Consider the following 54,748-nt stretch of genomic DNA (forward strand, 5'->3'; position numbering starts at 1 on the left):
CGAGGCTTCCCGCGCCCCCGGCTCCACCAGCGTCTCGGGACGGGTGTATTTCCAGTATTCGTCGCGCCTATGCGGCAGGCCCATGGCCTCCACCCGGGCCCGGGCGGACGTCCGCGCCTCGCTGATCCAGGCCCCGCCCTCGGGCAGGCTCATCGCAGCCAGCCGCGCGCCCGTCGCATCCAGTTTCTGTTGCGGCAACGCCATTTCACGCCTCCTCGTTCAGAAGATGCGCGTAGCCCTGCGTCTCGACTTCCAGCGCAAGGTCCGGCCCGCCGGTCTTGATGATCCGGCCATCGGCCATGATATGCACCACGTCCGGCTTGATGTGGTCGAGCAGACGCTGGTAGTGCGTGATCACAAGGAAGGAACGCCCCTCACTGCGCAGCGCGTTGACGCCTTCGGAAACAAGCTTCATCGCGTCTACGTCGAGGCCGGAATCGGTCTCGTCGAGAATGCACATCTTCGGCTCCAGCATCGCCATCTGCAGGATCTCGTTGCGCTTCTTCTCACCGCCGGAGAAGCCAACGTTGACCGGCCGCTTGAGCATGTCGGCATCGATCTTCAGCGTCTTGGCCTTTGCCCGGATCAGCCTGAGGAAATCGCCGGAGGAAAGTTCCTCCTCGCCACGCAGCTTGCGCTGCGCATTCACCGCCGTGCGCAGGAAGGTCATGTTGCCAACACCGGGGATCTCGACCGGGTATTGGAACGCCAGGAAGAGGCCCGCCGCCGCGCGCTCCTCGGGTTCCATCTCCAGCAGGTCCTCGCCAGCCAGCGTTGCTTCGCCGTCGGTCACCGTGTAGCCATCACGTCCTGAAAGCACATAGCTCAGCGTCGACTTGCCCGAACCGTTCGGCCCCATGATCGCATGCACCTGGCCCGATTCCACGGTCAGGTCGACGCCCTTGAGGATCTGCTTGCCCTCTTCTTCAAGTTCAACGTGCAGGTTCTTGATTTCCAGCATTTTCTTACCTCATGCAAAGAAGGCCGCACGCCCAGTGGCGCCAGCCCTCGTCATTCCGACAAAACCGATCCCGGCCCGCCCAAAAGGCGCGCCCGCCGGCTCCGGGGCACCGCCCCATATCTTCATCTTTCCAAAAATATCTCCGCCGGAGGCACGATCCGCAGGATCGTTACGGCGCAACGACCTCACACGTCCAACGTGCTCTCCCAAAGCTCGGAAACGGCCGAGAAATCGCCCGAGCTGATCTGCGCGAACAGCTCCGGCTGCATCTGCGCGAACACCCAGAACAGCCCCAGCAGAAGCGCGACGGACATCACGAAGACCACCCGCTTCTGCCCGGAATTGACCGACCGCCTCCGCGTCCTTGCCGCGCGATCCGGCATCAACACGCCATCCGGCGCCCAGGTCTTCCCGCTTTCGATCCGCTGCAAACGTTCCAGGAATGCTTGATCTGCCGACATGCCTCTCGCTCCGGGGTTGTTCGCCTCGGTGTCGGGATGCCTGCAGATCGCGGCAATATTTAGACGAAATAAGCACTTAAGCGAGCCTGACCGCCGTGCCGGAGGCCGACACCATCAACATGTTGTTGATCACCTCGTAATCGAGATCGACCCCTACAACAGCATCGGCCCCAAGCGCCGCCGCACGTTCCTCCAACTCCCCAAGCGCCGTGGCCCGCGCCTCGCCGAGGCTCTTCTCATAAGCGCCCGACCGGCCGCCGATAATGTCCGTGATCCCGGCAAAGACATCCCGGAACACATTTGCCCCTAGGATCGCCTCGCCCACGACGATGCCGCAATACTCGGTGATCTGGCGCCCCTGGATCGCAGGCGTGGTGGTCACGATCATCAGGTCTCCCCTTCCCAATAGTTCCGGCCATCCTCGAGCCGGCCGACGAAGCGCAGATGCGCGTTCTGAAAATCCGCCCCCGGCGCCACGGCAAAGGCCGCAAATTTCCCGCTATCGGGATATTCGCAGACATCCGGGTCCTGCGTTGTCGAGATCCCCAGGTACCGCAGCACGGTCTCACCGGTATTTACCAGCTGATGCGCCGTCTGCGGACCGCCCTTCGGTGCCGCGCAGAGAGATCCGGCGCGAACGGCGAATTCCGCCTCGCCGAAGCGATAGACCCCCTCGCCCTCCAGGATGACAAAGAGCTCGTCATTGCCCAGGTGGTTATGGAAAGGGAAGGCCCGCTTGCCCGGCGCCACCTCGATCAGCATCGCGCCCAGCCCCGTGAGCCCAAGAGGCGCGCCGAGAGGAACGACAGATGCGCCGAAACGCTCCGACGGCTCCTTCGGTCCGATCGGGAAACCCTTGGCCTCGTCGAGATGGATCACGGGCGTACTCATTTCCGTCCCTCATGTTCCCGCAGCACGCCACGGGCGAAAAGCGAGCCGCAAAACCCGGAGATTGCGGCGATGATCGCCACGTTCAGCCCGATCAGCGGTGGCAGGACATAGTCTACCCCCACCGCGAACACGGCGCAGAACACCCCCGTCAGGATGGCCGGCAATAGAAAGGTGCGGAACATCGGCAAATTCTCCCGTGTCGAGGCGGCCGCCTCAGCCCACAGAGCCCTCAAGCGAGATCGCCACCAGTTGCTGTGCCTCCAGCGCGAATTCCATCGGAAGCGCCTGGAGCACGTCGCGACAGAAGCCGTTCACCACCAGCGCCACCGCCTCTTCCTCGTCCATGCCGCGGCTCCGGCAATAGAAGAGCTGGTCGTCATCGACCTTGGACGTGGTCGCCTCGTGTTCGGCCCGGCTCGAGTTGTTCTTCACCTCGATATAGGGAACCGTGTGCGCGCCACACTCACTTCCGATCAGAAGGCTGTCACATTGCGTGTAGTTGCGCGATTCCTTGGCCTTGGGATGCATCGAGACCAGCCCGCGATAGACGTTCTGCGACTTGCCCGCCGAGATCCCCTTGGACACGATCCGGCTCTTGGTGTTCTTGCCAAGGTGAATCATCTTGGTGCCGGTATCGGCCTGCTGGTGGTTGTTGGTAATGGCGATGGAATAGAACTCGCCCTGGCTCTCCTCGCCACGCAGGATGCAGGAGGGGTATTTCCAGGTGATCGCCGAGCCGGTCTCAACCTGCGTCCACATCACCTTGGACCGATCGCCCCGGCAATCGGCACGCTTGGTGACAAAGTTGTAGATGCCACCCTTGCCTTCCTCGTCGCCCGGGAACCAGTTCTGGACGGTGGAGTATTTCACCTCCGCATCGTCCATGATCACGATCTCGACCACGGCGGCATGAAGCTGGGCCACGTCGCGTTGCGGCGCGGTGCAGCCTTCGAGATAGCTCACATAGGAGCCCTTCTCGGCGATGATCAGCGTGCGCTCGAACTGGCCGGTGTTTTCGGCGTTGATGCGGAAATAGGTGCTGAGTTCCATCGGGCAGCGAACGCCCTCGGGCACGTAGACAAAGGAGCCGTCCGAGAAGACCGCCGAGTTCAGCGTCGCAAAGTAGTTGTCGGTAGTCGGCACCACGGAGGCGAGGTATTTTTTCACCAGCTCGGGATGCTCACGGATCGCCTCGGAGATCGAGCAGAAGATGACGCCGGCCTGGGCCAGCTCCTTCTTGAAGGTCGTGCCGACGGAGACGGAATCGAACACCGCGTCCACGGCGACCTTGCGGCCCTCTTGCGGGGTCTCTCGAACGCCCTCGACACCGGCCAGGATCGCCTGCTCCTTGAGCGGGATGCCGAGCTTGGCATAGGTCTCCAGCAGCTTCGGATCGACCTCGTCGAGCGATTTCGGCTTCTCCTTCATCGAAGCCGGACGGGCATAGTAGTACTGGTCCTGATAGTCGATATGCGGGATCTTGAGCATCGCCCATTCGGGCATTTCCATCTGCTGCCAGCGGCGGAAGGCCTCGAGGCGCCATTCGAGCATCCACTCGGGTTCCTCGTTGCGCTCCGAGATCAGGCGCACGATATCCTCGTTCAGTCCCTTGGGCGCGCGCTCTTCCTCGATCTCGGTTTCCCAGCCGTGCTTGTAGGCGCCCATGTTCCGGACGGTTTCGACCGTCTCCCGGTCCACACCTTCCCGAACTTCCAGTTGCTCTTCGACTACGGTCATCGCAGATCCATTCCTGTCATGGGCAGCAGGCGCCGCCCCGGCGGCTCATCCCGCCCTAGCCTTCATTTTCCGGTACTGCTTGCTCCAGCTTTCCGCGAAGCGCAGCACCTCGTCTTCCGTCGTATCCGGCCCGATCGAAACGCGGATCGCGCAACTCGCAGCCGTCTCGTCATATCCCATCGCGCGCAGCACCCGGCTCGCCCTGACCTTGCCCGAAGAACAGGCCGAGCCCGCCGAAATGGCAAAGCCCGCAAGGTCCATCTGCATAACCTGGGTCTCGCCACGCCAGCCGGGAACCACGATGCAGGAGGTGTTTGGGAGTCTCCGCGCCGATTTCCCGACAAAAATAATCTCTTTTATCGAAGATGCCAGAGCTTTTTCTAGAATGTTTCTAAGTTTCTCGGTTTTTTCCCAGGCGCCGGCCTCCAGATCGCGCTGCGCCGCGACCGCCGCGGCTGCGAACCCCGCGATTCCAATAAGGTTTTCCGTCCCCGAGCGCCGCCCCATCTCCTGGCCACCTCCAAGGATACGCGACGATACGTCAAGCCCGCGGCGCAAGACCAATGCCCCGATACCCTTCGGCCCGCCCAGCTTGTGGGCAGAAATCAGAGCCATGTCGCAGCCCGACCAGTCGAAGGCGACGGGAATCTTGCCAAAGGCCTGCGTCATGTCGCTGACGGCAAGCCCCTGCGGCAGATCCTGAATCACACCGGTCTCGGAATTCGCAAGCTGCAGCGTGGAGCACTCCGGCGCCGTGACCTGAACGCGACCGTCAGTGTCCACAGACAAGCTGTCCTCGACCCAGGCCCCGACCGCATCATGCTCGACACCGCTGCCGGCAAGGCCACGCCCGGCCAACGCAAGTGCCGCCGCCTCGGTTGCCCCGGAGGTAAAGACGATATCGGCCGCCTGCGCCCCGAGCGCCTCTGCAACCTGGCTGCGTGCGCGCTCGATCAGCCCCTTCGCGGCGCGCCCCTCCGCATGAACGGAAGACGGGTTGCCCACGAGCTCCATCGCGTCGACCATCGCCGCTTTCGCCTCGGGCCGCAGCGGCGCGGTGGCATTCCAGTCGAGATAGCTCCGTTTCATCCGTCCCTTCCGATCCGTTTGCCCGGCGAAAGTCTTTCGCCAGGCGGGGCCAGGGGCGCGCCCCCCCCCCGCCCCTACCGCGACGCCGTCAGGCGGCGTAAAATCTCTCAGCTATCATCGTCCTCAACCTGAAACAGTGACGGAACTGCCGGACAGGGCGCTAGGTCATTTCCCACGACATCCGAAAGCCGCGCCTGATGCAGGTAGACATAGACATGGGCCGAAAGCCCTTCCCAGAGCCGGTTGTTGAGCGATTGTGCCCGGCTCCCGGACACGCCGCCCTTGGCGCCGGCGCCCGTGTGCAACGCGCTCACGGTCTCGTCCACGGCGGCCAGCACTTCGGACACCCGGATCAGCTCTGCCGCGCGACCAAGGCGATACCCGCCCCCCGGCCCGCGTACCGATTCCACCAGCCCCGCGCGGCGCAGCTTGACAAAAAGCTGTTCGAGATAGGGCAGCGAAATATCCTGTCGCTCTGATATCTCCCCGAGCGTGACCAGTTCGTCATCCGCGGCCAGCGCGAGATCGGTCAACGCCACCATCGCGTAGCGCCCTTTGGTACTGAGTTTCATGGCCCAACCTCCCGCAAAACTTGACGTCACCGGCAGGGAGGCTTAACTGCCTCTCGCTGCATGAATCATCATGACGGCATTCGTTGACGATCTAGATTGCCTGACCGAAAGGGTCAACAGCCCCGGCCCAGGCCCGCGACAAGGAAAAAGGCAAACATGCCCGAGGTGATCTTTCCCGGACCCGAAGGGCGGCTTGAGGGCCGCTATCACCCGCAAAAGGAAAAGGACGCCCCCATCGCGATCATCCTGCATCCGCATCCTCAATTCGGCGGCACGATGAACAACAAGGTCGTCTACAACCTGCATTACACGTTCCACAAGATGGGCTTCACCGTCTTGCGGTTCAACTTCCGCGGCGTGGGCCGCAGCCAGGGCGAGTACGATCAGGGCATAGGCGAGCTTTCGGATGCCGCCTCCGCGCTCGACTACCTGCAGTCGATGAATCAGAACGCCAAGCATTGCTGGGTCGCCGGCTTCTCCTTCGGCGCCTGGATCGGCATGCAGCTTCTGATGCGTCGCCCCGAGATCACCGGTTTCATCTCCGTCTCGCCGCCGGCGAACATGTATGACTTCTCGTTCCTCGCGCCCTGCCCCTCCTCCGGGCTGGTCATCAACGGCACCGCCGACCGAGTTGCACCGCCCAAGGACACGCAGACGCTGGTCGCCAAGCTGCACGAGCAAAAGGGCATCACCATCACCCACGAGGAGATGGAAGGCGCCGGCCATTTCTTCGAAGAGCCGTATATGCAGCCGATGCTGGACCATGTCGAAACCTATGTCCGCCGCCGGCTGACCGAAAATACGCGCTGAGCCGGCAGCATGGGCGTTCTTGAAGATCTCGCCGACGCGCTGGCCAGGGATGCGATCGATGCCAGCGAAAAACTCGGCAACGAGGACATCATCACCCAGGTCGCAAAGCAACTCGGGGCGACCTCGACCACGATGGAGGAGACCTATCTCACCTCCATCCGTATCCGCCTCTCCGAACGCCGGGCACGCCGTTTCCTCGAAGCCCGCATGGCGCCGAAGAACCAGAGCTGAGCCATAACGGCCGGTCGTCCCGCGCGGGCGGCGTGCGAGTGCCGTCCGACAACCGCGACGACTACATCGAGCAGACCGAGCTTGGCGCCGATGCCTGGACCGAACTTGCTCGGGCCGGCCTCACCCAGATCGGCATTCACACGGTGGATATCCCGGTCGCGCAGGCCTTCACCGCACGCACGTGAGAGGAGTTTTCGAGCGATCCGCCTGAATTTTGTGCATTAGCGCGTAGTTTCATCGCCATGGGTCATGCAGCACGTTCGGAAGGCTCGCGATTCGAGAACCGCTTTTGCAGGTTGACGTGAGGGAGGACAGATCCGGGAAACCAAAGGAGCCCGCCATGTGTCTGACCACCGAAGCCCTCCTGCTATTCATCAACCTGCTGTCGCCCCAAATCGTCGAAATCGCCGATGACAGGGTCATCATCCACGCCGAGACGCGCGATGCAGTCTGGGAAGCACGCGCCGATCAGTGGTGCACCCAGGCGCCCCGGATCGACGCCGCCCTGCGCCTGAAGGCCGGAGAAGCGCTCTGATCGCGAGGGTCAATAGCAGGTCCTGCCGCCGTGGGACCGTCCTGCCCGCTCCGGGTGGCTTGCCAGCCCCGGGCGGGAAGCGTAGAGGCAAGGCATGACAGATCGCCTCTCCTCCCAATTCGCCTTTCTCGACGAAATCGACCGCCTCAAGGCCATCGAACGCGCCACGCCCATCGGGGACAATTCTCGCCCCGAGAACTCCGCCGAGCATTCCTGGCATATCGCCATGTATGCGCTGGTGCTCGCCGACCATGCCGGGCCGGAGGTCGACATCTCCCGCGTTATCAAGATGTTGCTCCTGCATGACATCGTCGAGATCGACGCGGGGGACATGCCGATCCACATGGCGCATGACGCCGAGGCGCATGCCGCCAAGGAAGCGGCGGCAGCCGAGCGGCTCTTTGGCCTGCTGCCCGCCGACCAGGCCGCGGAATTCCGCGCGATCTGGACCGAATTCGAGGCCGCCGAAAGCGCCGATGCCGTGTTTGCCAAGTCGCTCGACCGGGTTCAGCCGTTGCTGCAGAACCTCGCCGTCGGCGGCGGAAGCTGGATCGACTACAACGTGACCATGGATCAGATCGACACCCGCGTCGGGGTCAAGGTCAACCGCGGGGCGCCTCGGATCTGGCAATTCGTACGCGCCCGGGTCGCACCTTTCTTTTCGGCCTCCCGCTAGGGCCGCCCGGCCGCTTTTCGCGTTCGGGCAGGAAATAGTCGACAGCGACAAAGGCCGCCAGCACCCAGACAAGCGCCGTTCCGACCTGTATCAGGCGGGAAAGCATCTTGCCTTCCACATCTCCGCCGAAAGGCGCCATGGCGCCGCCGAACAGGACCAGCGCCGTTGACAACGCGCTGCCCGCGAGCGGGGCCGTGGCATGGCCCGAGGTAAACCAGCGCGCGAGGCCAAGGCAAAGCAGCCCGCTGACCAGCGCCATGAAGCCGAATTGCGTGTCCATCACCACAAGCTCGTAGTAAAAAATGGCCACAAGCCCACCGGCGATATTGGCCAGCAGCATCCCCTTGGCGACTGCGGGGCCGGCCCCGGTCGAGGCGGCAAGCTGCTGGGCGAGGATGGCGACAAAGATCAGCGAGAGGATCGCGCCGCTGTCGAACAGGATGAACAAGGCGACGAATGGCAGGGTCACCAACATCATCCGCAGCAACCGCCGCTCCGGATCGAAGGGCGGCGGGGTCTCGGCGGTGGTTGCAGCCGTATCCACGTTCTGTACGGCTGACGGAAACAGGGCAAACACGGTCCAGCAGGACAGCAGCGCGATCCCCATGTTGATCGGAAGCCAGAGCGCCAGCGTCCAGGCGATATCAAGGGAGAGCCGCGCCAGATAGGGCATCATCAGCGCCTCCATCAGCACGAGGATCACGAGCAGCGGCGATTTTCCAGAGACCGAGAGCGAGAATCCCCAGCCGATCAGAAGCACCTGCACCAGAAAGAAACTCGCCGGATAGGGCAGCAGGACGGAAAACACCCCGAAGCCCATCAGCAGTAGGGCAAAGGCGGTGGCGATCAATATCCCTCCCGCCTTCGGGCTCGGCGGAGACGGTGCCTGGAGAAAGAGCGCCGCGAAGACCGCACCGACAAAGGCGAAGGGCCAAGTAAACGCCATCCCGAGCACGAAAGGCATCCACACGCCCAGGGCCATCCGAAACCCCTGCCGTGTTGCCAGCCGTCTCGCCGCGCCCTCCGTTCCGGGATCAGTAGGCATAGGAGAGCCATGAAGCGAGCCGGATATACCACTTGCCGGCCAAGTTCAGCAGTGCGTTCCGGCCCGTGTATACAATGACATCGGCCTGCCCGTTGAGCTGAAGGGAGATATCGTCGCCGATTTCGGCTTTCTCGTACCCCGGCATGACGATGCGCACCGGGAAGCGCTGCGGATCCCGCATCCAGCCGGAATTGCGAGGGGGCGAAGACAGGCCGTCGGAGCCTTTCGATCCGACAGAGGCCGCGCCGCTGAAACTCTCCACCCGCCCTTCGAAAACCCTGCCGGGATGGATATCGAGCACGATCTCGGCCCGGTCGCCCGGCGACATCAGGCCGAGATTGTTCTCGGTCATATAGGCCTCGATCCAGACATTCTCGGAATCGACGAAGGTCATCAGCGGCTTGCCTGCCGCCGCATAGGCCCCCGGCGCGATATCGAGGTTGGACACCACTCCGGCGGCAGGCGCATGCAGCGCCGTCCATTCCAGCTTGAGCTCGGCATCGGCCAACGCCGCCAGCGCCTGCCGTACGCCCGGGTTGTCCTCCCCCGCCGGTCCGAGCTGCTCGCGGGCGCGGTCCAGGTCCGCCTCGGCGCCGGTCAGGGTGCTCTCGGCCTCGGCCAGCCGGGCGCGCGCATCGTCGCCGCGCGCCGCCGCGACCAGACCCTTCTTCTCCATCTCGAAAACGCGCGCGGTTTGCAGGCGGATATTCTCCAGATCGGCCGCGGCGCGGCTCACCTTTGCCTGCGCGCCTTCGACCTGGGCCGAGCCCGCCCCGATCTGTTGCAGGGCGTTTTGCAGTTCTGCCTGCGCCCGGTCGCGCGCAATTTCGTAGGGGCGCTGGTCGATCCGGGCGAGCACCGTTCCGGGTGTCACGAATTCTCCGTTGGCCGCCGAGATCTCGGTCACGATACCGGAAACCTGCGGTACGATCGGGGTGATCACGGCCTTGACGCGGGCATTGGAAGTAAAGGGGGTCTGCCGGTCCGCAAGCAGGTACCAGGCGAAAAGCAGCACGGCCAAGAGGCCCACAAGGCGAATGGTGGTCTTCACGTCTTATCCCCCCGAAACGGTCCAGTATTTTGGTCGACCCTACCGCCAAGCCTGTCATATCTCGATAGAAAAATCACCCGGGACAAACGGTTCCATGCCGGGCATGGCATCGTGTTCGACAGTGGCTTGTTGCGAAATCCGGCGACGCCACAGGCGTCCATCTCCGGCGACCTCGTGTTCGTCAGTGCATGTCCGTGAGTCGTTTCGTGTGTCGGCAGCCGAACCGCGGGCGCTAACAGTTCTCAGACCGCCAAAAACATGCGCAAGCCTCGGCAAAAGGGTAGGAAATTTTCGGTATACATTCGCATACTGGCTTCCTGTACGGGTCATTCTGCGTTATCAGGCTGCAGAGACTCACCTCCCGTCGCGAAAGGCGCAGCCATGACCAATATCAAGGTGGACAATCCCATCGTGGAGATGGACGGCGATGAAATGACCCGGATCATCTGGGATTTCATCAAGCAGAAACTCATCCTTCCCTATCTCGATATCGACCTTCTCTATTACGACCTCGGCATCGAGGAGCGGGACCGCACCGAAGACCAGATCACCATCGACGCGGCCGAGAAGACCAAGGAAGTGGGCGTCGCGGTAAAATGCGCCACGATCACCCCGGACGAGGCCCGCGTCGAGGAATTCGGGCTGAAGAAGATGTGGCGTTCGCCCAACGGTACGATCCGCAACATCCTCGGCGGGGTCGTCTTCCGCCAGCCGATCATCTGCCGCAACGTGCCGCGCCTCGTGCCGGGCTGGACGCGCCCGATCGTGATCGGCCGCCATGCGTTTGGCGACCAGTACAAGGCGACCGATTTCAAATTCCCCGGCGCTGGCAAGCTGACGATGAAATTTGTCGGCGACGATGGCACCGTGATCGAGGAAGAGGTCTATCAGGCCCCCTCCTCCGGCGTTTTCATGGGCATGTACAACCTTGACGCGTCGATCCGGGATTTTGCCCGCGCCTCGTTCAACTATGGTCTGAAGATGGGCTGGCCGGTTTATCTGTCGACCAAGAACACGATCCTCAAGCAATATGACGGCCGGTTCCTGGAGCTCTTCCAGGAGATCTTCGATGCCGAGTTCGCCGACAGGTTCAAGAAGGCCAAGATCTGGTACGAGCATCGCCTGATCGACGACATGGTCGCCTGTGCCATTAAGTGGAATGGCGGTTTCGTCTGGGCTTGCAAGAACTACGATGGCGACGTGCAGTCCGACACCGTGGCGCAGGGCTTCGGCTCGCTCGGGCTGATGGCCTCGCAGTTGATGACGCCGGATGGCAAGATCGTGGAGGCCGAGGCCGCGCATGGAACGGTCACCCGTCACTATCGCCAGCATCAGAACGGCCAACAGACCTCGACCAACTCCACCGCCTCGATCTTTGCCTGGACGGGCGGTTTGCATCACCGCGCCAAGCTCGACGGGAACGTGGCGCTGGCCTCCTTCGCCTCGACGCTGGAGCGAGTGGTCGTGGAAACCATCGAGGCCGGTCACATGACCAAGGACCTTGCGCTGCTGGTTGGCCCAGACCAGGGCTGGCACACGACGACGGGCTTTCTCGAGAAGATCGACGAGAACCTCAACAAGGCGCTGGCGCTCTGAGGGTTTGGGCAGAGAAAAAGACATGGGCCGCAGCTGTTCGCTGCGGCCTTTTCTATTGAGCAAGGCCCGGACGGTCGCTCCATATCTCGGTCAAGAAGGGGGGCGTTGCCCCCCGCGCTCCTTCGAGCGCTCCCCCCAGGATATTTGGAGAAAGATGATGGGGGAGGTTGTCTTCGGAGTGGCGGAGTTCCGGTGCCTACTGGCGGATGAAGTTCAGGCGATCGAAACCGGACCGCCGCGCGGCCACGCGCGGGGCGAGGTCTTCAGGACGGTTGGAGCATAGCGCCTCGGCAATCAGGACTGCGAGCTCTTCCATATCCGCCGCCCCCATTCCCCAGCGGACAAGCTCGGGCGTTCCAATGCGCAGGCCGTTCATGTCACCATCGACCGGGGGAATTGGCAGGCCGATCCCACAGGCGAGGAAACCCGATTTGCGAAGGGTTTTCGACGCGGCCTGTCCGCCGCCAAAAGCGGCGGCCTCCAGCGCGAATTGATGCGAGCGGGTGAAGCCCTGCTCGGCAGCGAAGACCGGGAGCCCTTCGGCGGCGAGGGCTGCGGCAAGCGCGCGGGAGGTTTCGATCATCTCCCAGGCATAGGCTTCGCCGAAATCCACCCAATCGAGCATGCTCACGGCCAGTGCCGCGGATTTGGACGCGTCGAAATTCGCCGTCATGCCGGGAAACGCGATGGCGTCGAAGCGCTCGGCCAGATCGGCCTCGTTGGTCACGATCAGGCCTGACGGTGGACCGCCAAGGCTTTTATAGGTGCTCATAGTCATGAAATGCGCGCCTTGGGCCAGCGGGTTTTGCCATTGTTTGCCGGCTATGATGCCGCATTGATGCGCAGCGTCGAACATCAGTTTCGCCCCCACTTCGTCCGCGATCGCGCGGGTTTCGGCCACGGGATGTTCGAAAAGGTTGAGGCTGCCGCCGAGCGTGATCAGTACCGGGCGCAGATCGCGCGCCAAGGCAGCGAGTGACTCGACATCGACCGTGTAGCCATCGGCCCGCACCGGCGCCTCGACAGTGTTCAAGCCATAGAGCCCCGCGCAGCCCGCCGCGTGGTGTGTGACGTGGCCGCCAATGCTGCCCGGCGGCGCGATGATCGTATCGCCCGGTTTGCAGGTTGCCATGAAGCCGTAGAGATTGGCAATGGCGCCGGACGGCACCCGGATCTCGGCATATTTTGCCTCGAAAACCTGCGCGCAGAGCTCGGCGGCAATAACCTCGATCTCTTCGATCGCTTCCAGCCCCATCTCGTACTTGTCGCCTGGCCAGCCTAGCGAGGGGCGCGTTCCGATCCCGCTGGCCAGCATCGCCTCCGCGCGCGGGTTCATGACATTGGTAGCGGGGTTAAGGTTGAAGCAATCGCGTTCGTGGATCTGGCGGTTTTCATCGACCAGCCGTATCAGGCGCGCCTCCGTCTCGGCGGGCGTTGCGGCGGCTGTGCGCCCGGCAATCTCGGCGGTGCGGGCTTCGCAATGGGCGGGGACCCAGGGGCGGTGGGCGAGCATGGGCGATCTCCTGTGAGTTGACCCGAGAATGCGCGCGCCGGATTGAGGCCGCAAACCAGTTTTTCCAATTTCCGGGGGTAGAAATTCCAAGGCGTCTTAATGCCCGTCGTTCCTCCCCGACCGAGAGGTCCGCACCTGGCAGCGCTCCTCGCCTTCAAAACCGATGCTGCGGCCGACGAGCTTTGTGCACCCACTGGCGCGTTTTCGCGGCAGATCCGCGCGCTGGAGGACTCGGCCGGGACCGCGCTGTTCGAAAGCCAGAGCCGGCTGGCGCGATTGAACGATCCTGCAGATCGTGCCTCCGGCGGGGATATTTCGGGAAAGATGATGAATGTGTTTTGGCGCTCGTCGTTTGTCGGCGACCAATCCGGGGCGAGCGCCGAAAAGCAACCTGAAGCCTGCTTGGCGAGTCACTGGTATCGAAATGTCTCCGTAGAGTTATGAGACCGGCCGGAACGCGATAGCCTCGCAGGCCCCGTCGCGACCGAACCGGACAACGCGTCCCGCCGGAACTTCGTTCCATCCCTCCTCATCAACCTCCAGAGGTTCGGAAACGACGGCAAAGCCACCGCGTGTTTCCGAGTAGCGATAAAACAGGGTTGGCGCGGTCTCGTCCGACGAGTAGCGCACCGCGAAAAGAGACTGCCCATCGCTATAGGCTGCCGAAAAACGCATATGCGGCCCCACGCCAAATTCTCGCGACAGCGCTTCCAGACTCCCCACGGCGCGCTCCATCGGAGCGACCGGATCCTCGTCCAGCCCTTCGGCAAGCGCGACCAGGAACAGGATCTCGCTGTCGGTCGCGCCCTTGCGATGACCATAGAGCGCGTCGGGCACCATCATGTCGGCGCGCTTGCGAAACCCCTCGAACCCGCCAACCTGGCCGTTATGCATGAAGGACCAGCGCCCCACGGTGAAAGGATGGCAATTGTTCCGGCTGGTCGCCGTGCCGGTCGAGGCGCGCACATGGGCCAGGAACAGCCCCGAACGGACCTGCTCGCAGATCGCGCGCAGGTTGGGATCCGACCAGGCGGGATAGATATCGCGGTAGAGCCCGGGTTCGGGGCGCGCGTCATACCAGGCCAGCCCGAAACCGTCGCCATTGGTCTGGGTCGGGCATTTGGCGGCCTCAAGACTTTGCGTCACCAGCGAATGGCCCGGACGGCTGACCACCTCTTCCAGAAAGATCGGCGGCCCCGCATAAGCAGCCCAACGGCACATTTGCACTCTCTCCCGTCCAGTTGCCGGCACATCCCCAGCATCCTCCAGATACAGCGCACCGGTGACAAAGACAGTGCGTCACACCGGCCTGTTTTTTCCTGGTGCCAATATTATCGGGGGGCGCAGATTGCCCTCCTCGCGCCGGACCGCCCGCGAGTCGATTTCCGTTCTGGACCTCGCCGGACGGATTTGCCATCTGCCCTGCATGAGCAACGCCCAATCCGCCCCCCGCGACGACACCCTCCGCCACACCAAGCTGGAGGACCTGCAAGGCCTCTCCATAGGGGTCTTCTTCTGCGCGCTCGGATTGCAGTTCCTGACCCATCTGGGCTTCCTCACCGGACAGACCGCCGGCATGGCCGTGATCATTTCCTACCTCACGGGCTGGCCCTTCGGCGCGGTCTTCTTCGTCATCAACCTGCCCTTCTACTGGATTGCCTATACCCGCATGGGAGCGGATTTCACCCTGCGCTCGCTGGCTTGCGTCACCGCGCTCTCGGTACTCTCCGAATGGTTGCCCGGCCACATGATGCTGGCCGAGATATCCCCCGCGCTCGGCATGGTGATCTTCGGCACGCTGGTGGGCGCGGGGCTGCTGATCCTCTTCCGCCACAAGGGCAGCCTGGGCGGGCTCGGCGTGACGGCGTTGCTGATCCAGGATCGCTTCGGCTTCCGGGCGGGCTATGTGCAGCTCCTTTTCGACGCGGCCCTATTCGGCGTCGCCGCCTTCCTCTTCCCGGCACAGGTCGTGCTCTATTCGCTCCTGGGCGCCGTGGTGCTCAATTTCGTGATAGCGTTCAACCACCGGCGCGACCGTTACGTCGCGACTTGAGAGGAACCGCCCGTTGCCCAGCCATATCTTCGCCCTGATCGGCGCCATCATTGCCGAGGTAATCGGCACATCTGCCCTTCAGGCAAGCCAGCAATTCACGCGCCTGGGCCCATCGATCGTCGTGGTGCTGGGATACGGCGTTGCATTCTACCTGCTGGCCTTCGCATTGAAATCCTTGCCGGTCGGCGTGGCCTACGCGGTCTGGTCCGGGCTCGGCATCGTTCTCATCAGCCTGGTCGGCCTGGTCGTTTTCGGACAGAAGCTGGATCTGCCGGCCATTATCGGCATCGGTCTGATCATCGCCGGCGTGGCGATCCTCCAGCTCTTCTCAGGCAGCGCCCATCACTAGGCGTCCAGCTCCGCATCCCAGTAAAGGAAATCGAGCCAGGACTTATGCAGGTGATTGGGGGGAAATTTCCGCCCCGTATTGCGCAACTCCTCCGAACTTGGCCGGCGCGGCGGCTTGATCAGGCTCATCTTGGCCTGCCGGAGCGACTTGGATCCCTTGCGCAGGTTGCAACAGGAACAGGCGGCCACGACGTTTTCCCAGCTGGTGATCCCGCCACGCGCCCGCGGCACCACGTGGTCAAAGGTCAGGTCTCCCGTGGTCCCGCAATACTGGCAGCGAAATTCGTCCCTCAGAAAAAGATTGAAGCGCGTGAAAGCCACGCGCTTCTGCGGTCGGACAAAATCCTTGAGAACCACAACCGACGGTATTCGGATCTCCGTCGAGGGGGAGCGCACAACCTCGTCATATTCGGCGACGATGTCCACCCGTTCCAGCCAGGCCGCCTTGATCGCTTCCTGCCAGGGCCAGAGTGACAGCGGGTAATAGGAAAGCGGGCGGTAATCCGCATTCAGCACCAATGCGGGATAGTGCTTGAGGTTATTAGGTTCGCGTACGAACTGGGTCCTGAAATTGCCGTCCATGTTGAATGACTCCGCCCTCGCCCTGACTGCTCGCTGTTTCGGCTCAGGGCGGGACGACCCGCCCCGACATTTGTGACAACTATATGTGGCGTTTCTCGCCTGACAACCCCCGCGATACGGTGGCCGCCAGCTATTGGCTAACGAATAGGCGTTACAGGAATGTGACGGCGACCGACAAGGCGACGGCGGATGGCGGGATTCACCGGCCAATTCCCGTCGCTGCGCCAAAAAACCATATCAAAAATAATGGTTTCAGTCCCGGAGCGTCCGTTTCAGCCCTTGTCGGGAGGATCGGTCAGCAGGTTGATCAGTGTCGCGCCAAGGATCCAGATTGCGAATGCACAAAAAATGGCCACCGCCGGCGAATAGAGATGGCCAACAAAGCCGCCCAACGCGGCGACCACGCCGGCCGCGCCATTCACCCCCTGCAATTCCCGTCGCTTGGATTTCAGATCCATCGCCCTGTTCCTCCTCTGGCCCCGACTCTAACGGAGAACCCGGGCGCGGGCCTTGACCCGGATCACACCGCGACAAGGCAGGTCGTCGGGTTCGTGCTTCAGTCTTCCTCCAGGCCGAGCTGCACCCGCAGGAAACCCACAGCCTGCCCCAGCCCATCGGGCGCGATGCCGTGCCCGGTGCCCTTCATGACGAAGGCATAGGTCTCGAACCCGGCGGCAACGAGCGTATCCGCCGCTTCCTTGAGCGAGGCAAAGGGCACCATGTCGTCCTGGTCGCCATGCAGCAACAGGACCGGCATCTTCACCTTGGCTTCTTCGGCAAGCGTATCGGGCTCGATGAGCCGCCCGGAAAAGCCCACCAGCGCCCCGATCGCCGCGTCCCTGCGTGGCGCGACATGCAGCGACATCATCGTGCCTTGCGAGAAACCAACCAGCGCGAGCCGGTCCGGCGTCAGCCCCTCTTCGGCCAGCACCTTGTCGAGAAAGGCGTTCAGATCCTCGACCGAGGCGGCCATGGAAGTTTTCGCGTCCTCCTCCCTGGAGCCGTCGAGCCAGGGGATCGGGAACCATTGATAGCCGAAGGGATTGCCCACACATTTCTCCGGCGCATTCGGCGAATAGAAGGCGGTGTCGGGAAGATGCGGAGCCAGCGGATCTGCGAGGCCCAGAAGGTCCGCCCCGTCCGCGCCGTAGCCGTGGACAAAGACGACAACCTGTTTTGCCGCGCCCTTCGCGACGCCCTTGCGATCCGATTTCAGTTCCCGTGCCATGCCTGCGCTCCTCGTCGAAATTCAGGCGCATGGGTGACAGGCAAGGCGCGCGGGGTCCAGTGGAAATCCCGGATCATGGGCGCAAAATTCGGGCGTGGGTTCGGAAAGACCGGTCGGGTGGCGATTGAATGTTTCGGGGCGCTCTACGTAGCCGGAGGCACCGTTCGGGCGCCTGCGGTCGTCAGCGGCACTGTCCCTGGACCAGCAGGGACGGAAAGAAACGGCTCAGCCGTTCACAGGACGGACAGCAGCAGGACGGCGCCGAGCACGCTGAGGGCGACGGCCATGGCGAGGCTGACCAGAACTTCCATCTCGCTGTGAACGTTAATTCCGGGATGGTGACGGGTGGTGTGCGGGGTACGATGCTCCATGTTTTCTCCTTCGGGTTTCACCCCGCGAGGCATCACACCCCTCGGGGCAATCCTGATATGGGAAAGCACTACAGTTCATTCATGTCACGGAACTGGGGGACAGCCCGCCAGGTGGCGCGGGGTTCAGGCTGCGTCCGCGCCGCTTTCGGCCGCGCGCTGGACCGCCCACATGCCGGCATAGCGGTCGTGCTGTTCGAGCAGTTCCGCATGTGTTCCCCGCTCGATCACCCGGCCGGACTCCAGCACGATGATCTGGTCGGCCTCGACGACCGTGGACAGGCGGTGGGCGATCATGATCACGGTCCGCCCCTGCCCCATTCGGGCGAGGGAGGCCTGAATCTCCTGCTCGGTGCGCGTGTCCAGCGCCGAGGTCGCCTCGTCCAGAAGCAGGATCGGCGGGTTCTTGAGGATCGTGCGGGCAATGCCCACCCGCTGCTTCTCGCCGCCGGAGAGCTTGAGCCCCCGCTCGCCCACCAGCGTGTCATAGCCCTTGGGAAGCGATTGCACGAAGCCGTGGATCTCGGCGGCACGGGCGGCCTCCTCCACCTCCTCGCGGCTGGCTTCCGGACGCCCGTAGGCGATGTTGTAATAGATCGAGTCGTTGAAGAGCACGGTGTCCTGCGGCACGACACCGATGGCGCAATGCAGCGAGTGCTGGGTGACGTCACGCACATCCTGCCCGTCGATCCTGAGCGCGCCGCTCTCCACGTCGTAAAAGCGGAAAAGCAGCCGGCCGATGGTGGATTTGCCAGAACCGGTCGGCCCGACGATGGCAAGGCTCTGCCCGGCCTGCACGGTCACCGACAGCCCGTTCAGGATCGGCCGCTCCGGCTCATAAGCGAAATGGACATCATCGAACACGACCTCCCCGCCGGAGACCTTCAACGCCTTGGCGTCAGGCGCGTCGACAACCTCGGCGGGCTGCTCCAACAGGTCGAACATCTCGCCCATATCGACGAGGCTCTGGCGGATCTCGCGATAGACCGTTCCAAGGAAGTTGAGCGGCGAGATGATCTGCAGCATGTAGGCGTTCACCATGACGAAATCGCCGACGGTAAAGGTTCCGTCGGCAACGCCGATCGCCGCCATGATCATCACGCCCACCAGACCGGCATTGATGATCAGCCCCTGGCCGAAATTGATCAGCGCCAGCGAATAGGCGGTCTTGAGCGCGGCGGTCTCATACCCTTCCATGGCCTGGTCGTAGCGCGCGGCCTCGCGCCCGTCGGCGCCGAAATACTTCACCGTTTCGAAGTTCAGCAGCGAGTCGATAGCGCGCTGGTTGGCCTCGTTATCCTGCTCGTTCATCTGCCGGCGGATGCGCACGCGCCACTCGGTGATGGCAAAGGTGAACCAGACATAGAGCGCGATGGTCACCACGAGCACGGCGAGGAATCGCCAGTCGAAAAGCACGACAAGCACGCCACAGACCAGCGCCAGTTCCAGTATCAGCGGCCCGATGGAAAAGAGCAGGAAGCGCAGCAGGAAAGAGACGCCCTTGACCCCACGCTCCATTACCCGGCTGAGCGCACCGGTCTTGCGGCTGATGTGATAGCGCAACGAGAGCGCGTGGATATGGCGGAAGGTCCTGAGCGCCAACTTGCGCAGCGCTCCCTGGCTGACACTGGCGAAAATGACATCGCGCAATTGCTGGAATCCGACCGAGAGCAGCCGGACCATGCCATAGGCCACGGTCAGCCCGATCGCGCCCAGCCCCAGCACGGTCGCGGCATCGGGCGCGTCGCCCGCCAGCGCGTCCACGGCCTGCTTGTAGAAAAGCGGCGTCGCCACGGCGATGAACTTGGCCAGCACCAGGACCGACATGGCGCCAACCACGCGCACCTTCACCTCTCTCTCGCCTGGCGGCCAGAGATAGGGCGCGACATCCCTGAGCACCTTGAGGCCCCGGCGCCGCTCCTGCTGGGTGATTGAATCGCTCATGAACCCGCCTTGTCAAAACTGCAGGCCACCCTAGATCCTGCCAGCGCCAAAGGCCAGACAGGGACCGTGCCCGCCACAAGGCGGGCGGGAAGCTCCCGTTTCGGGCGGGTCGCTCATGCAACATCCATGGCGCGCAATCGCCCCTTTCTTCCTCGGAACTGGATTGCCCATCGCCGGATGGCATCCCCCTGCGGAAGGCCTTGCCCCGCCGGAACACCGCTGCTAGGGCTTCTCATACCCGACGAAAACAATCACCAAAGAACCTTGCCCACTCAACCTCGCCTCGAAATCCATGCCATTTCGCGCCGCTTCGACGGGCGCGACGTCGTCACCGACGTCTCGCTCCAGGTCGCGCCCGGACAGGTAACCTGCCTGCTCGGGCCCTCGGGCTGTGGCAAGTCGACGACGCTGCGCATTGTCGCCGGGGTCGACCGGCAGAGCAGCGGGAACATTTCCGTCGAAGGCAGGGTGGTCTCGGATGACCGCATCCACATGCCGCCCGAACATCGCGGCATCGGCCTGATGTTCCAGGATTTCGCGCTGTTTCCACATCTCAGCGTCGCCCAGAACGTGGCCTTCGGCCTCGATGGCGGCTACCGCGCGAACCGCAAGCGGGTGGAGGAACTGCTGGAGCGGGTGGACCTCTCGGAGTTTCTCGACACCTATCCACATCAGCTTTCGGGGGGCGAGCAACAACGCGTCGCACTGGCCCGCGCACTGGCCCCGCGCCCGGCGATCATGCTGATGGACGAACCGTTCTCCGGCCTCGACAACCGCTTGCGCGACGATATCCGCGACCGCACGCTGGAACTTCTGAAGGAAGAGAACACCTCTGTCCTGCTGGTCACGCACGAGCCGGACGAGGCGATGCGGATGGCCGACGAGATCGCGCTCATGCGCGCGGGCCGCGTCGTGCAGCGCGGCGCGCCCTACCATATCTACAACAACCCGGTGGACCGCGCGGCCGCCGGCTTTTTCTCCGACATCAACATCGTGCGCGGCTTCTCGCGCGGAGCGCTGACCGAAACGCCCTTCGGGCAGTTCCTGACCCCGGGCCATGCCGATGGTGCGCCGGTGGAGATCGTCATCCGGCCACAGCATCTGCGGATCGATTTCGACCGCAAGGGGCGTGGCCCGAACCCCACCGCCAGCGATGGCGCCGCCGCGCGCGGCGTCGTGGAGCGCGCCCGCTTCATCGGGCGCGAAAGCCTCGTGGAATTCCGGATGGACCATGACGGCACGATCCTGAAGGCCACGGTACCGGCGGTCTTCCTGCCCAAACCCGGCACGCCGCTCTGGCTCACCCTGCGCCGGGATCGCTGTTTTGTCTTTCCGGCCTGACCGGACAGATTGGAATTTATCCCGCAGATATTATCTAAAGAACGCAATCTGGTTGCCGAAAACCGAATTGCAGGAGAATTGCCATGAAGAAGATCATACTGTTTCTCGCGGCGCTCACTGTCGCCACAGGCGCAAACGCGCTGTCGAACATGGAGAAGACCGCAATCGACACGATGCGCAGAAATGGCGCTTCGGATGCGTGCATTGCAAAGATGACGCGCGGCGATGCCACTTTCATTTACTCCACGATGAACGACGGTGACACGTCCCCAGGTAACAAGAACCGCCGGATCAAGGACAAGACCAACCAGATCTGCGCCCGCTGAGGCCGGCCAGACCGGACAGGCCCTCGCCCGCCAAGGCTGATTTCAGAGCCCCCCGGCAGGCGGCCCGAGCGCCGTGACCTCTTCGCCGATGATGCGCGCGATCAGGGCGCAATCCTCCAGATCGAATGTCAGCGGAAGCCGCATGTCCATGGTCGCAGCCAGCACCCGGTCCGTCCGGGCCATCCGCTCCGAAGGCGCATAACGCCAGTGATCGTAGCGGGAGGTAAAGGCGACCGGTTCCTCCGCGCCAAACCATTTCAGCTCCACACCACGCACCGCACAGCGCTTTAGCAAGACGTGGATCGTCTCGGCGGGCCAGTCCAATAGCAGAAACTGGATCGACGAGCCCACGAAGGCCTCCGCCTGCACCCGCTCCACCAGCGTCACGCTCGGCACGTCGCGCAGCCCCTGCTCGACGCATCTGTAGCGCGCGTTCCAGGCCTCGATCCGCTCGGCCAGCCCGGTCAGCTGCGGCCGCAGGATCGCCGCGCGCAAATTGTCCATCCGGCCCGAGATATTGGGCACGTCCATCCGTACCTGCTCGAACACCTCCGCCGGCGGGCCGGCCAGGTGACGACCGTAGAGCATGTAGCTCCCCGAGAGCAGGATCGCGCGGGCCATCATCTCGGCATCATCCGACACCAGCAGCCCGCCCTCGCCGGAATTCATGTGCTTGTAGGTCTGGGTCGAGTAGCAGCCGATCACACCGTGCCGCCCGGAGGGAACCCCGGTCCAACTGGCCCCCATCGTGTGGGCACAATCTTCGATCACGATCATGCCCGCCGCATCCGCGATCTCCATCAGCCGGTCCATGTCGCAGATATGGCCGCGCATATGGCTGAGCAGAAGCACCCGCGCCTCGCCCGCCTTTGCCGCCAGATCGTCAAGGTCGATCTTCAGTCCCTCGGTGACCTCGACGAAAACCGGCCTCGCGCCCACGGAAGCAATCGCACCCGGCACGGGCGCCAGCGTGAAGGCATTGGTCAGAACCGGCTCGCCCGCTTCAACACCCACCGCCCGCAGGGCCGTGGCCAGCGCATAGCCGCCCGAGGCGACGGCCAAACAGTAACGCGCGCCGGTGAAGGCGGCGAATTCCTGTTCCAGAAGCGCGGTTTGCCCGGCCTCCCCTTCGGCCACGTTATAGCGGTGCAGCCGCCCGTGCCGCATGACCTCCACAGCCGCCGCGATCGCCTCTTCGGGGATCGGCTCCTGCTGGGTGAAATTTCCGTTGAACCTGTCTGTCATGTTTCAGGATGTGCACTTGCCCGGCCCGCGCCGTCAATAGCCCAAAACGACCGTCATTCCGCTCAGGCGAGCATTTCGGCAACGAGATCAGGCAAGTGATCGAAATGATCCAGCAACGCCTCTGGCTCCAGGGCCTCCACCGCCCGGCCATCGGGACCGAAGGTGACAAGGATACAGGGGATGCCCGCGGCGCGCGCGGCAAGCCGGTCCGTCGAGGTGTCTCCGACGATGAGGGAACGTTCCAGCTTCCCACCCATGCGCGCAACCGTCTCGACCAGCGGGGCGGCGTCTGGCTTGCGAACGGGCAAGGTATCGGCCCCGATCAGGGCGCCGAACGCCTCGCGCACGCCGAGATTGCGCAACAGGAGCTCGGCCAGCGCTTCGGGCTTGTTGGTGCAGATCCCGACCCGGACACCCTGCCCGCGCAGGCGCTCCACCGCGTCCATGGCGCCGGGATAAAGCACCGTGTGCACGTCGATCGCCGCCGCGTAATGCGCGAGCAATGCGTGAAACTGGGCTTCGACCTGCTCCGATAGCGCGTCCTCTTCAAATCCGAGCCGGTCGAATCCGAGCCGCAGCATCGCCCGCCCGCCACGAAAGGCGGTTGCGGCATCGCCTACCGGGTCGAGCATGTCCCCATGGCCGAGCCCGCGAAAACAGGCATTGGCCGCCGCGATCAGGTCGCCACTGGTATCGGCAAGGGTCCCGTCGAGATCGAAAATCACGCTGCACATCCGGTTTCCTTTAGGCGGAGCTCTGCCGAGCCATGTTTCAATCTGTCACCGCTTTTGACGACCGCGCCCCTTGCGACACGCCCTCCCTCGCGTAATACGGAGACGAAACGAATTAAAGAGCAGCTCTTCATGTCAGACAGCAATTTTACCGCCACCGCGCTCGTCATCCTTGCCGCCGGACAGGGCACCAGGATGAAATCCGACCTGCCCAAGGTGCTGCACAAGGTGGCTGGCGCGCCGCTTCTGCACCACGCCATGATGTCGGGCGCGAGCCTTGCGCCGGAACGCACCGTGATCGTTGCCGGGCACGGCGCCGAAGAAGTTCAGGACAGCGCCCGCGAGCTTGACCCCGAGGCGACGGCGGTCGTTCAGGAAGACCGCCTCGGCACGGCACATGCCACCGACCAGGCGCGCGGCGCGCTGGAAGGCTTCGAGGGCAACGTGATCGTCCTTTACGGCGACACACCCTTTATCAAGCCCGAAACGCTGGAACGGATGATCGCCGCGCGCGGGACAAACGCCGTCGTCGTGCTTGGCTTCGAAGCCGCCGATCCGGGCCGGTATGGCCGGCTGGCGATGAGTGGCGAGATGCTGGAAAAGATCGTCGAGTTCAAGGACGCGAAAGATGAAGAAAAGGCCATAACATTTTGTAATTCAGGTGTTATCTGCGCAGACTCCAAGCTTCTCTTTGAGCTGATCTCCGAGGTCGGCAACGACAATGCTTCGGAGGAGTATTACCTGACCGATGTCGTGGGCCTCGCTCGTGCCCGCGGCCTGCCCGTTGCCGCCGTGCGCTGCGACGAGGAGGAAACGCTGGGCGTCAACTCGCGCGCCGATCTTGCTGCCGCGGAGGCGACCTTCCAGGCGAGGCGCCGGGCCGAGGCGCTGGCCGAGGGCGTGACCCTGCAAGCGCCCGACACGGTCTGGTTCAGCCATGACACGGTGATCGGCCGCGATGCCGTGATCGAGCCGAACGTGTATTTCGGCCCCGAGGTCACCATCGAGACCGGCGCGCATATCCGTGCCTTCTCGCACCTTGAGGGTTGCCACGTCTCGCGTGGGGCGATTGTCGGCCCCTATGCCCGGCTTCGCCCGGGCGCGGAGCTGGCCGAGGATGTGCATGTCGGCAATTTCGTCGAGATCAAGAACGCGCAGGTGGCGGAAGGCGCCAAGGTCAACCACCTCACTTATATCGGCGATGCCACCATCGGCGAGCACAGCAATATCGGCGCGGGCACGATCACCTGCAATTATGACGGCGTTTTCAAGCATCACACCGAAATCGGTGCCCGTGTTTTCATCGGTTCGGACACGATGCTGATCGCTCCGGTCAAGATCGGCGACGATGCAATGACGGCCACCGGCAGCGTGATAAGCTCCGACGTGCCGGCGGGCGCGCTGGCCGTCGCCCGGGCCCGGCAGGAAAACAAGCCGGGATTTGCCATTCGTTTCATGGAGCGGCTGCGGGCGCTCAAACAGAAGAAGTCGAAGGAATAAATTTTATGTGCGGAATTGTTGGAGTTCTTGGAGATCACGAAGCGGCCCCGATATTGGTGGAGGCGCTCAAACGCTTGGAATACCGCGGATATGACTCCGCCGGCATTGCCACCGTCGAGGACGGCCATCTCGACCGCCGCCGCGCCGTGGGCAAGCTGGTCAACCTGTCCGACCTGCTGGTGCATGAACCGCTCGCCGGCAAGGCCGGGATCGGGCACACCCGCTGGGCCACGCATGGCGCGCCGAATGTCGTCAATGCCCACCCCCACCGCGCCGGCGAGGTGGCCGTGGTCCATAACGGCATCATCGAGAATTTCCGCGAGCTGCGCGAAGAGTTGGGCAAGGCCGGTCTGCATTTCGAGACCGACACGGATACCGAGACCATCGCGCTTCTGGTGCAGTTCTACCTGCAACAGGGAAAAAGCCACCGCGACGCCGCCGCCGAAGCCATTGGCCGGCTCGAGGGTGCCTTCGCGCTGGCGCTGCTCTTTGACGGCCAGGACGACCTGATGATCGTGGCCCGCAAGGGATCGCCGCTGGCCATTGGCCATGGGGAAGGCGAGGTCTATGTCGGGTCCGACGCGATTGCGCTGGCCCCGATGACCAACCGGATCACCTATCTTGAAGAAGGCGATTGGGCGATCCTGACCCGCTCCGCCATCGAGATCCGCGACGGCGACGGCAGGCTCGTCAACCGGCCCGTCAAGACCGTCAATATCGACATGGCGCAGGTCGAAAAGGGCGGGCACCGCCATTTCATGGCCAAGGAAATCGCCGAGCAGCCGACGGTCCTGGGCGATGCGCTGGCCCATTACCTGCGTGGAGACGGCATCGAACTGCCCCAACCGGGGCTGGATTTCGCGGATTTCGACCGCGTGGTCATGGTGGCCTGTGGCACGGCGAATTACGCCTGCGTGGTGGCGAAATACTGGTTCGAGCAGATCGCGGGCGTGAGCGTCGAGGTCGATATCGCCTCCGAGTTCCGCTACCGCGAACCGCCGATCGGACCGCGCACGCTGGCGCTCTTCGTCTCGCAGTCGGGGGAGACCGCCGACACGCTCGCCGCGCTGCGCTATTGCGAGGGCAAGGCGGCCAAGATCGTCTCGGTCGTCAATGTCACCGAAAGTTCGATTGCTCGCGAGAGCGACCTCGTGCTGCCGATCCGGGCCGGCGCGGAAATCGGCGTTGCTTCGACCAAGGCGTTCACCTGCCAGTTGACGGTCCTGTTCCTGCTGGCGCTGCAGGCCGCCGTCGACCGGAAGCGGCTGGAACCCGATGAACTGGAGGCAAATCTCAACAACTTGCGGCACTTGCCGGGGCTGATGAATTTCGCCATTGCCCAATCGGGCGAGATCGCGGCCGTCGCGAAATCGGTCTCCGAGGCCCGCGACGTGCTCTTCCTCGGTCGTGGCGCGATGTTCCCCCTCGCCTTGGAAGGCGCACTAAAACTAAAAGAAATCAGCTATATACATGCCGAAGGTTATGCATCGGGCGAACTCAAGCACGGCCCGATCGCGCTGGTGGACAAGACCGTTCCCGTGATCGTCCTGGCGCCGACCGACAACCTGTTCGACAAGACCGTATCCAACATGCAGGAAGTGATGGCGCGCGGCGGCAAGGTGCTGCTGGTCACGGACCCGAAGGGCGCGCGCGCCGCGGCTGATGGTTGCTGGAAGACGCTGATCATGCCCGAGGTGCCGCCCGTTCTCGCGCCGATCCTCTATGCCCTGCCCGCGCAGCTTCTGGCCTATCACGCCGCCGTCGCCAAGGGCACGGATGTGGACCAGCCCCGCAACCTGGCGAAATCCGTGACCGTGGAGTAAAAACAAGAGGCGCCGGCGACCATGGCCGCCGACGCCCCTCGGGACCTATCCCTCCGCCCGCATAAGGCTACTGCGCGGCAGCCATTTCTTGCTCTTCCTCAGGAATCTTGGCTTCGGCCTCATCAACGTCATCCTCCGGATCGTCGCTGCCGCTGCCGTCGCCGCCCTCGGCGGAAGCCTCTTGGGTGGGCTGCCGGGCAATATAGTCGTCGATCAAGCCCTCGGCCTCTCCAACTCCAAGCTGTGCAGCGGCCCAATCCACCATTTCCGGGGTCATGTCCTCCGGTCCCAATGGACCGGCTCCGGTTGCATTGAGAGCGTCAGCCATGGCCTGCTGCAGTGCCTCGGTTGATGCGGGCTCCACACTATCCACCAGCGTCTTCGCGGCAGCATCGTAATCCCCGAGCGCGGTTTCCACAGCGCTCGCGAGTTCTGCGGCCGCTTTGAGTTCCTGGCCGCGGGCATCCCATTCGGAATAGGACGTTTCCCAGGCAGCGTAATCTTTCTCCCACTGGGCGTAGTCGACCTTATACTGGTCAACAAGTGCGTCGTAATTTTCCACGCCTGCCTCGGGCGCTTCGGGCGCCTGCGGTTGCTCAGGCATGGCGGCAGCATGATCGGCAATCATGCCATTGTACTGGTCCAGCATGGTTTGCGCGTCGCTGGCCTCGATTCCGAGTTCAGCAACGGTCGCGGCGAAGGTATCTCGCACCGCTTCCAGTGTCCGACCGGCCTCCTTCAACGCGTCCTTGGCTGCCTCGAATTCCGCACTGGCGACGATGAAGTCACGGATCGGATCCATCTTGGCATCCTTGCCGTTGATCATACCATTGATGTTCCGGTTGAGCGAATTCAGTCCCTTGAGCTGCGAATGCAGCGATCCGCCGGCGACGGCGAGCTTGGCGGTCTTCACCGAGTTTTTCCGGACGGTCTTCTGAGAAGACGAAACGACCTTTTCTTTCTTCCTAACCGTTTTCGGCCCGGTTTTTTTCTTCCCGAAAGCGTTCTTGATAGCAGTGAAGGGATTATTTCCCTTCGCACCGGACTTGCTCGCGCTTTTGCCGCTGCCGGACTTGCTGCTCGACTTGCTCGTCTTCGCGCCGCTGCTCTTTTCCGACTTGCCGCCCCTGTCGGAACTGCCCTTTTCGGACCTGCCTTTGTCCGAGTTGCCCTTGTCCGAGTTGCCCTTGTCCGAGTTGCCCTTGCCCTCGTTCTTGGCAAAAGCCGCGCCGTGATCGCCCAGATCCAGCATGGCCTGTCCACCGATCACAACGGGAAGACATGTCACGACCGTTGCGGTCACTAGAATCTTCATCAGCTTCATGCCACTTCTCCGCTTGCACTGGTTCGGATCTGAATCTCGGCAAAGATGCCGCCTCTATGCGGCAGAATTCGGGCAAGCCCCCAAAAAAAAATCATTATCAAAAGCGGTGAGACTGTCCAAACATGATCCCTGAAGACTTTCTGAACCAACTCGCGAACCACGCGCAGCCGGGACGTGCGGAAGAAATGGCCGCCTATCACAAGGTAACTCGTCGCTATCTTGGCGTCGGGAATTCGGAGATTGACCGGATAGCCCGGGAAGCGCGACAGACCCTGTCAGTGGAGGCCCGCCTTGCCCTGGCCGCCGGCCTCTGGGACAGCAATGTCCACGAAGGTCGGATTGCCGCCGCCAAGCTGCTCACCCAGGCCCGCATTCGTCCCGACGATCGTGGCGCATGGGAGCTGATCTGCCGATGGGTGCCGGAATTCGATGCCTGGGCCGTGGCCGACCACGCCAGCATCGCCGGGCAGAAACGGCTGGTCTGGGAGCCGTCGCGGCTGGATAGGGTCGAAGCCTGGACTCGCTCGGAGCACATGTGGAGCCGCCGCGCGGCGCTGGTCATGACCCTGCCCTGGGCCAAGAAGCCCAACCCGAAGCCGGAAGACCTTCTGATCCGGGAGCGCGTGCTTGGCTGGGCCGCGACCTATTGCGACGAGTCGGAATGGTTCATCCAGAAAGCGGTCGGCTGGTGGCTTCGCGACCTTTCGCGGAGAGATCCTGACCGGGTCCGCGCCTTCCTGGCCGATCACGGAGACCGGATGAAGGGTTTCGCCCGCCGGGAGGCCAGCAAATACCTGCCCGCATAGACGCAAGGCGCACCGGGTTTGCATCCCTGTCACAATTGTCCGCTCGGCGTCGCGGGAATTGATTTGCCTCAAGGTAAAAGAAGCTTTTTCACGATAGCATTTTCTTGGGGAGCCCGCCGAGACATGAGTGGTCCGACGATGTGAACGTTAGTGGCTCCCAAAGAGGGCGCCCCTGCAATTTCGGGGGCGCTCCTGCTTGTTGCCAATTCCCGAGCCAATTTAGCCATTTACATGCGTCGCGGCGCATCCTTTTCCGGCTGCCGGGGTTGAGGATGTTTCTCGAAAAGTCGTAACTGGAACAGACCGGGCTGGTGGCACGGTCCATTCCTGCACGGTACCGGATCCGGACCCCTTCCAATGCGCCTTCTCATCTCTTTCGCGGCACTCTTTCTTTCCGTGTTCCTGTTGCAGCTCTCTTCGGGCGGCGTGGGGCCGTTGGACGCGCTCTCCGGTATCCAGATCGGCTTTTCCACTGCGCAGGTCGGCCTGCTTGGCTCGGCCCATTTCTTCGGCTTCTTCATCGGCTGCTGGTGGGCGCCGCGCCTGATGGGATCGGTCGGCCATTCACGCGCCTTCGCCGCCTTCACCGCCGCCGGAACCATCGGGCTTCTGGCGCATATGCTGGTGATCGACCCCTGGGCCTGGTCGGTGATGCGGGTGGCGACGGGGATCTGTATCGCGGGCTGCTACACGGTGATCGAGGCGTGGCTGCAATCCAAGCTGCGCAACGCGAATCGTGGTCGGGTGATGAGCATCTACCGGGTGGTCGACATGATGGGGTCGCTCTTCGCGCAACTGCTGATCGGCGTGCTGGAGCCGGCGAGCTATGTCTCCTACAACCTGCTGGCAATCCTGTGCTGCGCCGCGCTGCTGCCGATCACGCTATCCACCGTGCGCCAACCCCGCACGCCACAGGCGCCCCGGCTGCGCCCGGGTCTGGCCTTGCGCCTGTCTCCCCTCTCGGCGGCCGGCGTCGTGGTCGCGGCGGTATCGAGCGCGTCGTTCCGGATGGTCGGGCCGGTTTACGGACAGGAGGTCGGCCTGTCGAGCAACCAGATCGCCTGGTTCCTGGCCGCCTGGGTACTGGGGGGCGCGGTCGCACAGTTCCCCGTAGGCTGGCTCGCCGACAAGTTCGACCGCCGCTGGGTCCTGATCGGGCTGTCGCTGGCCTCCATCGGCAGTTGCATGGCCACGATCTCCATCGGAACCGCCAGCACCGCGGTGATCTTTGCCAATGCGATGGTCTTCGGGCTGACAAGCTTCCCGATCTATTCGGTCTCCGCCGCCCACGCGCATGATTTCGCCGAGAGCAACCAGCGGGTGGAACTATCAGCCGCGCTGATGTTCTTTTTCGCGGTGGGCGCGATCGGCGCACCGCTGTTCTCCTCCAGCCTGATCGAGGCTTTTGGTCCGTCGGCGCTGTTCATCATGATCGCCGTGGCCCATGGCGTCCTGGTTGTCTTCGGACTGACCCGGATGCGTGCGCGCCCCACGGTCGACGAGCGCACGGCCTATGTCTACGTGCCGCGCACCTCGTTCACCATCGGCCGGCTGACCCGACGCCAGCGGGAGAAACGCGATTGACGTCGAGATCCGCTTGATATGCCCGACTAGCATAGTAGGGTGCGGCCAAAGTCCCTTAGCATTCACAGGAGATCCGGATGAGCAAACCAACAATCGGTTTCATCGGCCTCGGCCTCATGGGCGCGGCGATGGTCGAGTGCCTTCAGGAAAATGGCTACCCGATGGTCGTCATCGCCAACCGGTCCCGCACCGCCATCGACGCCGCCGTTGCGCGCGGCGCGACCGAGGCCACCAGTACCGCCGAGTTGGCCGCGGCCAGCGATATCGTCATGCTCTGCGTCGACACCACCGCCAATGTCGAATCCCGCATCTATGGCGATGACGGCGTTCTGGCCGGCATCCGCCCCGGGAGCATCGTGATCGATTTCGGCACCTCGATCCCCGATTCCACTCGCAAGATCGGTGCGGATCTGGCCGCGAAAGGCGCCACCTATCTCGACGCCCCGCTTGGCCGCACCCCGGCGCATGCCAAGAAGGGCCAGCTGAACATCATGTGTTCCGGCGACAAGGAGGCATTCGACAAGGTCAAGCCGGTGCTGGACGTGCTCGGCGAGAACGTCTTCCATCTCGGCGCGCTCGGCACCGGGCACACGATCAAGCTGATCAACAATTTCTTCGCCATGACGACGGCAAGCGCCATGTCGGAAGCCTTCGGCATCGCCGACCGTTCCGGCATCGAGCGTGAGAAGCTCTACAATGTCATGTCCAGCGGCCCGCTCCATTCGGGCATGATGGATTTCATCAAGTCCTACGCCATTGACGGCCAGATCGACCTGGCCTTCTCGATCAATAACGGCCTGAAGGATGTCGGCTATTTCCGCGAGATGTCCGATGCGCTCGGCGCGACCTCGAAAATCGCCCGTGGCACCGCCGAAACCTTGAAAGAGGTCCAGGATGAAGGCCAAGGCGACCTGATGGTGCCCCAGCTCATCGATTTCCTGACCCGCGACATGAAGTAACGCACAAACGCGCGCGACGAACACCCGGCTGGCTTAACGGAGTCTTCAGACAATCCGTTCCATGATGCCTGCCGGGTGGGGACTCCTGATGAGGGGACCCAAGATGATTCTCATAGGCAATGGGCCGCTCCCATTCGCGCATCCCGGCACGGGAACGCAGTCAAATGGCATGCCATCCCGCACCCTCGCGGTGCAGCAAGGCACCGCTCAGCCCGAAACCATTCCGGCCGCCACCACCGAACGCTGCGGCCAGGCGAGCAGTCAGCCGAATATGGTGAGCCGCGTCGCCCTGCGTCCGGTTTTGGCAACGAGCCGATTGGATGCCACCGAAGCCGCCCCCGAAGCGCTCTATCGGCAGGCTGGACGGGAAAGCGCATCGACCACCACCGGGTCCGTGTCGCAAGATCGCCGCGAAGCCCCGGTTCCGCCCTTGAAAGCCTACGCCGCGGTCCCGAACGAGATCACGGCCGAGATCCAGCGCCTGCGGCAGGAGAATGCCGACCTGAAGGCCGAGTTGGCCGCGCAGGAAGAGAAGCAACGCGCGGAGGAACACGCAGAGACGGCGGTCAAGCCTGTCGAAATTGCGGAAGAGCAGCGACAGCAGGCTGGTCCGGCCAGTTCCGAGCAACTGCCCGAGCATTCCGCCGCATCGCCGCCAGAGGAGACGCAACAGGCCCCTGGCTGAGAGGACGTTCTTAGGGTCCGGCCACGCAAGGCTCCCCCCGTTGCGGGTGAAGGCGGAACGAATGGCGCGCCTTCGGATTCCTGCGCCCCCTGCCGAACGGCCAGGCCGGACGGCATGGAAGACGCTCTTGTTCGGCTTTGAGCAGGATAGCCACGCACTGCCGGACTGCCGGACTGCCCCAAGGGCAACGAGAGCTGATCCGATTGAGCGCGTCGAGCGTTCAGATCCGGCACGTCTTCCTACGGCTCCACGGGCGAGAGCGACATTCGGCAACGGTTCGAGCCCTGTTTTCCCAAGAAAACTGGCCGCTTAGCGACATTCTGTCATGAATTTCGACAGCTTTTGCGTTATACTAAAGGCGAGTCGTATCCGGCCCCTCAACGATCCAGGGCCCGTGGTCCGGAGGTCGTAATCATATTTCAAGCCGGGCGGCTTTTTGGAGGGTATGCCATGATCTTGAAGTATGCACGATTGATACTCCGCAAACGGATTGGACGGCTTGCTACGCTGGTATTTGCCGCTTGCATCGCCGGCGGGGCAGCTATCGCCAGCGAAGGCGAACTCGGCGAAGGCTCTTATGGCGGCGAAAGAAAGGGCGAGGCCGCCTCGCAGGGCACCGCGCTGATCCTTCTCAAGCTCAAGGAAGGCAAGGAACGCTGCGCATTGATTCCGTGGATCTATCGCTATGACTGCCTTGCCCAGGGTTTCACCGAGGCCTCTCAGGCCAAGGTACGCTACCGGGAACTTGAGCCTGCACAAGAGATCCTGGCGATGGCTGGCCAGAAGATGGCCGCGGTTGTCGAACGGCATCTCGACCCGGCCCAACCGCCCTCGCGGATCGGTAACCGCACCTACAAGGCGGTCAAGCAATCCGCGCGTGCCGAGGCAAACGCCGAAGCACAAGCGGTCCTCGATGAGACCGAGAGCCTGCTGCTGCGCTCCTATGGTCCGCCGAAGATGGCCGCGCATTACGAGCGGATAGCAATGGCGGTATCGTCAAGCGATGTGTTGCTGCGTTCGGCTCTGGAACCGCTACCCGGCCGGCGCAACCCGGCCATCGAAGCAATTCGGCGCTTCGCCGGTCTGGCCTTGTCATTCGGCCGCGTTTACGGCTGATCGGATCGCTAAACGGTTGCATAAAGCATAAGGAAAACGCGACAGCGCCGCCCCCGGGGGAGCGGCGCTGCCTTCGTTAATTCTGTCCCGATCAGTTCAGGGCCTTGTCCGTGATCTGGTGCGTCCAGGCGCCTTCCGGCTGAATGGTGATGACCGGGTCGGAACCGCCGCCCAGAAGCGTCTCGACAGTACGGGTGTAATCGGCCTCGTCCAGCGCGCCGTTGGAGCCGGCGGTGAGCTTGGCGATTTCGCCCATCATCCGCTTCTGGTGGGTCTCGGTCTGGGCGCCGGTCTCGTCATTGTCGAGCACGATCATCGCTGCCTCGTCCGGGTTCTCCTCGGCATATTTCCAACCCTTCATGGACGCCTTCACGAAGCGCACCATCTTGTCCTCGAAAGCCGGGTCCGCGAGGTTTTCTTCCATCACGTACATGCCGTCTTCCAGCGTCGCCACGCCCATATCCTCGTATTTGAAGGTGATGAGCTCTTCCGGCGTCACGCCGGCATCGATCACCTGCCAATACTCGTTATAGGTCATGGTGGAGATGCAGTCGGCCTGGCGCTGCAGCAGCGGGTCGACATTGAAGCCCTGCTTGAGCACGGTCACGCCGTCGTCACCGCCCTCAGTGGAAATGCCAAGCGAGGACATCCAGCTCAGGAACGGGTATTCATTGCCGAAGAACCACACGCCGATGGTCTTGCCCTTCAGGTCCTCGGGCTTCTCGATGCCGGTATCCTTCCAGCAGGTCAGCATCATGCCGGAGCTCTTGAAGGGCTGGGCGATATTGACCAGCGGCAGGCCCTTCTCGCGCGAAGCCAGCGCGGAGGGCATCCAGTCCAGAACCACGTCTGCGCCGCCACCAGCGATCACCTGCGCGGGGGCAATGTCCGGGCCGCCCGGCTTGATGGTCACGTCGAGCCCTTCTTCCTCGTAGAATCCCTTGTCGGCGGCGACGTAATAGCCGGCGAACTGGGCCTGGGTGACCCATTTGAGTTGTAGCGTAACCTCGTCGGCGGCCTGCGCGGCCGAGGCGAGGGCAAAGGCCGAAACGGCACCTGCAAGGATCTTCTTCATGATGTTACCTCTCCGTTGTTTCCCGTTGGATGGGATTATCGGCCCCGCCTTTGTGACGGGTGCCAGAAGGTGACCCGCCGCTCGATTAGAGCGACAAGACCATAGAAAGCCGAGCCCGCGATTGCGGCCACGAGAATCTCGGCCCAGACCATGTCGAGCGCCAGCCGCCCGACCTCGGTCGAAATACGGAAGCCCATCCCCTTGATGGGCGATCCGAAGAATTCCGCCACGATAGCACCGATCAGCGCCAGCGTGGTTGCGATTTTCAACCCGTTGAAGACGAAGGGCGTGGCCGCGGGCACGCGCAGCTTGAACAGCGTCTGCCAATAGGACGCAGCATAGGTCTTCATCAGATCACGTTGCATCCGTTCCGTCGCCCGCAATCCCTCCACGGTGTTCACCAGGATCGGGAAAAACACCATGACCACGACCACCGCCGCCTTGGATTGCCAGTCGAAACCGAACCACATGACCAGAATTGGGGCGATTCCGATGATCGGCAGGGCAGCCATGAAATTGCCCACCGGCAAAAGGCCCCGACGCAGGAAATCGCTCCGATCGACCAGCAGCGCTACCGCAAATGCCGCAATCGCCCCCATCACGTAGCCCGACAGCGCGCCCTTCACGAAGGTCTGTACGAAATCGACCCAAAGGATATTCGTGCTTGCGGTGAACCTGTCCCAGATCGCCGAGGGTGCGGGCAGGATCACGCCCGGCACGCCGAGCCCCTGCACCAGTGCTTCCCAAAGGATCAGCAAGCCGATGCCGAAGAAGACCGGCACGAAGAGCCGCGTGATCGCCTGGTCGCGCCCGCCGCCATTGGCGACCTGCAGGTTGACATAGGAGATCGCCAGCAGGGAGGCGAAACCACCCAGAAGCCACTCAAAATCCATGCTGGCCCTCCATTCCGTATAGCGGCGAGGGTGTCCGTGATGTCCCGATCAATGCACCATCCCCATCTTCTTCAGCGTCATCCGCTGGAGCAGGCCAATCACGCCAACGAGCACTGCCGCGAGGATCGCCGCCGCGAAGAGCGCCGCCCAGATCTGAACCGTCTGCCCGTAATAACTGCCCGCCAGCAGCCGCGCACCAAGCCCGCGCACGGCGCCTGTCGGCAATTCGCCCACGATGGCACCGACCAGCGACGCCGCCATGCCGATCTTCATCGAGGTAAAGAAATAGGGCATCGAAGAGGGCAGCCGCAGCTTCCAGAACGTCTCCGATTGCGACGCGCTATAGGTCGAGAGCAGGTCAAGCTGCATGTTGTCCGGACTCCGCAGCCCCTTCACCATGCCGACGGCAACCGGGAAGAAGCTCAGATAGGCCGAGATCAGCGCCTTGGGCAGCAGACCCGTCACGCCAATCGAGTTCAGCACCACGATGATCATCGGCGCGATGGCCAGGATCGGGATTGTCTGGCTGGCAATCGCCCACGGCATCACCGCCATGTTCATCACCCGGCTATGCACGATCCCGATGGCCAGCCCGACGCCCGCCACGGTCCCGATGGCAAAACCCAGCACCGTCGCAGACAGCGTCACCCAGCCATGATAGATCAGCGAACGCTTGGAGAAGGCCTTGCCGTTCAGAACCATTCCGCCGGTCGTGTTCCAGAGCTCCTGCCCCACCTGGTGCGGCGCCGGAAGCCGTGGCCGTTCCTGGTTGAGCGTGTCCCGCGCATAGGCGGAATTGGCCAGCGCCAGCCCGACGGCGCTCATGTCGCGCCGCTCCTTGGCGCCTGCCGGCTCCACCACTGCGCCAGCCCGTTCTGCCTGCGTCAGCGCCTCCTTGATATTCATCGGCACGCAGGCCACATACCAGGCCCCGATGATGACGGCGACAACGACGACGACCGGCAGGACAACGTCCCAAACCGCCCGCGCCCCGGTTCCGAAGCCCCCGGATGAGGATGCGATTGCTGCGTCAGACATGGCCCACCTCAATCGTCATAGGCATGCCCCGCCCTGAGGCCCTCGCGCACGCGATGGGCGATTTCGAGGAACTCCGGCGTGTCCCGGATATCCAGCGGGCGCTCACGCGGCAGCGTGCTCTCGATCACATCCGTGATCCGCCCCGGACGCGGCGACATCACCACGATCCTGGTCGACAGGTACACCGCCTCCGGGATCGAGTGGGTGACGAAACCGATCGTCTTGCCCGTCCGTTCCCAGAGCGCCAGCAGCTGTTCGTTCAGGTGGTCCCGCACGATCTCGTCCAGCGCCCCGAAAGGCTCGTCCATCAACAGGATGTCGGCGTCGAAAGCCAGCGCGCGGGCAATCGACGCCCGCTGCTGCATCCCGCCCGACAGCTGCCAGGGGAATTTCTCGCCAAACCCTTCCAGGTCGACCAGCTTGAGCACCCTCTCGAGATGCTCTTGCTGGCTCTCCTTGGAATATCCCATGATTTCAAGCGGTAGCTTGATGTTTTTCGCAATCGTGCGCCAAGGGTAGAGCCCGGCCGCCTGGAAGACATAGCCATAGGCCCGCTGCTGGCGCGCCTCGTCCGGAGTCATCCCGTTAACGGAAAGAGTGCCTCCCGTAGGGTGCTCTAGTGCCGCCGCCACCCGCAGGAACGTGGTCTTGCCACAGCCCGAAGGGCCGATGAAGGAAACAAAATCTCCCTTGTTGATTGTCAGGTTGACGTCGCGCAAGGCCTGCACGGCCCCGTCATTCGTCTGAAATGTCAGATCGAGCTTTTCAGCAACGATCACAGGATCTTGCGCCACGCCGTTCATCCTCTCTTCGTCCAGGGGCGCCATCAGACCCCACTTGCCGGAATACCCGAGCGCACCACCGGCCGCGGCGCGGTCAGCTCCTTCCACGTCGAGAGCGCCTTGTTGACGGTGCCGTTCGGCTCACGGGCGACGAACGCGCCATGCCCGCTCTCGCAGGTCATATCGCCATCGGTCACGGCCACCTGCCCGCGCGTCAGCGTGTAACGCGGCAGGCCCTTCACTTCCTTGCCCTCGAAGACGTTGTAATCGATGGCCGATTGCTGCTTGCTGGCCGAAATGGTCTTGGTCTTCGCCGGATCCCAGACCACGATATCGGCATCCGCGCCCACAAGGATCGCGCCCTTCTTCGGATAGCAGTTCAGGATTTTCGCGATATTCGTTGAGGTTACGGCGACAAATTCATTCGGCGTCAACCGCCCGGTCTCGACCCCATGGGTCCAGAGCATCGGCATCCGGTCCTCCAGCCCGCCGGTGCCGTTCGGGATCTTGGTGAAATCGCCCACGCCGAACCGCTTCTGCTCGGTGGTAAAGGCGCAATGATCCGTCGCCACGCAGGAGAGCGTGCCCGACTGCAAGCCGGCCCAGAGCGAGTCCTGGTGCTTCTTGTCCCGGAAGGGCGGCGACATCACGCGGCGCGCGGCGTGGTCCCAGTCGGGGTTGGCGTATTCGCTCTCGTCCAGCGTCAGGTGCTGGATCAAAGGCTCGCCCCAGACCCGCTTGCCGGCCATCTTCGCCCGCCGGATCGCTTCATGCGCTTCCTCGCAGGAGGTGTGGACGACATAGAGCGGCGCGCCCGCCATGTCGGCAATCATGATCGCGCGGTTCGTGGCCTCACCCTCGACCTGTGAGGGACGCGAATAGGCATGCGCCTCCGGCCCGTTATTGCCCGCCGCCAACAGCTTGGCCTGAAGCTCGGCCACCACGTCACCATTCTCTGCATGCACCAGCGGCGTCGCGCCCAGCTCGGCACAGCGCTGGAAAGACGCGTAAAGCTCGTCATCATTCACCATCAGCGCGCCCTTGTAGGCCATGAAATGCTTGAAGGTGTTGATACCGCGCTTGACCACGGCTTCCATCTCGTTGAAGACCTGCTCGCCCCACCAGGTGATCGCCATGTGGAAGGAATAGTCGCAATTGGCGCGGGTGGACTTGTTGTCCCACATCTGCATCGCATCGAGCAGCCCCTGCCCGGGGCTCGGCAGCGCGAAATCCACGACCATGGTCGTACCACCGGCCAGCGCCGCGCGTGTTCCGCTCTCGAAATCATCGCTGGAATATGTGCCCATGAAGGGCATCTCCAGATGGGTATGCGGGTCAATCCCGCCCGGCATCACGTAGCAGCCCGTGGCGTCGAGGGTCTTGTCCCCCACCAGCCCCTCGCCGATGGCCACGATCTTGCCGCCCTCCACCAAAACGTCCGACTTGTAGGTCAGATCTGCGGTGACGATGGTTCCGTTCTTGATAACCGTGCTCATTCCTGTTCTCCCTGTTCGGCGTTTGCGAGAAACGCCCGTATTTCTTCTTTATCACTCACGATTCTTGCCGAACGCCCTTCCCCGAACGCCGCAAGTGTGTTCGCTTCCCAGTCCGCCAGCCAGCCCGTGTCCTGACCGGTTGACGGCAATGGCGGAACGAGAACAAACCGCCGAATTGACGACTGACGCATCGCCGAGAGGAACTCCTCGCCCGAGACCCAGGCCAAATCGGCATCGCTCAGCGCGGCGCGTGAATGAGAGATATCGGCAACCCAGTTCCGAGTATCGTGCTCATTGGCATATGCCAGCGCGGCAAGAACCGCGTCACGAACCGCAGTTCCCTCATCATATTCCGAATGCCAGACGAGGTTGACGGCCTGAAGGTCAGGCCGCCATACTACATCGACAAGATCCGGCACGGAATGGATGAGGGTTTCACTCACTCCACGATCTCCGCCGTCTCCAGCACTGCGTGGAAGAGCACATTTGCACCCGCCTCGGCCCATTCGGGCGAAATATCCTCGGCCTCGTTGTGCGAAAGCCCATCCACGCAGGGGCACATGATCATCGAGGTCGGCGCCACGTCGTTGATCCAGCAGGCGTCATGCCCCGCGCCGGAAACGATATCCATGTGCGAATAGCCCAGACGCTCGGCCGCGGCGCGCACGGCTTTCACACAATCCTCGTTGAAAGCAGGCGGATCAAAGGAGCCCGAGATCTTGCTCTCGAATTTCACGCCGATCTCCTCGCAGAGCTTGGGCGCGCGCTCGTAGAACTCCTCCAGCATCGCGTCGATGGTCTCCTGGATATGCGAGCGGAAATCGACGGTGAAGACGACCTTGCCGGGGATGATGTTGCGCGAATTCGGGTAGACGTCGATATGGCCGATGGCGCCGACCGAGTTCGGCTGATGCTTCATCGCGATCTCGTGCACGAGTTCGGTGATCCGCGCCAGCCCGCGCCCGGCATTGAGCCGCATCGGCATTGGCGTGGAACCGGTATGGCTCTCCTTGCCGGTCACGGTGCATTCGATCCAGCGCAGGCCCTGGCCGTGGGTCACCACGCCGATATCCTTGCCCTCGGCCTCCAGGATCGGCCCCTGCTCGATATGCAACTCGAAAAGCGCGTGGATCTTGCGCGCGCCGACCTCCTCGTCGCCCTTCCAGCCGATCCGCTCAAGCTCGTCGCCGAAACGCTTGCCCTCGGCATCGACCCGATCATAGGCCCAGTCCAGCTCATGCTTGCCCGCGAAAACTCCCGAGGCCAGCATGGCTGGGGCATAACGGGTGCCCTCCTCGTTGGTCCAGTTGACCACCACGATCGGGTGCTTGGTCTTGATGCCGAGATCGTTCATCGAACGGACGACCTCCAGCGCGCCGAGAACGCCCAGGACACCGTCATATTTCCCGCCCGTCGGCTGGGTGTCGAGATGCGAGCCGGCATAAACCGGCAGCGCGTCCGGGTCCGTGCCCTCGCGATAGGCGAACATGTTGCCGATCTGGTCGACGCCCATGCTCATGCCCGCCTCTTCGCACCATTTCTGGAACAGGGCGCGGCCCGTGGCGTCGTCATCGGTCAACGTCTGGCGGTTGTTGCCGCCCGCGATACCCGGCCCGATCCTGGCCATTTCCATGAGCGAGTCCCAAAGCCGGGAACCATTGATTTTCAGGTTTTCACCAGGAGCGGCCATACGCTTTACCTTTCCGTGTCAGTCGAGGGCGGTCAGCACGTCACGCAGCGTGCCAAAGAGTTGATCGATATGCGATTTCTCGATGATAAGCGGCGGACTGAGCGCGATGATGTCGCCCGTGGTGCGGATCAGGCAGCCCTTGTCATAGGCATTGAGGAAGGCCTGGAATGCCCGCTTGGTTGGCGCGCCGGCAATCGGTTCCAGCTCGATGGCGCCGATCAGACCCATGTTGCGGATGTCGATCACATGCGGGCAATCGGCCAGCGCATGCAACCCGTCTTCCCAATAGGGCGCGAGTTCCGCTGCGCGCTCGAACAGCCCCTCCTCGCGATAGGTCTGCAGCGTGGCAAGCCCGGCGGCGGAGGCAATCGGGTTGCCCGAATAGGTGTAGCCGTGGAAGAGCTCGATCATGTGCTCCGGGCCGGTCATGAAAGCATCGTGAATCTCGGCGGTCGCCAGCACCGCGCCCATCGGGATCACACCGTTTGTCAACCCCTTGGCGGTGGTGATCAGGTCCGGCATGACGCCGAAATGCTCGGCGGCAAAGGAAGAGCCGAGCCGTCCGAAGCCGGTGATGACCTCGTCAAAGATCAGCAGTATGCCGTGCTTGGTACAGATCTCGCGCAGCTTCTCCAGGTAGCCCTTGGGCGGCAGCAGCACGCCGGTGGAACCGGCCATCGGCTCGACGATCACCGCCGCGATGTTCTCGGGGCCGTGCAGTGTGCAGATCGCTTCCAACTCCTCGGCGAGCCAGGCGCCATGCTCCGGCTGGCCGCGCGTCATTGCGTTTTCCGGCAGGTGGGTCGCCGGCAAATGATCCACGCCGGTCAGCAGCGAACCAAAGAACTTGCGGTTGTTGACGATGCCACCCACGGAGATACCGCCGAAATTCACCCCGTGATACCCGCGCTCGCGCCCGATCAGCCGCGTCCGCTGCCCCTCGCCGCGCGCGCGGTGATAGGCGAGCGCGATCTTCAGCGCGGTCTCGACGGATTCGGATCCGGAATTGGTGAAGAAGACATGCTCGAACGGCTCCGGCGCCATGTCCCGCACCGCACTGGCCAGTTCGAACGCCTTCGGGTGGCCCATCTGGAAGGCCGGGGCATAGTCCAGCTCGCCAGCCTGCTGTCGTATCGCTTCGACGATCTTCGGCCGGTTATGGCCTGCATTGCAGCACCAGAGCCCGGCCGTGCCGTCGAGCACATCGCGGCCATCGTCCGTCTTGTAGAACATGCCGTCAGCGGAGACGAACATGCGCGGCGCCTTCTTGAACTGGCGGTTGGCGGTAAACGGCATCCAGAATGCGGAGAGATCGTTCGGAGCGGGTTTGCGATCGAGCGCCATTTTTGTTTCCCTGTTGGCTGCCGCGTGTTCCGTACGGCAAGCTTGGCAATATGTTTGACCAAATGGTCAGGATCACGCTACCACGAGGTCGTATCCAGTCAAGGAAATGGCTGAAATCTGTGCAGCGGCCCAAAATGCCCACGAGTTTTCGGCCTGAATGATGGAAAATTGAGCGTAACATGAATCCCCCGCGAGCCCAGGCGAGAAAACCCGAAACCCGAATCCAGAAACGCAATCACGAGGCGATCCTGGAAGCGGCGCTGGATGTCTTTTCCGCGCGCGGCTTTCGCGGCGCGACCGTGGACCAGATCGCACAGGCGGCGGGGCTGTCGAAGCCCAACCTTCTCTACTATTTCCCGACCAAGGAAGCCATGCACTCGGCGCTTCTGACCGGGCTTCTGGATACCTGGCTGGCACCGCTTCGCAAGCTCGATGCCAAGGGCGAGCCGATCACGGAAATCCTCGACTACGTTCGCCGCAAGCTCGAAATGAGCCGCCAGATGCCACGCGAGAGCCGCTTGTTTGCAAACGAGATTCTCCAGGGCGGGCCGCGGCTGGACGGGGTTCTGGAGCAAGAGCTGAAACCCCTGGTGGACGAGAAAACCAAAGTCATCCGCGATTGGGTCGATGCCGGACGGATCGCACAGGTTCATCCCTACCACCTGATCTTCTCGATCTGGTCTTTGACGCAGCATTACGCCGATTTCGACGTTCAGGTGCGCACCCTGTTGCCCAAGGGCGAGACGGACCCATTCCCGGAAGCGGAGCGCTATCTGGTAACGCTGTTCACCCGGATGCTGACACCAACCGAAGCTTGACCCAAGAATCCCGGTTTTCGGAACCGGCCCGTTGTGCATGAAAACGATCCTGCGGATCGTGCCTCCGGCGGAGATATTTGGGGAAAGATGAAGAAAGACAACGTCTGTTCCCCTTTCTGCAAAATATCCTGGGGGGAGAGCTCTTCAGAGCTCGGGGGGCAAAGCCCCCCATTGGAACATCCTCAAAAGCCGGGCACTGGCTTCGCAACAAAGAAGGAGGCCGAAGCCTCCTTCCCTGACCAGATTTCCTGCCGTCCCTATTCCGCGGCGCAGATGGCACCTGGGTTGTTCGGATGCTCGGTCCAGTTGGTATAGTCGCCGACCGGTTCGCCCGTGCGTTCATCCACATCGCCCTTGGCCAGCGGACGCATGGTAATGCACCCCTCGACCGGGCAGACATTGACGCAGAGGTTACAGGCCACGCACTCGCTGTCATCCACCTCGAAGACGCGCCCCTCCTTCATCAGGATCGCCTGGTGCGATGTGTCCTCGCAAGCTGCATAGCAGCGCCCGCACTTGATACAGGCCTCCTGGTCAATCTCGGCCTTGGTGACGTAGTTGAGGTTAAGATACTGCCAGTCGGTCACATTGGGCACGGCCTTGCCAACGATCTCGGCCGTCGAGGCATACCCCTTCTCGTCCATCCAGGAAGACAGGCCCGCGATCATCTCCTCGACGATGCGGAAACCATAGGTCATGACCGCCGTGCAGACCTGCACATTGCCCGCGCCAAGCGCCATGAACTCCGCCGCATCACGCCAGGTCGTCACGCCACCGATACCGGAGATCGGCAGGTCCACCGTCTCGGCATGGCGCGCGATCTCGGCCACCATGTTGAGCGCGATCGGTTTCACGGCCGGGCCGCAATAGCCGCCATGAGTGCCCTTGCCGTCGATCATCGGCTCGGGGCTCATCGCGTCGAGATCGACCGAGGTGATCGAGTTGATCGTGTTGATGAGGCTCACCGCATCCGCGCCCCCACGCTTGGCGGCCTCCGCCGGGTGAACGATATTGGTGATGTTCGGTGTCAGCTTCACGATCACCGGCATGCGGGTGTTCTGCTTGCACCAGCGGGTGACCATTTCAATGTATTCGGGCACCTGCCCCACGGCGGAGCCCATGCCGCGCTCGGCCATGCCATGCGGGCAGCCGAAATTCAGCTCGATCCCGTCGGCTCCGGTTTCCTCGACCACCGGCAAGATGGCCTTCCAGGCCTCCTCCTCGCAGGGCACCATGAGGCTCACGACAACCGCCCGATCCGGGTAGTCGCGCTTGACCGCCTTGATCTCCCGCAGGTTCTGCTGCAACGGCCGGTCGGTGATCAGCTCGATATTGTTGAGCCCGATAAGGCGGCGATCCGCGCCCCAGATCGCGCCGTAACGCGGCCCGTTCACGTTCACCACAGGCGGACCTTCCGAGCCCAGGGTCTTCCAGACGACACCGCCCCAGCCGGCTTCGAAGGCGCGGCGGACATTATATTCCTTGTCCGTTGGCGGCGCCGAGGCCAACCAAAACGGGTTGGGCGACTTGATGCCGACGAATTCGCTTGCGAGATTTGCCATTTATCCGTCTCCCTCAGCCGGCCACGCCGGTCAGAACTGCGTGAATATCTTCAGCCGCGTCCCGGCCATTGGCCACGGCGGTCACGGTCAGGTCGTCGCCACCGCTGGCGCAATCACCGCCGGCCCAGACACCCTCGACCGAGCTGCGTCCATTCCCGCCCACGACGATCTTCCCATCCTTGGTCTCCAATACGCCGGGGACGCCCTTGAGCGACTGCCCGATCGCCTTGAACACCTGGTCCGCCTTGAGGGTGAAGGTCTCCTCGGAGAGGCGGAAGCCGGTGGAGCTGTCATCGGTATAGGCGAATGTAACCGAGGACACGGTCTTGCCATCCTCGCTGTTGAAAGCCACGGGCTGGGCGTTGAGCACGATCTTCACGCCCTTGGCCGTGGCGAGTTCCTGCTCGAAAGTCGACGCAGAGAGCCGCTCCCGGCCACGGCGATAGACCAGGGTGACGTTTTCCGCCCCCAGCAGCTTGGACTGAATGGCGGCATCGACAGCTGTCATTCCTCCGCCTATCACCACCACGTCGCGCCCCACGGGCAAGGATGACAGATCCTCTGCCTGGCGCAGTTCGGCGATGAAATCGACGGCGTCGCGAACATGCGCATGTTCCTCGCCCTCGGTCCTGAGGGCATTCACCCCCGCCAGTCCCATACCAAGGAAGACCGCGTCATAGCTTTCCTGCAACTCTTCCAGCAACAGGCCCTCGCCCAGCCTCTCGCCATAGCGGATCTCGATTCCGCCGATCTTGAGCAGCCACTCGACCTCCGCTTCCGCGAATTTATTCGCCGCCTTGTAGGCCGCGATTCCGAATTCATTGAGCCCGCCGGCCTTCTCGCGCGCATCGAAAATGACGACGGAATGGCCATGCATTGCCAGCCTGTGAGCACAGGCCAGCCCCGCCGGCCCGGCGCCGATCACGGCCACGCGCCGTCCCGTCGGCGTGTCTCTCTCGAACGGGTGCAGGCCCCGCTCCATCAGGTGGTCCGTCGCATAACGCTGGAGTTGGCCGATCTCGACCGGACTGCCCTCGGCGGTCTGACGCACGCAGGCTTCCTCGCAAAGTGTCTCTGTCGGACAAACCCGTGCACACATGCCCCCCAGAATATTCTGGGACAGGATCGTCGCTGCCGCGTTATCGGCATCCCCGGACTGGATCTGGCGAATGAAAAGCGGAATATCGATCGCGGTCGGACAGGCCGTCGTGCAAGGCGCGTCGTAGCAGAAATAACAGCGATCGGCGGCCACGCTTGCCTCGTGGGAATCAAGCGGCGGGTGAAGATCGTCGAAATTGCTTCGGTAGGCGGCCTGGTCGAGCCGTCCGGGCACGACCCCTGGCGTTCTCTGGCTATTTTGCATCGCGCAAATCCCTGCTGGAGACAGTTTCTTTCGATCAAGGCTGGCACAGACCATTTTTTTTATCAAACGGTAAATTTTCCAGAAGCCGTGAGCGGGCAATCAGATGCACATATTTTCGGCGCCATGCCGCCAAAAACAGCATTACGTGCTTCGAGAAAACCTCGGCGTGAGCGATCCTACGGATCGTGCCTCCGGCGGAGGTATTTTGGAAAGATGAAATCAGACAGCGTCTCTTCCCCTTTCTGCGAAATATCCTGGAGGGAGCGCTCGTCAGAGCACGGGGGACAAGGCCCTCGTTGCCTGCCAGGAACCTATTCGCCACACCGACAATGCACGCAAATGCCGCAACGTCTCTTTTATCCGGGGCAAGCTTCGTCTAAATGCAAGGCAGTTTTCCAAATCCAGAGAGAGGCATGGCCACATGACCAGGAAGAGTCAGGACGCAGATGTCGCCTTTATCGAGGCGCTTGCGGAGCTGCTGCGGGCAAACGATCTGACGGAAGTCGAGGTCATGCGCGAATATGGCGACAATGACAGCCTGAATGTCCGGGTAAGCCGGCAGACCCTGGCCGCCCCGGCACCGGTCGCCTATGCCGCCCCGGCCGCAGCCCCCGCTGCCGCGCCCGCCGCGCCCCTGCCGGAGACCGCCCCTGTCGAGGATCCCGCGCAGCTTCCCGGCGCCATCACTTCTCCGATGGTTGGCACGGTCTATCTCGCCTCTGAACCGGGCGCACCGGATTTCGTTTCCGTCGGCGACAAGGTCTCCGAAGGCCAGACCCTGCTGATCGTTGAAGCGATGAAGACGATGAACCAGATCCCGGCGCCCAAGGCGGGTACCGTGAAACGCATCCTGGTTGAAAACGGCGCCCCCGTGGAATTCGGCGCCCCGTTGATGATCATCGAGTAATGTTCGAGAAAATCCTGATCGCGAACCGGGGCGAAATCGCCCTGAGAGTCATCCGCGCCTGTGCCGAGATGGGTATCAAGTCGGTCGCGGTCCATTCCACCGCCGATGCCGACGCCATGCATGTGCGGCTGGCCGACGAGAGCGTGTGCATCGGCCCGCCCTCTTCGACCCACAGCTACCTGTCCTTCCCGGCCATCATCTCCGCCTGCGAGATCACCGGGGCGGACGCGATCCATCCGGGCTACGGCTTCCTGTCGGAAAATGCGGCCTTCGTGCAGATCGTCGAGGATCACGGCCTGAGCTTCATCGGCCCGACCGCGGAACATATCCGCATCATGGGCGACAAGATCACCGCCAAGGAGACGATGAAGGCGCTCGGCGTGCCGGTGGTTCCCGGCTCCGAAGGGGGTGTCCCGGATTACGAGACCGCGGTGACGGTTGCCGAGGAGATCGGCTATCCGGTCATCATCAAGGCCACCGCCGGCGGCGGTGGGCGCGGCATGAAGCTCGCCAAGACGCCGAAGGATCTGGAAACGGCCTTCCGCACCGCACGTTCCGAAAGCAAGGCCGCGTTTGGCAATGACGAGGTCTATATCGAGAAATACCTCGGCAAACCGCGCCATATCGAGATCCAGGTCTTTGGCGATGGCAAGGGCAAGGCCGTGCATCTGGGCGAGCGTGACTGCTCGCTGCAGCGCCGCCACCAGAAGGTGCTGGAAGAAGCGCCGGGGCCAGTGATCGATGCCGAGACGCGGGCCCGGATCGGCAAGGTCTGTGCCGACGCGGTCGCCCGCATCAACTATGTCGGCGCGGGTACGATCGAGTTTCTCTACGAGAACGACGAGTTCTATTTCATCGAGATGAACACCCGCCTTCAGGTGGAACATCCGGTGACCGAGGGTATCTTCGGTGTCGATCTCGTGCGCGAGCAGATCCGGGTTGCCCAGGGGCTTCCGCTCTCCTTCGAGCAGGACGACCTGGTGGTGAACGGGCACGCGATCGAGGTGCGTATCAACGCCGAGAAGCTGCCCAATTTCGTTCCCTCCCCCGGCAAGATCGGCATGTATCACGCCCCGGGCGGCCTCGGCGTGCGGATGGATTCGGCGCTCTATGGCGGCTACTCGATCCCGCCTTATTACGACTCGCTTATCGGCAAGCTGATCGTGCATGGCCGCGACCGCGATGAAGCGCTCTCGCGCCTTTCCCGCGCGCTTAGCGAGATCGTGATCGAGGGTATCGACACCACGCTGCCGCTCTTCGATGCGTTGCTTCGGGAGCCCGATATCCGGTCAGGGAATTACGACATCCACTGGCTGGAGAAATGGCTCGCCGCCCATGGCGGCTAGGCCCGCTTGCCTCTCCGGACGCGGCGCGCCTGCCTGCGCCGCGTTCGGCAATACCGGGAGTGCGCCTTGAGCGAGATCACCCCGCAACTGCTCCTGAGAGCCTATGCGGCCGGGATCTTTCCCATGGCCGAACGGCGCGAGAGCGAGGAACTCTTCTGGGTCGACCCGCAGGAACGCGGCGTCTTTCCCCTAGGTGGCTTTCACATATCGCGCTCCTTGCGACGCCGGATCCGGCAGGCGCCCTTCCAGATCGCCGTGAACCGGGATTTCGAGGGGGTTCTCGCCGGTTGCGCCGACAGGCCGGAAACCTGGATCAACGAGAAGATCTTCGCGCTCTATATCCAGCTGCACCGCGCCGGCTTTGCCCATTCGCTTGAAACCTGGGAAGGTGACACCCTCGTGGGCGGCGTCTACGGCGTCACGCTCGGCGGGGCCTTTTTCGGCGAGTCGATGTTTTCGCGTCGCCGGGATGCCTCGAAAATCGCGCTGGTCTACCTGATGGACAGGCTGATCGAGGGCGGCTTCCGCCTGTTCGACACCCAGTTCCTGACCGACCATCTCGCCAGCCTCGGCGCGGTCGAGATCACGCGCGCGGAATATCATGCGCGACTGAAGGAGGCGCTCCAGGTCCGGGCAGATTTCCTGTCACCCGGGCAGCCGCCGGACGCTCAGCTATTGTTGCAGCGCAGCAGCCAGACATCGTAGCGCGGATGTTCCATGGCGCTGAGCGCCGGGGAGGAAGCGATCATCCAACCGGAGAATGCCGCCTGCTCCATCGAGGAATCGCGGATCTCCAACCAGCCGTAAGCGTCTGAATTCGGGTTGTTTGTCGGGAAACGGCAATCACCCAGCACGATCTTCAACCGGCCAAAGAGCTTCATCTCGCCGCGGGAAATCGTGATGTCGGTCGTCTCGCCGGTGATCTTGTCCAGCACCCGGATCGTACCACCCGGCGCGCTCGTGGCCTGCTGCTGTGCCAGCGCAGGCATGGCGGACAAGAGCAGGATGGCGAGCCAGCGCATCAGCCTTCCTCACCCGACGAGGAGACGAATTTCGCCAGCAGGGCAAGAAGGCTCAAAGCGCCCTGCGTATCCTCGATCTCGTCTCCCGGTTCCAAGTTGAAGGGCGATCCCCCCGGCACCAGTTCGACGTAGTTTCCGCCCAGAAGGCCCTCGGATGAGATCGAGATAGAGGTATCTTCGGGCACATCGAGCGCGCCCCGGACGTTCAACGTCATATCGGCGCGGAAGGTTTCCGGATTGAGCTCCAATCCGGTGACACTACCGACCTTGACCCCGGCCATGCGCACATCCGTGCCGACCGAGATCCCCTCGACAGAGCGGAAGCTGGCCGTCAGGTCGTAGCCGTCCGGGGCTGCCGACAGGCCCGCCCCCTGGCCAGCATAAATCAGGAATCCGACAGCCACCGCCAGCGTGGCGCCGCCTGCTATAATCTCTCCGGGGCTCTCAGACATGCATTCCTCCGTCCCGCAGTCGCGGGGCAATGGCACTCGGACACGGCATCTGGACCGGGATTACTCCGGGCGCCATGCCTCGTAATCGGATTGTTCTACCGGATCGATTCGCCGCAGGGAACCCGCGGGCTTGTAGGAAAGCTCCGGCGAGGCCGTCATATTCTCGATATGCGGCTTCTCCCAATCCTTGTGCACAAGCGGACGTTCCGAGGGCGGCTTGTCGAACGTCTTGTGCAGCCAGCCATGCCAGTCGGGCGGAATGCGGCTCGCCTCGATCTCTCCGTCGAAGATGACCCAGCGTTTGGAATCATCTTCGTTTCGATAATAGACGTTGCCCTGCTCGTCTTCGCCCACCTTTTCGCCGTGGCGCGAGGTAAAGAACTGGGTGCCGTAGGTCTGACCGTCCCACCAGGTGATGGCCCGCAAGACCGAATTCAGGATGCCCATGGATGCCTCCGGATACGTGTTGCTTTCCCGTATGGACCAACTGCCCGCCAAGGTCCAGAGACAGGGCAGCGCAGCGGCTCAATCCGCCGTTTCTTTGGGAACACGCGCCGTTACCTCGATCTCGATCTTCATTTCCGGCTCCTGAAGCCCGGCGACGATCATCGTAGCGGCAGGGCGGGCTTTTGCGAAGGCCTTGCGCGTGACGGGCCAGCAGGCCGGCCAATCCTCCTTGTCGGGCAGGATGTAGCTCACCCGCACCACGTCATCGAGGCCACACCCGGCATCGCGCAACGCCGCCTCGATCGTGGCCAGCGCGTTCGCGCATTGCGTCTCGACATCCGCCGGCATGACCATCGTCGCGTAGTCATAGCCGGTCGTGCCCGCCACGAAGGCCCAGCCATCGCAAAGGACGGCGCGCGAATAGCCGATCTGCTCCTCGAAGGGCGAGTCGAAGCTTATGGTCTTGCGTGACAATTGGCATTCTCCTGTACATTCCGTGACGGAACGGTCCATAGCGTCCCCGGGTGATACGGTTGGTTAACCTTTCTTAAACCATGCCGGTCTACCGGAAAGATCAACCTGTCCAGCACGAGAGTCGATATGTCCCAACGTCTGATCCGCCCCGCACTCTGCCTTGTCGCGAGTTGTGGAACCGCCCTTGCCGGCGGGCTGGACCGGACTGGCCAGCCGATCGGCATCCTTTTCGAGCAGGGCGGCGACAGCGGCGGCTATCTGCAACTGGATGTCTTCCGGGCCAATCCCGATGTGACCGGCACGGGCGCCGGCATTGCCGGGTTCGTGGCGCCCGGCGGGTCCTATGCCAATGTCGCCGAGATGTTCTACGGTGTCGGCGGCGCGCTCAAGCTGCGGATCAATGACCAGCTGAGTGCGGCGTTCATTGCCGAGCAACCCTACGGTTCCGATCTCCTCTATCCCGGCAGCGGGCTGGACACCGAGTTGGGCGGCACGCTGGCCTGGGCCCACACCGCATCGCTGACGGCTTTGCTGCGCTACAGGATCAACGAGAACTGGAGCCTGCATGGCGGCTTGCGATACCAGGAGATCAAGGGCGATATCCGCCTGAGCGGCTGGGCCTACGGGGCGCCCAAGGCGTTGGGTCTGCCATCTGCAAATGGCTACAAGGTCTCGCTCGCGAAAGACGGTGCCTGGGGCTATGTGCTCGGCGCCAGCTACGAGATTCCCGAGATCGCTTTTCGTGCGACGCTGACCTACAATTCCGAGATCACCCATGAAATGGACACGGTCGAGAGCGGCAACCCTTCGCCGGCGTTCGATGGCCGCTCGGTGACCGAGGTGAAGACGCCGCGCTCGGTCAATCTCGACCTGCAGACCGGCATTGCGTCCGACACGCTGCTCTATGGCTCGATCCGCTGGGCCGAATGGAGCGCCTTCCGAATCGATCCGGTCGGCTTCGTCCACCCGGTCGAAGAGGGCGGCGGCGGTGTCGGCCTGGTCGAGCTGGACGATACCGTTACCTACACGATCGGGCTTGCGCGGCGCTTCTCCGAAGACTGGTCCGGCTCCGCCGAGGTCTTTTACGAACCCAGGCAGGACGGCGTTGTCGCGCCGCTCTTTCCCTCCGTGGGATTCTGGGGCGCGGGTCTCGGGCTGCGTCGGGACTGGGAGAATTTCAGCCTCTCCCTCGGGGCCCGCTATACCCGGCTCGGCGATGGTCGTGTCGAAACCCTTCCCGCCGGGACGGCGCGCGCGAATTTCGAGGAAAACGACATTCTGAGCCTCGGGCTGCGGGTCGGCTACAAGTTCTGATCGCTTCCCGCCCTGCTGCCCGTCCCGAAAGACGCCGGAAGGATCAGGCGTTTCATCTCCCGACTTCCCAGGGACAGACAAACGCAGCTGCCGGGCCTCGGGGTATTCCAGACGAATATCCGGCAAACCATCACCCCCAAAAACAAAGCCCCGTCATATGCCTGACGGGGCTTCTCTTCGTGAGCGATCATGGTGCCTGCCCGGAAACGCCCTGACGACTTCCGGCACAGCGGCTTCAGCCGGCCGTTGCGTCCCGGTTCTCGGAATAGATCAGCAGCGGTTGCGCATCGGAGTTGACGGCCTCCTCGTTGACCACCACTTCTTCCACGCCTTCGAGCCCCGGCAGGTCGAACATCGTGTCGAGCAGGATGTCCTCCATGATGGAGCGCAACCCGCGCGCGCCGGACTTGCGATGGATGGCACGCCGGGCAATCGCGCGCAGCGCATCGTCGGTAAAGGCCAGTTCGGCGTCTTCGAGTTCGAACAGGCGCTGGTACTGCTTGACAATGGCGTTTTTCGGCTGGGTCAGGATGGTGACCAGCGCATCCTCGTCAAGGTTTTCCAGCGTCGCGATCACCGGCAGACGGCCGACGAACTCGGGAATCAGGCCAAATTTCAGAAGGTCCTCCGGCTCGAGTTCCTTGAAGAGTTCGCCCGCGTCCCGCTTGCTGTCGTCCTTCACGTCGGCGCCGAATCCGATCGCCGACCCCTTGCCCCGCTGGGCGATGATCTTGTCCAGACCAGCGAATGCCCCGCCGCAGATAAACAGGATATTGGTGGTGTCCACCTGCAGGAATTCCTGCTGCGGATGCTTGCGCCCGCCCTGCGGCGGCACGGAGGCCACGGTGCCTTCCATGATCTTCAGCAACGCCTGCTGGACGCCCTCGCCCGAGACGTCACGGGTGATCGAGGGGTTGTCCGACTTGCGGGTGATCTTGTCGACCTCGTCGATATAGACGATGCCGCGCTGCGCCCGCTCCACATTGTATTCGGAGGCCTGCAGCAGCTTGAGGATGATGTTCTCCACGTCCTCGCCCACGTAGCCGGCTTCGGTCAGCGTGGTGGCATCGGCCATGGTGAAGGGCACGTCCAGAATGCGCGCCAGCGTCTGCGCGAGATATGTCTTGCCGCAGCCCGTCGGTCCGATCAGCAGGATATTCGACTTCTGCAGCTCGATCTCGGCGCTCTTCGAGGCGTTATTGAGACGCTTGTAGTGGTTGTGGACCGCCACGGACAGCACGCGCTTCGCCCGGTTCTGACCGATAACATAATCGTCCAGGACCTCGCAGATCTCCTTCGGCGTCGGTACGCCGTCGGTCGCCTTGAGACCGTAGGACTTGGTTTCCTCGCGGATGATGTCCATGCAGAGCTCGACACATTCATCGCAGATGAAAACCGTCGGGCCCGCGATCAGCTTGCGCACTTCGTGCTGACTCTTTCCGCAGAAGGAGCAGTAGAGCGTGTTCTTGCTGTCGCCACCGGATGTATTCGCCATGCCATTCCTCTAGGGCCTTGCGCCCGTTGTCCTAACCGGAAAAACCGGTTCACTTGCGGGGCGCCCTGCGACCGTCCCGTCCAAGCAAGATTATGGCACCCCTTTCCGGGGCACAATGCCGAAATGCGGACAGGCCGAAGCTCGCGGCCCGCCGCCTGTTCACACGCTCGTCAGCTGGACGACTTGTCGTCGGTCGATTTGCGGCTTTCCACGATCTCGTCGATATGGCCCCAATCCTTGGCTTCCTGCGGCGACATGAAATTGTCCCGCTCGAGCGCATCCTGAACCTTCTTGAGGGTCTGGCCGGTATGCTTGACGTAGATCGCGTTGATCGTGTCCTTGATCTTCTGCGTCTCGGCCGCGTGGATCATGATATCGGTCGCCTGGCCCTGGTAGCCGCCCGAGGGCTGGTGGACCATGATACGGCTGTTGGGCAGCGCGAACCGCATGCCCTTCTCGCCGCCAACCGAAAGCACCGAGCCCATCGAGGCGGCCTGCCCGACCACGAGGGTCGATACTTTAGGGCGGATATATTGCATCGTGTCATAGATCGACAGGCCGGAGGTCACCACGCCGCCGGGGCTGTTGATATACATGGAAATTTCCTTGGACGGGTTCTCCGCCTCCAGGTGCAGCAACTGGGCCACGATCAACTGGCTCATGCCGTCATGGACGGGGCCGTTGACGAAAATGATACGTTCCTTGAGCAGGCGGGAGAAAATGTCATAAGCACGCTCGCCGCGGCTGGTCTGCTCGACGACCATCGGGACGAGGTTCATATAGGTCTCACGGGGGTCTTGCATCTTGTTGCCTCGGGTGGGGGGCGCCCGCTCGCACGCACGCCGCTGTAAATTCGTCCTAGAGTCGTAGTGTCGAGCCCGGGGGGTTGCAAGGGCAGGCCGTCACCGGGCGAGACAACTTCTTCGCTTCGAGCGAGTCGCACTATGCCCATCCGGGTCTTTCCGAAAGGTTTCTCAACACCATGGTCCGGCATTTCGGGCCGGTGCTGTTCCTCATCCTTCGACGAAGGTGGCCAGAAACTCCTGTGGCCTGTCAGCGGGGCCGCGTTCTTCTGTACTGCCCATTTCCTTCATTTTGGAGTAAGCTTTTCACCAGCCACCGCGGGTCGGGAGGCCTCGGTGCCAACAAAGGGAGATATGCCATGAGCGATTATTCCCGTTGTCCGAATCCGAAATTGCGCGGAGAGCCTCAGTCCATTGCCAGCATGTGCTGGTTTGCCGGCTACACGATGATGTTTCGTTGGCGCGGCATGGAGGAAAAACTGATCCGCAACCATGTCTGGAACACCCTCGAAGCCGCCGGAATCGATGTGAAAAGCGCCAAGACCACCGGCCTCAAGCTGAAGGACAACAAGGCCGCGGGCATGGCGCTCGGCCTGAAAGTGCGCGGATACGGCCAACCGGTCACGGTGCACAACCTGCGCGAACTTGTCCGTCACAGCCCGGTCTGGGCGACGGGCCGGTGGTTCGAAAATACCAACCATGTCTATGTCATTACCGGCGTCTCCGACGATTGGGTGGAGTATTACGATCCCTGGTACGATCACAACCCTACCGAAGCGATGGACATGCGGCGCGCCACCACCGAGTGGATCCTGCAAGGCGACGGCAAATCCGCGACGGGTCTGGCTCACACGTTCCAGTGGTTTCCACTTCAGTTTTTCGAATAGTAGAGGCGCATGGCGCCCATCGGGCGCAGCCTCGAGACACCCGGAATTTCACCAGTTTTCAAGGACATATAGAAGCTTCTTCCCGATTAGCGACGGCTTCCGGAAAAGCCGAGAAAGCGGGCAGCCCCTCGCCGTCCAATTGGAACAGTAACTGGACCCAATCCAGCTTTCCACGCCGCGAAGCGGCGCCACCGTCGTCAGGCGCGCGTAGATGGCCAAACCCTTCGCCACGAAAGCACTGCCTTCATGCCAGCAATGCGCCTGCAAGGCTGGCACGCCGGTCCGGGATCAAGCACCAGCACCGGCTGGCATATCTCCGGGGCCCCTTGTTCGCCCCCTACCGCCCCGGGTCAGTGTTCGGAGACCTTGGAAACAAGCAGGTAGACGCGCGAAAAATCTTTCTTTTCAC

62 protein-coding genes (2 of these 62 running past the window's edge) are annotated in these 54,748 nt (G+C 62.8%); 24 read left to right on the forward strand and 38 right to left on the reverse strand.

Annotation, left to right across the window (positions count from 1 at the left end; all coding sequences use genetic code 11):
* The 9 genes from BLR85_RS00305 to iscR all read right to left on the reverse strand — a co-directional run.
* A protein-coding gene (locus BLR85_RS00305) for a SufB/SufD family protein (protein WP_093147156.1) crosses the window boundary here: on the reverse strand, positions 1–204 show its 5' portion. 1,092 nt of this gene lie to the left of the window's left edge; the window shows 204 of its 1,296 coding nt (coding positions 1–204); it begins with the start codon at positions 202–204; the stop codon falls past the left edge of the window.
* Position 205: 1 nt separating this feature from the next.
* Positions 206–961, reverse strand: coding sequence for a Fe-S cluster assembly ATPase SufC (sufC, locus tag BLR85_RS00310; protein ID WP_093147159.1), 756 nt, complete (start codon positions 959–961; stop codon positions 206–208).
* 185 nt (positions 962–1,146) lie between these two features.
* On the reverse strand, positions 1,147–1,422 hold the full coding sequence (locus BLR85_RS00315; RefSeq protein WP_093147161.1) for a hypothetical protein: 276 nt from the start codon (positions 1,420–1,422) through the stop codon (positions 1,147–1,149).
* A 76-nt stretch (positions 1,423–1,498) separates the two neighbouring features.
* A complete protein-coding gene (locus tag BLR85_RS00320; protein ID WP_093147164.1) occupies positions 1,499–1,810 on the reverse strand; it encodes a heavy metal-binding domain-containing protein in 312 nt (103 codons plus the stop codon).
* Positions 1,810–2,313 carry a cupin domain-containing protein gene (locus BLR85_RS00325; protein ID WP_093147167.1) on the reverse strand — a complete coding sequence of 168 codons (504 nt, stop codon included), beginning with the start codon at positions 2,311–2,313 and terminating at the stop codon, positions 1,810–1,812. Before BLR85_RS00325 ends, BLR85_RS00320 begins: the two co-directional genes overlap by 1 nt.
* Complete coding sequence (locus tag BLR85_RS00330) at positions 2,310–2,495, reverse strand: hypothetical protein (RefSeq protein WP_093147171.1); 186 nt, start codon at positions 2,493–2,495, stop codon at positions 2,310–2,312. The genes BLR85_RS00325 and BLR85_RS00330 overlap by 4 nt, the downstream gene beginning before the upstream one ends.
* 31 nt (positions 2,496–2,526) lie before the next feature.
* The gene (gene sufB / locus BLR85_RS00335; RefSeq protein WP_093147173.1) at positions 2,527–4,050 is read right to left on the reverse strand and encodes a Fe-S cluster assembly protein SufB; all 1,524 of its coding nucleotides are present in this window, start codon (positions 4,048–4,050) and stop codon (positions 2,527–2,529) included.
* A 45-nt stretch (positions 4,051–4,095) separates the two neighbouring features.
* Entirely contained in the window at positions 4,096–5,139 is a 1,044-nt protein-coding gene (locus tag BLR85_RS00340; RefSeq protein WP_093147176.1) for a cysteine desulfurase family protein, read from the reverse strand.
* Positions 5,140–5,246: 107 nt separating this feature from the next.
* Positions 5,247–5,711, reverse strand: a complete 465-nt coding sequence (iscR, locus tag BLR85_RS00345) for a Fe-S cluster assembly transcriptional regulator IscR (protein WP_093147180.1) — start codon at positions 5,709–5,711, stop codon at positions 5,247–5,249.
* A gap of 156 nt (positions 5,712–5,867) precedes the next feature.
* On the opposite strand from iscR, the gene BLR85_RS00350 reads away from it, so the two are divergent.
* From BLR85_RS00350 to BLR85_RS00365, 5 genes are all read left to right on the forward strand, one after another.
* On the forward strand, positions 5,868–6,521 hold the full coding sequence (locus tag BLR85_RS00350; RefSeq protein WP_068314446.1) for an alpha/beta hydrolase: 654 nt from the start codon (positions 5,868–5,870) through the stop codon (positions 6,519–6,521).
* 9 nt (positions 6,522–6,530) lie between these two features.
* Complete coding sequence (locus BLR85_RS00355) at positions 6,531–6,752, forward strand: hypothetical protein (RefSeq protein WP_093147182.1); 222 nt, start codon at positions 6,531–6,533, stop codon at positions 6,750–6,752.
* A gap of 38 nt (positions 6,753–6,790) precedes the next feature.
* The gene (locus BLR85_RS28955) at positions 6,791–6,937 is read left to right on the forward strand and encodes a hypothetical protein (RefSeq protein WP_170844403.1); all 147 of its coding nucleotides are present in this window, start codon (positions 6,791–6,793) and stop codon (positions 6,935–6,937) included.
* A gap of 155 nt (positions 6,938–7,092) precedes the next feature.
* Positions 7,093–7,287 carry a hypothetical protein gene (locus BLR85_RS00360; RefSeq protein ID WP_093147185.1) on the forward strand — a complete coding sequence of 65 codons (195 nt, stop codon included), beginning with the start codon at positions 7,093–7,095 and terminating at the stop codon, positions 7,285–7,287.
* Between the two features lie 94 nt (positions 7,288–7,381).
* Positions 7,382–7,963, forward strand: a complete 582-nt coding sequence (locus BLR85_RS00365) for an HD domain-containing protein (RefSeq protein ID WP_093147187.1) — start codon at positions 7,382–7,384, stop codon at positions 7,961–7,963.
* Here the strand turns inward: BLR85_RS00365 and BLR85_RS00370 are convergent.
* Complete coding sequence (locus BLR85_RS00370) at positions 7,890–8,945, reverse strand: hypothetical protein (RefSeq protein ID WP_170844404.1); 1,056 nt, start codon at positions 8,943–8,945, stop codon at positions 7,890–7,892. The two genes, BLR85_RS00365 and BLR85_RS00370, sit on opposite strands and share 74 nt — an antisense overlap.
* Before the next feature lie 52 nt (positions 8,946–8,997).
* On the reverse strand, positions 8,998–10,059 hold the full coding sequence (locus BLR85_RS00375; protein ID WP_093147193.1) for an HlyD family secretion protein: 1,062 nt from the start codon (positions 10,057–10,059) through the stop codon (positions 8,998–9,000).
* Between the two features lie 381 nt (positions 10,060–10,440).
* Here BLR85_RS00375 and BLR85_RS00380 point away from each other — a divergent pair, with 381 nt between their 5' ends.
* Positions 10,441–11,655 (forward strand): NADP-dependent isocitrate dehydrogenase, encoded by a 1,215-nt coding sequence (locus tag BLR85_RS00380; RefSeq protein WP_093147197.1) that lies wholly within the window; start codon positions 10,441–10,443, stop codon positions 11,653–11,655.
* 196 nt (positions 11,656–11,851) lie between these two features.
* Here BLR85_RS00380 and BLR85_RS00385 read toward each other — a convergent pair whose 3' ends face one another.
* Entirely contained in the window at positions 11,852–13,168 is a 1,317-nt protein-coding gene (locus BLR85_RS00385) for a serine hydroxymethyltransferase (RefSeq protein ID WP_093147200.1), read from the reverse strand.
* 99 nt (positions 13,169–13,267) lie between these two features.
* Between BLR85_RS00385 and BLR85_RS00390 the strand changes: the two genes are divergently transcribed.
* A complete protein-coding gene (locus tag BLR85_RS00390; protein ID WP_093147203.1) occupies positions 13,268–13,612 on the forward strand; it encodes a LysR family transcriptional regulator in 345 nt (114 codons plus the stop codon).
* Here the strand turns inward: BLR85_RS00390 and BLR85_RS00395 are convergent.
* Positions 13,607–14,389 carry a class II glutamine amidotransferase gene (locus tag BLR85_RS00395; protein ID WP_093147206.1) on the reverse strand — a complete coding sequence of 261 codons (783 nt, stop codon included), beginning with the start codon at positions 14,387–14,389 and terminating at the stop codon, positions 13,607–13,609. The two genes, BLR85_RS00390 and BLR85_RS00395, sit on opposite strands and share 6 nt — an antisense overlap.
* Positions 14,390–14,594: 205 nt before the next feature.
* Between BLR85_RS00395 and BLR85_RS00400 the strand changes: the two genes are divergently transcribed.
* Together BLR85_RS00400 and BLR85_RS00405 are read left to right on the forward strand one after the other, a co-directional pair.
* Positions 14,595–15,221, forward strand: coding sequence for a YitT family protein (locus tag BLR85_RS00400; protein WP_093147846.1), 627 nt, complete (start codon positions 14,595–14,597; stop codon positions 15,219–15,221).
* Between the two features lie 13 nt (positions 15,222–15,234).
* A complete protein-coding gene (locus BLR85_RS00405; RefSeq protein WP_093147208.1) occupies positions 15,235–15,570 on the forward strand; it encodes a DMT family transporter in 336 nt (111 codons plus the stop codon).
* Here BLR85_RS00405 and BLR85_RS00410 read toward each other — a convergent pair.
* The 5 genes from BLR85_RS00410 to BLR85_RS00425 all read right to left on the reverse strand — a co-directional run bounded on the left by BLR85_RS00410 (position 15,567) and on the right by BLR85_RS00425 (position 19,691).
* Positions 15,567–16,151: an HNH endonuclease gene (locus BLR85_RS00410; RefSeq protein WP_093147211.1), complete on the reverse strand. Its 585-nt coding sequence runs from the start codon at positions 16,149–16,151 to the stop codon at positions 15,567–15,569. The two genes, BLR85_RS00405 and BLR85_RS00410, sit on opposite strands and share 4 nt — an antisense overlap.
* 272 nt (positions 16,152–16,423) lie before the next feature.
* Complete coding sequence (locus BLR85_RS00415) at positions 16,424–16,609, reverse strand: hypothetical protein (RefSeq protein ID WP_093147213.1); 186 nt, start codon at positions 16,607–16,609, stop codon at positions 16,424–16,426.
* A gap of 98 nt (positions 16,610–16,707) precedes the next feature.
* Positions 16,708–17,379 carry an alpha/beta hydrolase gene (locus BLR85_RS00420; protein ID WP_093147215.1) on the reverse strand — a complete coding sequence of 224 codons (672 nt, stop codon included), beginning with the start codon at positions 17,377–17,379 and terminating at the stop codon, positions 16,708–16,710.
* A 233-nt stretch (positions 17,380–17,612) separates the two neighbouring features.
* Entirely contained in the window at positions 17,613–17,750 is a 138-nt protein-coding gene (locus BLR85_RS28960) for a hypothetical protein (protein ID WP_170844405.1), read from the reverse strand.
* A gap of 123 nt (positions 17,751–17,873) precedes the next feature.
* Positions 17,874–19,691, reverse strand: a complete 1,818-nt coding sequence (locus tag BLR85_RS00425; protein ID WP_093147218.1) for an ABCB family ABC transporter ATP-binding protein/permease — start codon at positions 19,689–19,691, stop codon at positions 17,874–17,876.
* A 264-nt stretch (positions 19,692–19,955) separates the two neighbouring features.
* Between BLR85_RS00425 and BLR85_RS00430 the strand changes: the two genes are divergently transcribed.
* Positions 19,956–21,032 (forward strand): ABC transporter ATP-binding protein, encoded by a 1,077-nt coding sequence (locus tag BLR85_RS00430; protein WP_244520563.1) that lies wholly within the window; start codon positions 19,956–19,958, stop codon positions 21,030–21,032.
* 83 nt (positions 21,033–21,115) lie between these two features.
* Positions 21,116–21,358 (forward strand): hypothetical protein, encoded by a 243-nt coding sequence (locus tag BLR85_RS00435; protein ID WP_093147221.1) that lies wholly within the window; start codon positions 21,116–21,118, stop codon positions 21,356–21,358.
* Positions 21,359–21,400: 42 nt separating this feature from the next.
* On the opposite strand, the gene BLR85_RS00440 is transcribed toward BLR85_RS00435, so the two are convergent.
* Together BLR85_RS00440 and BLR85_RS00445 are read right to left on the reverse strand one after the other, a co-directional pair.
* Complete coding sequence (locus tag BLR85_RS00440; protein WP_093147223.1) at positions 21,401–22,603, reverse strand: DegT/DnrJ/EryC1/StrS family aminotransferase; 1,203 nt, start codon at positions 22,601–22,603, stop codon at positions 21,401–21,403.
* A 62-nt stretch (positions 22,604–22,665) separates the two neighbouring features.
* Entirely contained in the window at positions 22,666–23,337 is a 672-nt protein-coding gene (locus BLR85_RS00445) for an HAD-IA family hydrolase (protein ID WP_093147226.1), read from the reverse strand.
* A gap of 129 nt (positions 23,338–23,466) precedes the next feature.
* On the opposite strand from BLR85_RS00445, the gene glmU reads away from it, so the two are divergent.
* Positions 23,467–24,834: a bifunctional UDP-N-acetylglucosamine diphosphorylase/glucosamine-1-phosphate N-acetyltransferase GlmU gene (glmU, locus tag BLR85_RS00450; RefSeq protein WP_093147229.1), complete on the forward strand. Its 1,368-nt coding sequence runs from the start codon at positions 23,467–23,469 to the stop codon at positions 24,832–24,834.
* A gap of 5 nt (positions 24,835–24,839) precedes the next feature.
* Entirely contained in the window at positions 24,840–26,657 is a 1,818-nt protein-coding gene (glmS, locus tag BLR85_RS00455) for a glutamine--fructose-6-phosphate transaminase (isomerizing) (RefSeq protein WP_093147232.1), read from the forward strand.
* Between the two features lie 67 nt (positions 26,658–26,724).
* Here glmS and BLR85_RS00460 read toward each other — a convergent pair whose 3' ends face one another.
* Positions 26,725–27,981: a hypothetical protein gene (locus BLR85_RS00460; protein ID WP_093147235.1), complete on the reverse strand. Its 1,257-nt coding sequence runs from the start codon at positions 27,979–27,981 to the stop codon at positions 26,725–26,727.
* Between the two features lie 122 nt (positions 27,982–28,103).
* Between BLR85_RS00460 and BLR85_RS00465 the strand changes: the two genes are divergently transcribed.
* The 5 genes from BLR85_RS00465 to BLR85_RS00485 all read left to right on the forward strand — a co-directional run bounded on the left by BLR85_RS00465 (position 28,104) and on the right by BLR85_RS00485 (position 33,131).
* Positions 28,104–28,787 carry a DNA alkylation repair protein gene (locus BLR85_RS00465; protein ID WP_093147239.1) on the forward strand — a complete coding sequence of 228 codons (684 nt, stop codon included), beginning with the start codon at positions 28,104–28,106 and terminating at the stop codon, positions 28,785–28,787.
* Positions 28,788–29,144: 357 nt separating this feature from the next.
* Complete coding sequence (locus BLR85_RS00470; RefSeq protein WP_093147242.1) at positions 29,145–30,371, forward strand: MFS transporter; 1,227 nt, start codon at positions 29,145–29,147, stop codon at positions 30,369–30,371.
* Positions 30,372–30,448: 77 nt separating this feature from the next.
* Positions 30,449–31,330: an NAD(P)-dependent oxidoreductase gene (locus BLR85_RS00475; protein ID WP_093147244.1), complete on the forward strand. Its 882-nt coding sequence runs from the start codon at positions 30,449–30,451 to the stop codon at positions 31,328–31,330.
* Between the two features lie 169 nt (positions 31,331–31,499).
* On the forward strand, positions 31,500–32,015 hold the full coding sequence (locus BLR85_RS00480; protein WP_212635000.1) for a hypothetical protein: 516 nt from the start codon (positions 31,500–31,502) through the stop codon (positions 32,013–32,015).
* Positions 32,016–32,465: 450 nt separating this feature from the next.
* The gene (locus tag BLR85_RS00485) at positions 32,466–33,131 is read left to right on the forward strand and encodes a hypothetical protein (protein WP_093147250.1); all 666 of its coding nucleotides are present in this window, start codon (positions 32,466–32,468) and stop codon (positions 33,129–33,131) included.
* A 91-nt stretch (positions 33,132–33,222) separates the two neighbouring features.
* Here the strand turns inward: BLR85_RS00485 and BLR85_RS00490 are convergent, their stop codons facing one another.
* The 8 genes from BLR85_RS00490 to aptA are packed head-to-tail and all read right to left on the reverse strand — an operon-like array spanning position 33,223 to position 41,449.
* Positions 33,223–34,206: an ABC transporter substrate-binding protein gene (locus tag BLR85_RS00490; RefSeq protein WP_093147254.1), complete on the reverse strand. Its 984-nt coding sequence runs from the start codon at positions 34,204–34,206 to the stop codon at positions 33,223–33,225.
* Positions 34,207–34,241: 35 nt separating this feature from the next.
* Entirely contained in the window at positions 34,242–35,099 is an 858-nt protein-coding gene (locus tag BLR85_RS00495; protein ID WP_093147258.1) for an ABC transporter permease, read from the reverse strand.
* A 48-nt stretch (positions 35,100–35,147) separates the two neighbouring features.
* Positions 35,148–36,137 (reverse strand): ABC transporter permease, encoded by a 990-nt coding sequence (locus BLR85_RS00500; protein ID WP_093147262.1) that lies wholly within the window; start codon positions 36,135–36,137, stop codon positions 35,148–35,150.
* A gap of 8 nt (positions 36,138–36,145) precedes the next feature.
* Complete coding sequence (locus tag BLR85_RS00505) at positions 36,146–36,940, reverse strand: ABC transporter ATP-binding protein (protein WP_170844418.1); 795 nt, start codon at positions 36,938–36,940, stop codon at positions 36,146–36,148.
* A gap of 23 nt (positions 36,941–36,963) precedes the next feature.
* Positions 36,964–38,415, reverse strand: a complete 1,452-nt coding sequence (gene hydA / locus BLR85_RS00510) for a dihydropyrimidinase (RefSeq protein ID WP_093147270.1) — start codon at positions 38,413–38,415, stop codon at positions 36,964–36,966.
* Positions 38,412–38,858 (reverse strand): hypothetical protein, encoded by a 447-nt coding sequence (locus tag BLR85_RS00515; protein WP_093147274.1) that lies wholly within the window; start codon positions 38,856–38,858, stop codon positions 38,412–38,414. Before BLR85_RS00515 ends, hydA begins: the two co-directional genes overlap by 4 nt.
* Positions 38,855–40,105, reverse strand: a complete 1,251-nt coding sequence (locus BLR85_RS00520; RefSeq protein ID WP_093147278.1) for a Zn-dependent hydrolase — start codon at positions 40,103–40,105, stop codon at positions 38,855–38,857. The genes BLR85_RS00515 and BLR85_RS00520 overlap by 4 nt, the downstream gene beginning before the upstream one ends.
* Positions 40,106–40,123: 18 nt before the next feature.
* Entirely contained in the window at positions 40,124–41,449 is a 1,326-nt protein-coding gene (gene aptA / locus BLR85_RS00525; RefSeq protein WP_093147282.1) for an omega-aminotransferase AptA, read from the reverse strand.
* A 179-nt stretch (positions 41,450–41,628) separates the two neighbouring features.
* On the opposite strand from aptA, the gene BLR85_RS00530 reads away from it, so the two are divergent.
* The gene (locus tag BLR85_RS00530; protein WP_093147287.1) at positions 41,629–42,267 is read left to right on the forward strand and encodes a TetR family transcriptional regulator C-terminal domain-containing protein; all 639 of its coding nucleotides are present in this window, start codon (positions 41,629–41,631) and stop codon (positions 42,265–42,267) included.
* Positions 42,268–42,524: 257 nt separating this feature from the next.
* Here the strand turns inward: BLR85_RS00530 and preA are convergent, their stop codons facing one another.
* On the reverse strand, positions 42,525–43,829 hold the full coding sequence (preA, locus tag BLR85_RS00535) for an NAD-dependent dihydropyrimidine dehydrogenase subunit PreA (RefSeq protein ID WP_093147291.1): 1,305 nt from the start codon (positions 43,827–43,829) through the stop codon (positions 42,525–42,527).
* A gap of 13 nt (positions 43,830–43,842) precedes the next feature.
* Positions 43,843–45,192 (reverse strand): NAD(P)-dependent oxidoreductase, encoded by a 1,350-nt coding sequence (locus tag BLR85_RS00540; RefSeq protein WP_093147294.1) that lies wholly within the window; start codon positions 45,190–45,192, stop codon positions 43,843–43,845.
* Between the two features lie 421 nt (positions 45,193–45,613).
* Between BLR85_RS00540 and accB the strand changes: the two genes are divergently transcribed.
* The 3 genes from accB to aat all read left to right on the forward strand — a co-directional run bounded on the left by accB (position 45,614) and on the right by aat (position 48,150).
* Complete coding sequence (accB, locus tag BLR85_RS00545) at positions 45,614–46,099, forward strand: acetyl-CoA carboxylase biotin carboxyl carrier protein (protein ID WP_093147298.1); 486 nt, start codon at positions 45,614–45,616, stop codon at positions 46,097–46,099.
* Positions 46,099–47,445, forward strand: coding sequence for an acetyl-CoA carboxylase biotin carboxylase subunit (gene accC / locus BLR85_RS00550; RefSeq protein ID WP_093147304.1), 1,347 nt, complete (start codon positions 46,099–46,101; stop codon positions 47,443–47,445). Before accB ends, accC begins: the two co-directional genes overlap by 1 nt.
* 66 nt (positions 47,446–47,511) lie before the next feature.
* Entirely contained in the window at positions 47,512–48,150 is a 639-nt protein-coding gene (gene aat, locus BLR85_RS00555) for a leucyl/phenylalanyl-tRNA--protein transferase (RefSeq protein WP_093147854.1), read from the forward strand.
* Here aat and BLR85_RS00560 read toward each other — a convergent pair.
* The 4 genes from BLR85_RS00560 to BLR85_RS00575 all read right to left on the reverse strand — a co-directional run bounded on the left by BLR85_RS00560 (position 48,114) and on the right by BLR85_RS00575 (position 49,840).
* Entirely contained in the window at positions 48,114–48,467 is a 354-nt protein-coding gene (locus BLR85_RS00560; protein WP_093147309.1) for a DUF2155 domain-containing protein, read from the reverse strand. The two genes, aat and BLR85_RS00560, sit on opposite strands and share 37 nt — an antisense overlap.
* Positions 48,467–48,919 (reverse strand): outer membrane lipid asymmetry maintenance protein MlaD, encoded by a 453-nt coding sequence (mlaD, locus tag BLR85_RS00565; protein ID WP_093147313.1) that lies wholly within the window; start codon positions 48,917–48,919, stop codon positions 48,467–48,469. The genes BLR85_RS00560 and mlaD overlap by 1 nt, the downstream gene beginning before the upstream one ends.
* A gap of 60 nt (positions 48,920–48,979) precedes the next feature.
* A complete protein-coding gene (locus tag BLR85_RS00570) occupies positions 48,980–49,366 on the reverse strand; it encodes an NADH:ubiquinone oxidoreductase subunit NDUFA12 (RefSeq protein WP_068314602.1) in 387 nt (128 codons plus the stop codon).
* A gap of 78 nt (positions 49,367–49,444) precedes the next feature.
* The gene (locus BLR85_RS00575) at positions 49,445–49,840 is read right to left on the reverse strand and encodes a RidA family protein (RefSeq protein ID WP_093147317.1); all 396 of its coding nucleotides are present in this window, start codon (positions 49,838–49,840) and stop codon (positions 49,445–49,447) included.
* Positions 49,841–49,966: 126 nt separating this feature from the next.
* On the opposite strand from BLR85_RS00575, the gene BLR85_RS00580 reads away from it, so the two are divergent.
* Positions 49,967–51,154 (forward strand): OmpP1/FadL family transporter, encoded by a 1,188-nt coding sequence (locus tag BLR85_RS00580; protein WP_093147322.1) that lies wholly within the window; start codon positions 49,967–49,969, stop codon positions 51,152–51,154.
* A gap of 235 nt (positions 51,155–51,389) precedes the next feature.
* Here the strand turns inward: BLR85_RS00580 and clpX are convergent, their stop codons facing one another.
* Both clpX and BLR85_RS00590 read right to left on the reverse strand, forming a co-directional pair.
* Positions 51,390–52,649, reverse strand: a complete 1,260-nt coding sequence (clpX, locus tag BLR85_RS00585; protein WP_093147327.1) for an ATP-dependent Clp protease ATP-binding subunit ClpX — start codon at positions 52,647–52,649, stop codon at positions 51,390–51,392.
* Between the two features lie 170 nt (positions 52,650–52,819).
* Positions 52,820–53,452 carry an ATP-dependent Clp protease proteolytic subunit gene (locus tag BLR85_RS00590; protein WP_093147331.1) on the reverse strand — a complete coding sequence of 211 codons (633 nt, stop codon included), beginning with the start codon at positions 53,450–53,452 and terminating at the stop codon, positions 52,820–52,822.
* 359 nt (positions 53,453–53,811) lie between these two features.
* On the opposite strand from BLR85_RS00590, the gene BLR85_RS00595 reads away from it, so the two are divergent.
* A complete protein-coding gene (locus BLR85_RS00595; RefSeq protein WP_170844406.1) occupies positions 53,812–54,339 on the forward strand; it encodes a papain-like cysteine protease family protein in 528 nt (175 codons plus the stop codon).
* A 350-nt stretch (positions 54,340–54,689) separates the two neighbouring features.
* Here BLR85_RS00595 and BLR85_RS28350 read toward each other — a convergent pair whose 3' ends face one another.
* A protein-coding gene (locus BLR85_RS28350; RefSeq protein WP_139188278.1) for a hypothetical protein crosses the window boundary here: on the reverse strand, positions 54,690–54,748 show its 3' end. Its footprint extends 526 nt past the window's final position; 59 of the gene's 585 nt are visible here — the last part of the coding sequence; its start codon lies beyond the right edge, outside the window; it ends in the stop codon at positions 54,690–54,692.

The organism is Aliiruegeria lutimaris (assembly GCF_900099935.1).
GTDB lineage: Bacteria > Pseudomonadota > Alphaproteobacteria > Rhodobacterales > Rhodobacteraceae > Tropicimonas > Tropicimonas lutimaris.

Coding starts and splice junctions, on each gene's coding strand:
- BLR85_RS00475 (WP_093147244.1), top strand. CDS start 30,449: ATGAGCAAACCAACAATCGGTTTCATCGGCCTCGGCCTCATGGGCGCG.
- sufC (WP_093147159.1), bottom strand. CDS start 961: ATGCTGGAAATCAAGAACCTGCACGTTGAACTTGAAGAAGAGGGCAAG.
- BLR85_RS00315 (WP_093147161.1), bottom strand. CDS start 1,422: ATGTCGGCAGATCAAGCATTCCTGGAACGTTTGCAGCGGATCGAAAGC.
- BLR85_RS00385 (WP_093147200.1), bottom strand. CDS start 13,168: ATGCTCGCCCACCGCCCCTGGGTCCCCGCCCATTGCGAAGCCCGCACC.
- aptA (WP_093147282.1), bottom strand. CDS start 41,449: ATGGCGCTCGATCGCAAACCCGCTCCGAACGATCTCTCCGCATTCTGG.
- BLR85_RS00500 (WP_093147262.1), bottom strand. CDS start 36,137: ATGTCTGACGCAGCAATCGCATCCTCATCCGGGGGCTTCGGAACCGGG.
- accB (WP_093147298.1), top strand. CDS start 45,614: ATGACCAGGAAGAGTCAGGACGCAGATGTCGCCTTTATCGAGGCGCTT.
- BLR85_RS00330 (WP_093147171.1), bottom strand. CDS start 2,495: ATGTTCCGCACCTTTCTATTGCCGGCCATCCTGACGGGGGTGTTCTGC.
- preA (WP_093147291.1), bottom strand. CDS start 43,829: ATGGCAAATCTCGCAAGCGAATTCGTCGGCATCAAGTCGCCCAACCCG.
- BLR85_RS00390 (WP_093147203.1), top strand. CDS start 13,268: ATGCCCGTCGTTCCTCCCCGACCGAGAGGTCCGCACCTGGCAGCGCTC.
- iscR (WP_093147180.1), bottom strand. CDS start 5,711: ATGAAACTCAGTACCAAAGGGCGCTACGCGATGGTGGCGTTGACCGAT.
- BLR85_RS00490 (WP_093147254.1), bottom strand. CDS start 34,206: ATGAAGAAGATCCTTGCAGGTGCCGTTTCGGCCTTTGCCCTCGCCTCG.
- BLR85_RS00445 (WP_093147226.1), bottom strand. CDS start 23,337: ATGTGCAGCGTGATTTTCGATCTCGACGGGACCCTTGCCGATACCAGT.
- clpX (WP_093147327.1), bottom strand. CDS start 52,649: ATGGCGAATACATCCGGTGGCGACAGCAAGAACACGCTCTACTGCTCC.
- BLR85_RS00425 (WP_093147218.1), bottom strand. CDS start 19,691: ATGAGCGATTCAATCACCCAGCAGGAGCGGCGCCGGGGCCTCAAGGTG.
- BLR85_RS00595 (WP_170844406.1), top strand. CDS start 53,812: ATGAGCGATTATTCCCGTTGTCCGAATCCGAAATTGCGCGGAGAGCCT.
- glmS (WP_093147232.1), top strand. CDS start 24,840: ATGTGCGGAATTGTTGGAGTTCTTGGAGATCACGAAGCGGCCCCGATA.
- BLR85_RS28960 (WP_170844405.1), bottom strand. CDS start 17,750: ATGGAGCATCGTACCCCGCACACCACCCGTCACCATCCCGGAATTAAC.
- BLR85_RS00395 (WP_093147206.1), bottom strand. CDS start 14,389: ATGTGCCGTTGGGCTGCTTATGCGGGGCCGCCGATCTTTCTGGAAGAG.
- BLR85_RS00350 (WP_068314446.1), top strand. CDS start 5,868: ATGCCCGAGGTGATCTTTCCCGGACCCGAAGGGCGGCTTGAGGGCCGC.
- BLR85_RS00590 (WP_093147331.1), bottom strand. CDS start 53,452: ATGCAAGACCCCCGTGAGACCTATATGAACCTCGTCCCGATGGTCGTC.
- BLR85_RS00440 (WP_093147223.1), bottom strand. CDS start 22,603: ATGACAGACAGGTTCAACGGAAATTTCACCCAGCAGGAGCCGATCCCC.
- BLR85_RS00320 (WP_093147164.1), bottom strand. CDS start 1,810: ATGATCGTGACCACCACGCCTGCGATCCAGGGGCGCCAGATCACCGAG.
- BLR85_RS00540 (WP_093147294.1), bottom strand. CDS start 45,192: ATGCAAAATAGCCAGAGAACGCCAGGGGTCGTGCCCGGACGGCTCGAC.
- BLR85_RS00400 (WP_093147846.1), top strand. CDS start 14,595: ATGAGCAACGCCCAATCCGCCCCCCGCGACGACACCCTCCGCCACACC.
- mlaD (WP_093147313.1), bottom strand. CDS start 48,919: ATGTCTGAGAGCCCCGGAGAGATTATAGCAGGCGGCGCCACGCTGGCG.
- BLR85_RS00530 (WP_093147287.1), top strand. CDS start 41,629: ATGAATCCCCCGCGAGCCCAGGCGAGAAAACCCGAAACCCGAATCCAG.
- BLR85_RS00370 (WP_170844404.1), bottom strand. CDS start 8,945: ATGGCCCTGGGCGTGTGGATGCCTTTCGTGCTCGGGATGGCGTTTACT.
- hydA (WP_093147270.1), bottom strand. CDS start 38,415: ATGAGCACGGTTATCAAGAACGGAACCATCGTCACCGCAGATCTGACC.
- BLR85_RS00465 (WP_093147239.1), top strand. CDS start 28,104: ATGATCCCTGAAGACTTTCTGAACCAACTCGCGAACCACGCGCAGCCG.
- BLR85_RS00460 (WP_093147235.1), bottom strand. CDS start 27,981: ATGAAGCTGATGAAGATTCTAGTGACCGCAACGGTCGTGACATGTCTT.
- BLR85_RS00560 (WP_093147309.1), bottom strand. CDS start 48,467: ATGCGCTGGCTCGCCATCCTGCTCTTGTCCGCCATGCCTGCGCTGGCA.
- sufB (WP_093147173.1), bottom strand. CDS start 4,050: ATGACCGTAGTCGAAGAGCAACTGGAAGTTCGGGAAGGTGTGGACCGG.
- BLR85_RS00415 (WP_093147213.1), bottom strand. CDS start 16,609: ATGGATCTGAAATCCAAGCGACGGGAATTGCAGGGGGTGAATGGCGCG.
- BLR85_RS00485 (WP_093147250.1), top strand. CDS start 32,466: ATGATCTTGAAGTATGCACGATTGATACTCCGCAAACGGATTGGACGG.
- BLR85_RS00480 (WP_212635000.1), top strand. CDS start 31,500: ATGCCATCCCGCACCCTCGCGGTGCAGCAAGGCACCGCTCAGCCCGAA.
- BLR85_RS00360 (WP_093147185.1), top strand. CDS start 7,093: ATGTGTCTGACCACCGAAGCCCTCCTGCTATTCATCAACCTGCTGTCG.
- BLR85_RS00325 (WP_093147167.1), bottom strand. CDS start 2,313: ATGAGTACGCCCGTGATCCATCTCGACGAGGCCAAGGGTTTCCCGATC.
- accC (WP_093147304.1), top strand. CDS start 46,099: ATGTTCGAGAAAATCCTGATCGCGAACCGGGGCGAAATCGCCCTGAGA.
- BLR85_RS00380 (WP_093147197.1), top strand. CDS start 10,441: ATGACCAATATCAAGGTGGACAATCCCATCGTGGAGATGGACGGCGAT.
- BLR85_RS00505 (WP_170844418.1), bottom strand. CDS start 36,940: ATGAACGGCGTGGCGCAAGATCCTGTGATCGTTGCTGAAAAGCTCGAT.
- BLR85_RS00410 (WP_093147211.1), bottom strand. CDS start 16,151: ATGGACGGCAATTTCAGGACCCAGTTCGTACGCGAACCTAATAACCTC.
- BLR85_RS00340 (WP_093147176.1), bottom strand. CDS start 5,139: ATGAAACGGAGCTATCTCGACTGGAATGCCACCGCGCCGCTGCGGCCC.
- BLR85_RS00355 (WP_093147182.1), top strand. CDS start 6,531: ATGGGCGTTCTTGAAGATCTCGCCGACGCGCTGGCCAGGGATGCGATC.
- glmU (WP_093147229.1), top strand. CDS start 23,467: ATGTCAGACAGCAATTTTACCGCCACCGCGCTCGTCATCCTTGCCGCC.
- BLR85_RS00570 (WP_068314602.1), bottom strand. CDS start 49,366: ATGGGCATCCTGAATTCGGTCTTGCGGGCCATCACCTGGTGGGACGGT.
- BLR85_RS00470 (WP_093147242.1), top strand. CDS start 29,145: ATGCGCCTTCTCATCTCTTTCGCGGCACTCTTTCTTTCCGTGTTCCTG.
- BLR85_RS00420 (WP_093147215.1), bottom strand. CDS start 17,379: ATGGCACGGGAACTGAAATCGGATCGCAAGGGCGTCGCGAAGGGCGCG.
- BLR85_RS00520 (WP_093147278.1), bottom strand. CDS start 40,105: ATGGCCGCTCCTGGTGAAAACCTGAAAATCAATGGTTCCCGGCTTTGG.
- BLR85_RS00495 (WP_093147258.1), bottom strand. CDS start 35,099: ATGGATTTTGAGTGGCTTCTGGGTGGTTTCGCCTCCCTGCTGGCGATC.
- BLR85_RS00435 (WP_093147221.1), top strand. CDS start 21,116: ATGAAGAAGATCATACTGTTTCTCGCGGCGCTCACTGTCGCCACAGGC.
- BLR85_RS00365 (WP_093147187.1), top strand. CDS start 7,382: ATGACAGATCGCCTCTCCTCCCAATTCGCCTTTCTCGACGAAATCGAC.
- BLR85_RS00580 (WP_093147322.1), top strand. CDS start 49,967: ATGTCCCAACGTCTGATCCGCCCCGCACTCTGCCTTGTCGCGAGTTGT.